Source organism: Cupriavidus sp. 96C5-1 (genome assembly GCF_057798855.1).
Genome location: NZ_JBYOJU010000015.1, coordinates 115344 through 161179, shown reverse-complemented (window position 1 = coordinate 161179; position 45836 = coordinate 115344). Strand labels below are relative to the sequence as shown.

Here is a 45836-nt window from a genome sequence, read left to right as displayed (position 1 = left end):
ATTCCGAAGAATCTCGCTCTTTCGAGCGGTCGCTCACTCTCAGAAAACTGACTGGCTACGTCCGAAGACATAACCAACATGTTTTACTGTGCGAGCACTTTATAACTTGTAAGCTAAAAGACCGAAGTCTTCCGCATCCGCTATCAAGCGCCCACACTTATCGGTTGTTTGTTTGTTAAAGAACTGGCCGCGGTTCGCTTTGCTTACCGCGTCGCTGCGTTGTCTGCAGCAGAGAAACGAGATTATGAAGCGTGATCATCGTTTCGTCAACAGGTTTCGCAAACTTTCTTTGCTGCGGCCGGCGCCTGAACTCCGCTCGCCAACCTCCCCTGCCAACCCCCGCAACCCTTGTCCCGTCTGCGTTGCAGCGGTCTTTGTGTGGCGAAGGGGGCGAATCTTAAGGGACTCCGCCGGTCCTGGCAAGGCTTTTCGGAAATTTCTTCAACACCGTTCATGACGCCCGTATGAAGCCGCGCCGGGAACCCGGAAAAGAGGTGATTTCGGCACTGGCACAGCGCCATCGCCATGCCCTGTTCCCGCTACCCCTATCTATTAGATATTAGAATCGACGGATGCCCGACCTCCCCATCTATCAGCTCCCGCACCAGGCAGCGAATACCCCGCGCCACCTGGATGCGCAGGCGCTGGCCGCCGCACTGTCCCGCCCCATCGTCTTTGTCGACCTGGAAACCACCGGTGCCGACGCCACCCGCGACCGCATTACCGAGATTGGCGTGGTGGAAGTGGGCCCGGACGGGATCGTGGAGTGGGACACCCTGGTCGATCCCGGTATCGGCATCCCACCATTCATCCAGCAACTGACTGGCATTACCGACGACATGGTGCGCGGCCAGCCGAGCTTCGAGTCGCTGGCGGAAACCCTGGCGGAACGGCTGCAGGGCAAGCTCTTCGTCGCCCACAACGCACGCTTCGATTATGGATTCCTGAAAAACGAGTTCCGCCGCGCCGGTGTGACCTTTCGGGCCGACGTATTGTGCACCGTACGCCTGTCGCGTTCGCTGTTCCCCTCGGTGGCGCGCCACGGCCTGGACGCGCTGATCGCCCGCTTCGAGCTGCAACCCAAGGGCCGCCACCGCGCCCTGGCGGATGCCGAGCTGCTGTGGCAGTTCTGGCAGAAGATCCACGGTTTGTATACGGTGGATCTGGTCGAGGCTGCCGTGCGGTCGCTGGTGAAGCGCGCGAGCCTGCCCGCCGGGCTGGAAGAAACCGCCCTGGACGACGTTCCCGACACCGCCGGGGTGTACCTGTTCTATGGCGATCAGGATATGCCTCTCTATATAGGGAAGAGCATCCACCTCCGCCAGCGCATCGGCGCGCACTTCTCCGGCGACCATCGGGCCGCGCTGGAAATGCGGCTGGCGCGCGCGGTGCGCCGGGTCGAGTGGCGGGAGACCGGCGGCGAAGCCGGTGCGCTGCTGCTGGAGGCCCACCTGATCAAGACGCTGCAGCCGCTGCACAACCAGATGCTGCGCCAGAACGCGGGGCTGTTCGCCTGGGAACTGGCACCCGGACTGAGCGCGCCAATACTACGCTCGGACCGCGACACCGACTTCAGCCGCCATCCCAATCTGTATGGCGTCTTTCCCAGCCGGGCGAGCGCCGAAGCGCGCCTGGCTGAACTGGCGCAAACCCATCAGCTCTGCCAGGCCACGCTGGCGCTGGAGAAAGCCGCACGGCGCGGTTCGCCCTGCTTCGCCCGTCAACTGCACCGCTGTCTGGGCGCATGCACAGGCGACGAGCCACTGGCAGCCCACCGCGAACGCATGGCCGCGGCGCTGGCCGGGCTGGCCATCCAGCCCTGGCCATTCGCCGGCGCGGTAGCATGGCGCGAACAGGATGACGCAAAAGCGTGGTGGCATATCCTGGAAGACTGGGGCTACCTGGGTTCGGTAGCCACGCTCGAGGACGCGCCCAGCCTGCTGGTTGCGCCAGCCCGCTTCGATCTGGATACCTACCAGATCCTGGCGCCGAGGGCGGCGGGACTGCTTGCCAGCGCCGTTCCGCTGGAATCGGTTCGGCAGTTTGAATTGCGCTCGCCAGCGGCGCCACGGCAGGAGGCCGGGCCGAGGCCGGAACCCGCCCCGGTGACCACAACGGGTCCACGCCGGAACCGGCCGCCCAACCCGGACCAGCAGCTCCTGTCTTTCATCGAACCTTAGCCCGGAAGCAACCATCGGAGCACTGCCATGGCTGACCAGCGCGACTATCTCACCCTCGGGATCGATATCGACTTGCCAGCCGCAGCGGTGTCTGCGTTTCTCGCCGTCCCCGAGAACTTTCAGCTGTGGGCCAGCGGCCTTGGAGAACTCTCGCGCCAGGCGGATGGCAGCTGGATCGCGCGCATGCCCCAGGGCGCGATGCGCGTCCGGTTCACCCCCGCCAATCCCTACGGGATTGCCGACCACTATGTGCAGCCAGCCGAGGGGAACGAGATCTATGTTCCCATGCGCGTGATCGCCAACGGCAGCGGCGCCACGCTGCTCTTCACGCTGTTCCGCTATCCCGGCGTCACCGATGCCCAGCTGCAGGCGGATGCCGATTGGGTCCGCCGCGATCTGGCCACTCTCAAAGCGCTGCTCGAACAAGCGCCATAGTCAAAGCGATACTCCCGCCTTCCGGCAGAAAACGGTATACCAAATCATGAAAAACACGCCCTTCAGCGGTGCGTGAATTGGCGCATCACGCCCCCTCGCATCCCGTTTTTTTGCCAAAAACTATTGCATTGCACCAAAAAGCGGCGCAGCAGGCCACGTCTCACATTTGTCTTGCTCTTCGTAAAATTGTGAATATAGTATACCGATTTTCGCGGTAGGCAAAACAAGCGCAAGCTCGTGCGCCCTTGGCCACAGCCCCCAACCGGAGTGCAGCGTGACGCGGCAAGACATAGCAAGCACCGATTCCTGGCAGCCCGACGACGCGTGCTTCCTGTCTGTACGGGAAGCAGCCGATCTTCTGGCCCAAGGCCGCGCCAGCGCGCAAGACCTGGTGAACTGGTGCGAGACCGCCTATGCCGCGGCTCACAGCCAGGTCAACGCCATCGTCCTGGCGGACTTTGCCGCTGCGCGCGTGGCCGCCAGCGCCAGCGATCTGCGCCGGCACCGCGGCCAACCGTTGGGAGCGCTGGACGGCATTCCTTTCTCCATCAAGGAGTCCTTCGATGTCGCCGGCTGGCCCACTACCTGTGGCAGCCCGGACCAGCGCAACAACATCGCGGCCAGCGACGCCGCCGTGGTCGAGCGCCTGCGGGCCGCCGGCGCGGTACTGCTGGGCAAGACCAATGTCCCGATCGGGCTGCGCGACTGGCAAAGCTACAACGCCGTCTACGGCACCACCCGCAATCCGCATGACCCCACCCGCACACCGGGCGGCTCGTCCGGCGGCAGCGCCGCCGCGGTCTGCGCGGGCATGAGCTTTTTCGACGTGGGTTCTGACATCGGCTCTTCGCTGCGCAACCCGGCGCATTACTGCGGGGTGTTCTCGCACAAGAGCAGCCACGGCCTGGTGCCGCTGCGCGGCCATGGCATCGGCCACGGCTATGGTGAGCAGGACATCAATGTGGCGGGACCACTGGCGCGCAGCGCGCATGACCTCGAATTGCTGCTACAGACACTGGCCGGACCCGACGGTAGCGAAGCGCTGGCCTATCGCCTGGCGCTGCCGCCCTGCAACAAGCGCACGCTGGCCGAATTCCGCGTCGCCGTGCTGCCCACCCACCCGCTGTGCGAAGCCGATGCGGAAGTCAGCGATGAGATCGAAAGCCTGGGCCGCTGGCTGGAGGGGCAAGGCGCCAAGGTGCGCTGGAACGTGCGCCCGGACTTCGATGCCGCCACGCTATGGCACACCTATGTGCTGATGCTGCGCGCCACGACCTCGGTCCATATGGACGACGCAAGCTTCGGCGCCGCGCTGGCGCGCGCGGCCACCGCCCCGGCCCAGGACCACGATTACGCCGCACTGCAGTTTGCCGGGGCCGGCATCCGTCATCGGCACTGGCTGCAACTGCAGCAGCAGCGGGCCACCTTCGCACGGGCCTGGCAACGCTTTTTCGACGACTACGACGTGCTGCTCTGCCCGGCCGCCGCTACTACGGCCTTCGTGCTCGACGAGGAAGGCGAGCCATGGCAGCGCAGGCTGGTGGTCAACGGCCGGGAGCAACCGCTCACCAGCCAGTTGTTCTGGGCAGGCCATTCCGGCCTGTGCGGCCTGCCCTCGACGGTGGCGCCGATCGGCCCGGGCCGCGGCGGCCTGCCGGTGGGTGTGCAGATCGTCGCCGGACGCTTCGCCGACCTGACCTCGCTCCGATTTGCCCAGTTGCTCGAAGCAGCGGGCTTTGCCTTCCGGCGGCCGCCGGTTTCCTCCCTTACGGTGCAACGCGCCCCGGCGCAATAAAACAACAACGCACCGCCCCCACAATTCGTAGGAGAGATGATGTTCGACTGGTTCAGGGACTTATCGAGAATGGAACGCAAGGGCTTCTACGGCGCGTTCCTGGGTCATGCGGTCGATGTGTTCGACTTCATGATCTATTCCTTTCTGATCTCGACGCTGCTGACCCAATGGGGCATGAGCAAGTCGACCGCCGGCGCCATCGTCACGTGGACGCTGGTGTCTTCGCTGGTAGGCGCCATCGGCGCGGGCATCCTGGCCGACCGCTACGGACGGGTGCGCGTGCTGCGCTGGACCATCGTGGTCTTCGCCTTCGCCTGCTTCCTGTGTGGGCTGGCCAATACCCCCGAGCAACTGCTGGTGTTCCGCATGCTGCAGGGCCTTGGCTTCGGCGGCGAATCCTCGCTGTGCATGGTGCTGGTGACGGAGATGATCCGCAACCCTGCCCACCGCGGCAAGTATTCGGGCTTCACCGCCAGCAGCTATTCCTTCGGCTGGGGCGCGGCGGCGATTGCCTATGCCATCACCTTCAGCGTGTTCCCTGCCGATACCGCCTGGCGCGTCTGCTTCTTCATGGGCATCCTGCCGGCGCTGGTGGTGGTCTACCTGCGCCGCAACCTGGAAGAGCCGGAAGTCTTCCTCAAGAGCCAGGCCGAACGCGCCGCGGGCAACGGCCCTTCCGCATGGCAGCAGCTGGCGCGCCTGGGCCGCCGGCCGCTGCTGGGCAAGACCGTGCTGTGCAGCCTGCTGTCGGGCGGCATGCTGGGTGCCTACTATGCGATCGCCACCTGGCTGCCGACCTTCCTCAAGACCGAACGAGGGCTGTCCGTGTTCGGCACCAGCTCCTACCTGGCGATGACGATCTTCGGTTCGCTGGCGGGCTACGTGGCCGGCGCCTATGCCACCGACCGCTGGGGCCGCCGCCTGACCTATATTGCCTTTGCCGCGGGCGCCTTCGTCATGGCGCTGGTCTATATGGTGATCCCGGTGTCGAACACATCGATGCTGTTCCTGGGTTTCCCGCTTGGCGTGCTGATGCAGGGCGTGTTCGCCGGCATCGGCGCCACCATCTCGGAGTCGTATCCCAACGATATCCGCGCCACTGGCTATGGTGTCTCGTACAACGTAGGGCGGGTGATCGGCTCGCTCTTCCCGCTGACGGTGGGATGGCTCAGCACCGGCCGCACCTCGCTGCCCCTGGCCATCGCCATCGTGGCCGGCGTAGGCTACGCCATGGTGATGGGCGCCGCCTTGCTGCTGCCGGAAACCAGCGGTATCGACCTGGGCCAGGCCGGTGGCGACGACTGCCAGCATGAGCCGTCCACGGATGCGGACAAGATCGTGCTGGCGCCGACTGTGGGGAAACCCGCATAAGGGTGCCTAGGCCGCTTGCAGCAGAGCGGGGCGCTGGACTAGTCTGCCGCAGAGGGGGCACGCCTGTTCCCTTGGAGCCGTCATGTCCGCCGTTCGCCCCCGCCATCCCTTTGCGCCCCGTCTCCTGTTGCTGCCACTCGCGGCCATCTCCCTGAGCGCGTGCGCCGGAATCGAGCAAAGCGCCATGCAGCGCGTACTGGATTCCTGGCAATCCGCGCCAATCGAGCAGGCCAAGGCACAGTGGGGGCCGCCGCAATCCGTGCAAGCCGTGCCGGGCGGCACCGCCTACCTGTGGGTCGAGGACGTGCCGCCGGCGCGCGCCCCGGGCAGCGGCCCCCGCGATGCGCGCGCACCCACTTCGCCAGAACCTCCACTGTTGCCCGGCCAATGCCAGCGCCGCCTGATCGCCGGCCCGACCGGCCAGATCATCGGCGGCGACTGGTCTGGCAACGCCTGCTGCGTCACGACCACGATCGGGCGCTGCGGCGCACTGGTCAGAAGCAGCGCCGGCACCTGACACACACTGCGCGCACGCGTGGCACGCAGAGCTGGTGCAGCGGATGCACCAAGCCAGTCTGTTATGCACCGGGCCAGCCGCCCCGCTCCGCTGGCCCGGGCATCTTTGCGCCGGGGGCACCACCGCCGCCGTTGGCACGGCCCTTGCTAAATAGCCTATCGAGTAGAAGCGGTTAACGCCGATGCGTCTCCCGCCCCAGGCGGGCGGATGCATACCGGCGTGGGACATTGCTCTCGCGGCCATACGGTCGCATGCCCGGGTAGCTCGCAGCGCGAGAAATCCGGGCGTTTGGATCCGGCCACCGGGCCGGGCACGAGAGAAAAGAGAGAGCGCCCACGATGTCCCCCATCCTCAAGCCCTTGTTCCATTTCGTAGTCGCCCGCCGTGGCAACGCCAGCGTTCGCGTGCCGCCCGCGTGCGCCGCTGCGTTGCGTGCGCTCAACGCAGCGGCGCGGACCGTGCCTGGCCTTTGTCCGCCTGTCGCAGCACCCATCCGGATTTCCCCCGCAAACATCCGCACAGGAGCCCCCATGATGACGCCTTCCCTATTGCGCCGCCTGCTGATCGCCGGCGCTTGCGCCGCACTCGCCCTCGCGGCGGTTCCAGCCACCGCGCAGGCCGCAGACAAGGTGACCTTCCTCACCTCGTGGTACGCCCAGGCCGAACATGGCGGCTTCTACCAGGCGGTGGCCAAGGGCATCTACAAGAAGTACGGCCTCGATGTCACCGTCCGCATGGGTGGCCCGCAGGTCAATGGCATGCAGATCCTCACCAGCGGGCAGGCCGATTTCCTGATGGGCTATGACCTGCAGGTGCTCAAGAGCGTTGAGCAGGGTGTGCCGGTCACCACCGTGGCCACCTCCTTCCAGACCGACCTGCAAGGCATGATGACCCATGAGGACGTCAAGAGCCTGGCCGACCTGAAGAGCCGCACGGTGCTGGTCTCCACCTCCGGCCGCACCACGTGGTGGCCGTGGCTCAAGGGCAAATACAAGCTCGACGAAGCCCGGTCGCGCGTCTACACCTTCAACCTGCAGCCCTTCTTCGCCGACCCGCAATCGGCCCAGCAGGCTTACGCCTCCTCCGAGGTGTTCGCCGCGAACAAGGCCGGCGCCAGGACGCGCTTCTTCCTGTTCGCCGACGACGGCTACCCGCCCTATGGCACCACCATCGTCACCATGCAGAAAACGGTCAAGGAAAAACCGGACGTCGTCGCCCGCTTCGTCAAGGCAACGATGGAAGGCTGGAAGAGCTACCTGGCCGACCCGGCTCCCGCCAATGCGCTGATCAAGCAGGAGAACCCCAATATGAAGGACGACCAACTCGCCTGGGGCGTGGAAAAACTCAAGGAATACAACATGGTCGGCGGCGGCGATGCGGCCCGCTACGGCATCGGCGTGATGACGGATGCGCGCTGGCAGAAGACCCGCGACTTCATGGTGGGTGCTGGCCTGCTAAAGGCCGATACCGACTGGAAACAGGCCTATACCACGCAATTCGTGAAGGACCTGAAGGTCATGCCCTGACGTTGCGCAAGCCGCCCGACAAAGATCACCCCCATACAAGGATTTGACATGCTGGTTACCCAACAACCCGTGCTGCGCCGCTTCTGGTATGCACTGATGCCGGTCTCGATGCTCGACGGCGGCCCCAAGCCGTTCACCCTGCTGGGCGAAAACCTGGTGCTGTGGAAGGGCGCCGACGGCAAGCCCGCGGCACTGCAGGACCGTTGCTGCCACCGCACCGCCCGCCTCTCCAAGGGGTGGGTCAACGAACGCGGCGATATTGTCTGTGGCTACCACGGCTGGGAATACGACTGCTCCGGCAGTTGCGTGCGGATTCCACAGGCGCCGGACAACGCCATTCCCTCCAGCGCCAAGGTGCAGGCCTATCGCGTGCAGGAAAAATATGGCTACGTGTGGGTGGCGCTGGACGATCCGCTACAACCTGTTCCCGACTTCCCCGAGGACGGTGATCCCGCGTACCGCCGCATCTTCCAGTTCTACGAGAAGTGGAATACCAGCTCGCTGCGCGTGATGGAAAACGCCTTCGACAACTCGCACTTCAGCTTCGTGCACCGCGCCAACTTCGGCCTGGCAGAGCAGCCCACGCCGGAGAAATACGCGCTGCAGCAGCGCGAGTGGGGCTTCGAGGCCGAGACCCTGGTGCCGATCCGCAATATCGAAGCGGGCCACCGCGTCACCGGCACCACCGAGCCGATCACGCACCGCCATCTGTTCAACCGCTGGGACCTGCCGTTCACGCGCCGCTTCGGCTGCACCTATCCGGCCAGCGGACGCCATCACATCATCTACAACTGCGCTACGCCGATCGACGACCAGAGCGTGATGCTGTCGCAATGGCTGTATCGCAACGACGACGAGGAAGACTGCTCGACCCAGGAACTGATCGACTGGGACGCACCCATCGTTGCGGAGGACCGCGACATCCTGGAAGCCACCGACTACGACGCCTGCGTCGACACGCGCCGCCGTGTCGAATTCCATATGGAATCCGACAAGCCCGGCCTGCTGATGCGCAAGATGCTGATGGAACTGTTCACCCGGCATGGCGAGAAGGAAGCCTTCCGCATTCCCGTGGTACGCGGCTGAACCGGACAGACCAGATACGGAGACCGCCATGAGCGCCTTCTTTCGCAGTGCCATGCAAACCCCGGCCGCATCCCCGGGCCCAGGCACCGGCAACGGTGCACCCGACGCCGGCGGCGAACCCGCGCCTGCCGGCCGCGGCGCCCGTGGCGCCGACGCGCCCCTGCTGTTCGCCAACCAGGTCGAGAAGACCTATCCCAACGGCACCGTGGCGCTGGAGCGCGTCAAGCTGGCGATCCAGCCCGGCGAGTTCGTTTCGCTGCTGGGCCCGTCGGGCTGCGGCAAGAGCACCCTGCTCAAGCTGTTTGCCGGCCTGGAAACACCCTCGGCGGGACATTTGCGCTGGTGGGGCAACCCGGCCCTGCCCATCGCCACCGACGCCGCCGGGCGCACGCTGGCGATGGTGTTCCAGGAAGCCACCCTGATGCCGTGGGCACGCGTGGCCGACAACGTGCGGCTACCGCTGGACCTGGCCCGCATGCCGCGCGCAGAGGCCGGCGAGCGCGTGCAGCGCGCGCTGGCGCTGGTGGGACTGGGCCGCTTTGGCTCGGTCTATCCGCGTGAATTGTCCGGCGGCATGCAGATGCGTGTGTCGATCGCGCGGGCGCTGGTCACCAACCCGGACCTGCTGCTGATGGACGAGCCCTTCGGTGCGCTCGACGAGTTCACCCGCAACAGGCTCGACGCCGACCTGCGCGCGCTGTGGGCCGAGCGCGGCCTCACCGTGGTGTTCGTCACCCACAGCATCTACGAAGCGGTCTACCTCTCGAGCCGGGTGGTGGTGATGGCGGCGCGGCCGGGCCGCGTGATTGCCGACGTGGCAATCGAAGGGCCGGAGCTTCGCGACGAAGCCTTCCGCGTCTCGCCCGCCTTCACGCAGTACTGCGCGCAGCTTTCGGCGCTGCTGACGCAGGCCAATACCGGCGCCGGTCCCGGCCAGAACGCGCACTGAGCACGCCGGCAGCACCGGACCCGCAACCATCAAGCAAACCAGGAGCCCCCATGCATCCCCCGCTACTGTCACGCCCCGCCGTACAGCGCGTGGCCGCCCCGCTTGCCGTCGGCGTGCTGCTGTTGCTGGCCTGGCAGGTGATCTGCACCGCGCTCGCCGTACCCGCCTACCTGGTGCCCGCACCCACCGCCGTCGGCCATGCGCTGGTGGAGGACTGGCGCCTGCTGGCCGGCTCCCTATGGGTCACGCTGCGCATCACGCTGCTGGCCTTCGCGCTGGCGGTGGTGGCCGGCACCGCCGCGGCGTTCGTGTTCGTGCAAAGCCGCGTGATCGAGGCCAGCCTGTTTCCCTATGCGATCCTGCTGCAGGTGACGCCGGTGGTGGCCATTGCGCCGCTGATCATCATCTGGGTCAAGGAGCCGACCCTGGCGCTGGTGATCTGCGCGACCATGGTGGCTGTATTCCCGATCATCTCCAACACCGTACTCGGCCTGCGCAGCGTCAACCCCGGCCTGCTCAACCTGTTCCGCATCAACCGCGCCAGCCGCTGGGATACCCTGCGCCGCCTGCGCATCCCGAGCGCGCTGCCGTATTTCTTCGGCGGCCTGCGCATCTCCTGCGGCCTCGCGCTGATCGGCGCAGTGGTGGCGGAATTCGTGGCCGGCACCGGTGGCACCGGTGCCGGCCTGGCTTACCAGATCCTGCAGGCCGGCTTCGCCCTCAATATCCCGCGCCTGTTCGCCGCGCTGTTCCTGATCACGCTGACGGGCGTCCTGCTGTTCGGCGCGATGGCGGTAGTCTCGCGGCTGGCGCTGTCCCACTGGCACGAAAGCGAGCTGGCATGACGACGAACTCCATCCTGATCCGCAATGCCACCGCGATCCTGACCGGCCTTGCCGGTACCGGAGAGCGCCATCCGGGGCCCGACCTGCGCGTTGCCGGCAGCATCATCGAGGCCATCGGCCAGCTCGGCCCGCGCCCGGGCGAGCCAGTCATCGACGCCACCGATTGCGTGGTCTACCCGGCCTGGGTCAATACGCATCACCACCTGTTCCAGTCGCTGCTCAAGGGCGATCCCGCGGGGCTGGACCTGTCGCTCACCCCCTGGCTCGGCGCCACGCCCTACCGCTTCCGCGCCGCCTTCGACGAGACCACCTTCCGGCTGGCCGTCCGCATCGGCCTGGTGGAACTGGTGCGCAGCGGCTGCGGCACGGTGGCCGACCACAACTATCTCTACCATCCCGGCATGCCCTACGACAGTTCGGCCATCCTGTTCGAGGAGGCCGAGGCGCTCGGGCTGCGCTTCGTGCTGTGCCGCGGCGGCGCCACCCGCACCCGCCAGCTGGAGAGCGACCTGCCGCAGGCGCTGCGGCCGGAATCGCTCGACCGGTTCCTGGCCGATTGCGAACGGCTCGCCGCGCGCTACCACCAGTGCGCGCCGGACGCCATGCGCCGCGTGGCGATGGCGCCCACCACGCCGCTGTACTCGATGCCGCCCGAGGCGCTGCGCACCTGCGCGCGCACCGCGCGGCGCCTTGGCATCCGGCTGCACAGCCATTTGTCGGAAACGGTGGAATACCAGAACGCCGCGCGGGAGATGCACCAGGCCACGCCGGTGGCCTTCTGCGGCGAGCATGAATGGCTTGGCCCGGATGTCTGGTTCGCCCACCTGGTAAAGCTCGGCGCGGACGAGATCCGCCAGCTCGGTGCCAGCGGCACGGGTATTGCCCATTGTCCGCAAAGCAATGGGCGGCTGGGCAGCGGCATTGCCGACATCCCGGCACTCGAAGCGGCCGGGGTGCCGGTCTCGCTCGGCGTGGATGGTGCTGCCTCGAACGAAGCGGCCGACATGATATCCGAGGCACATGCGGCCTGGCTGCTGCAGCGGGCGCGGCGCGGGCACGAGGCGCGGCCACGTGCCGAAGGCGGGAGCTTCGAAGGCGGGGCCGATGCGGCGCGGGTCGAGGACGTGGTGCGCTGGGGCACGGCCGGGGGCGCCGCCGTGCTCGGACTGGATGCCATCGGCACGCTGCAACCGGGCAAGGCCGCCGACCTCGCCATCTACCGCCTCGACGACCCGCGCTGCTTCGGCCTGCACGATCCGGCCATCGCACCGGTGGCAAGCGGCGGAAGGCCGTCGCTGCGCGCGTTGCTGGTGGGCGGACGCGTGGTCGCCGAGCACGATGCGATTCCGGGCCTGGACCTCGCCGGGCTGGGCGCCGCCGCGCGGGAGGCTGTGCGGCACTTGCAACAGCGCGCAGCGCAACTGGCTGCTTAGTGCCCTCGATGCAGGTGGGCGGCGGCACCAACCGGCCCCGCGTGGCATGGCCGGGGACTGGCGTCGATCGGGCCGCCCGGGTTACGCGCCGCCGAAGCTGCGGCCGGTCTCGGGCCGCGGCCCGACATAGGCCGCGCGCGGCCGGATCAGCTCCGCGTCGGCGCGCTGCTCGATGCCATGCGCGATCCAGCCGATGGTGCGGCCAAGGGCAAACAGACCGAAGGCAGCGCCAGGCGGGAGCCGCAGATGCCGGCGCAGGGCAACCAGCGCGAAGTCGACCGACGGCCGCTGCCCGATCAGGGCGAACGCTTCGTCGATGATCTCCTGCCATTGGGGATGATGCGGAAGAATCCGCGCCAGCAAGGCGGCGGCGCGGACATCGCCGGCGGGATAGAGGTGATGTCCGAAGCCAGGCAGGTCTTCCCCCCTGGCGAGCCGCTCGCGCAGCCTCGGCCCCGGCGGCGCGTCGCCCAGTTCGTCCCACAGCGCCTCGCCCCGCGCGGTGGTGCCGCCGTGCCGCCCGCCGGTCAACGCGGACAGGCCCGCCACCACCGCGGCGCGCAGGCTGGCGCCGGTGGAGGCCACGCAGCGCGCCGTGAAGCTCGAGGCGTTGAGCTCATGGTCGGCGCACAGGACGAGCGCCATGCGGATCAGGTCCGCGCCCTCGCCGTCCACCTGCCAGGCGCTGGCGCACTGCCGATGAACGGGCTCGCTGGCGGGCGCCGTGCCAAGCAGGCAGGCTGCCATCAGGCGCACCAGCACGCCGCAGCCCTCGGCCAGCCGCGCCGGCGATCTCTGCCACTGCGCAGTAGCGGCGTCGTCGCTGGCGATGGTGAACAAGGGCAACAGCGCCTCTTCGGCACGGCGCCCGGCATAGGCCGCCTGCATGGCCGCAAGGTGTGCGGGCGCCGCGGGCGCGCCAGCGCCGAACGCCGCCTGCTGCGGGCATTGCCACAGCAGTGCGGCCAGCGCCTCCACCGTATCGGAGGCGGCCAGCGCGACGGCATTGTCGCCGCGGTAATACAGCTGCCCGTCCTCGATCAGCGTAATGCCCGATTCCAGCACCGGCAAACCCCAGCTCAGTGTGGCCTTGGCGACTTCGCGCGGCTTGCGCCCGCGCGTGCGCTGGCCGGCCAGGCGCTCCACGTCGTCCGCGAGATAGCGGCTTTCACGGGGCGTTTCGCCATCGTGCGCATGCAGCAGGCCACGGCTGACATAGGCATAGAGCGTCGGGCGGGAAACACCGAGCCGGGCGGCGGCTTGCGCGGAGGTCAGGTAGCGGGACATGGCGGTGGCACGACAGGAGAAGGAGGAGAACACGCTAGCGCGAAATATCGCACATTAAGTTGATTAAGATAATCAATATTGACTATTAAAACAAGCCGTCTATGCTGCAAAGCACCTAAACGACCTGACCACATCCCGCCATGCCGAATTCCGAAGACACCCTGCTGGTCGCCAAGCCGGCCGCGAACGACCCGTCCACCGCCGCAGGCTTCGCGCGCGAGATCTGGCGTAGCGTGAACGGGCACCCCGGCTCGCTCGAACGCCTGGCATTCACGGGCTCGGGCAACCTGCAGTCGGTCTTTCCCGTCACCGACCTGGCCACCGCCGCCGTCGGCGCCGCCGGCCTTGCCATGGCAGACCTGATCCACGCCGCGTCGGGACAGGCACCGCTGGTCGAGGCGGACCGCCGCCTCGCATCGCTATGGTTCGGCATCTCCCTGCGGCCGCAGGGCTGGGAGCTGCCGGCGCAATGGGACGCCGTTGCCGGCGACTACCAGGCGGCGGACGGCTGGATCCGGCTGCATACGAATGCGCCGCATCATCGCGAGGCGGCGCTCAGGGTGCTCGGCGTGCCGGCCGACAAGGCGGCTGTCGCGCGCGCGGTATCCGGATGGCAAGCGGGCGCGCTGGAGGCCGCCATCGTCGAAAACGGCGGGTGCGCCGCGGCCATGCGTTCCGTGGCGGCATGGGCGACGCATCCGCAGGGGATGGCCGTCAACAGCGAGCCGCTGCTGCACTGGACGACCTGCGATGCCGCACCCCGGCCGGACTGGGCCATCGCCCGGGAGCGCCCCTTGCGCGGCATCCGCGTGCTGGACCTGACGCGCATCCTGGCGGGCCCGGTTGCCACGCGTTTCCTGGCCGGCTTCGGCGCCCATGTACTGCGCATCGACCCGCCCGGCTGGGAAGAACCCGGCACCGTGCCGGACGTCGTGCTTGGCAAGCGTTGCGCCCGGCTCGACCTGAAGAACGCGGCGGACCGGCACACACTGGAGCGCCTGCTGGGCCAGGCCGACGTGCTGGTGCACGGCTACCGGCCCGAGGCGCTGGCGCGCCTTGGCCTGGACCCGCAGCGGCGCCGGGAGATCAATCCGGGACTGGTGGATGTATCGCTCGATGCCTATGGATGGAGCGGACCGTGGAAGGGACGGCGCGGCTTCGACAGCCTGGTCCAGATGAGCACCGGCATTGCCGAGGCGGGCATGCGCATCAGGGGGCTGGACCGTCCCGGGCCGCTGCCCGTGCAGGCAATCGACCACGCTACCGGCTACCTGATGGCGACCGCCGTCGTGCGGGGACTGGCGCAGCGCCTGGCGACGGGCGCCGGCTGCGAGGTGCGGGCATCGCTGGCGCGTACGGCGCACCTGCTGGCCGGCGCCGGCAGCGCCCGGGAAGAATTGCCGCCGCTGGCAGCCAACGCGCCCGCCGACCTGGCGGATGCCATCGAGGCAACCGCATGGGGCCCGGCGCGGCGCGTCAGGGCGCCGGCCGTGGTGCAGGGCGCGCCGATGCACTGGGAGCGTCCGGCGGGCAGGCTGGGCACGTCGCCGGCGCAATGGTAGCGGCGCAGGCCGCCTGACCGGAGGGCGGCCGCTCAGGCCGCCTTGCTGCGCAGCCGGAGCATGCCCAGGCCAAGCGCCACGAAAGCACCGCCCGAGACCCGGTTGAACAGACGCACCCGGCTGGCATCCGAGAAGCCGCGCTTCATGCCGCGCGCAAGCAGCACATAGAAGGTGTGCGACAGCAGGGTGCAGACGGAGAAGGTGGCGGTCAGCACCAGGAACTGCTCGAGCATCGGTGCGTTGCGCGTCAGGAACTGCGGGAAGAGCGCCGAGAAGAACAGGATGCTCTTCGGATTTGTCACCGACACGATCACGCCGTGCCCGAACAGCCGCAACGACGCGCGTACCCCCCTGGGCTGGCCGGGACGGACCACATCAGCGAACGCATTCGCGCCGCTGCGCCACTGCCGGATGCCGAGATAGATCAGGTAGGCCGCGCCCAGCACCTTGAGTGCGATAAAGGCCGCCGCGGAAGTGCTCAGGACCACGCCAAGGCCGGCCATGGCAACAGCCGACACCAGGAACACCCCGGCGGCATTGCCAAGCGAGCCGAGCATGGCGCGGGCGGGCCCCACCGACACGGAATTGGAAACCGCCAGCAGGACCGCCGGACCAGGGGTGAAAGCCATGAACAGCGCGACGCCGCAAAAAACAAGCCAGTTGGACAGGTTCATTTCCCCTCCCAGGAATCATCCCAGATTGTAGATTGGAATTCGGATGACCGTGGGCCTCCTCCTGGCGGGCCGTCCTGCCCACGTCGCTTGAGGTGCGGCAGGTCAATACCTGCCGTCTAGTCGATCTTGGCGCCGGCAGCCTTGATGGTCTGCCCCCAGCGCTTCTGCTCGGCGGCGATGGTCTGGCCGAACGCTTCCGGCCCCTGCCACGCTGCCTCGGCGCCCTGCTGCGCAAGCTTGGCGCGCGTATCGGCGTCGGCCAGCACCGTCTGCAGCGCGCCCGACAATCTGGCCACCACGTCCTTGGGCGTACCCGCCGGCGCCAGCATGCCGTAGAAGCCAACCACCTCGAAGTTCTTCAGGCCGGCCTCTTCCATGGTCGGCACCTCGGGCAAGGCAGGCGAGCGCTGCCTGGAGGTGACCGCCAGCGCGCGCACCTTGCCGGCCTTGATGTACTGCGTGAACAGCGGAATCGAGTCGGCCATCATCTGCGCCTGGCCGCCCATCACGTCGGTCAGCGCCGGGGCGCTGCCCTTGTAGGGGATATGGACGATAAAGGTGCCGGAAGCCTGCTTGAACATTTCCGGCATCAGGTGCGAGATGCCGCCGTTGCCGCCGGAGGCGAAATTGAGCTTGCCGGGGTTGGCGCGCGCGTAAGCAATGAATTCCTTGAGGTTGCGTGCCGGCACATTGTTATTGACCACCATCACCAGCGGGGTCAGCGCGGTCCGGGCCACCGGCGCGAAATCCCGGGGCATCGCGTAGGGCAGCTTGGGATACAGTGAACCATTGATGGCCATCTGGCCGGTATTGGCCAGCAGCAGCGTGTAGCCGTCCGGGGCCGCCTTGGCGACAGCGTCGGAGCCGATATTGCCGGCGGCGCCAGCCTTGTAGTCCAGCACCACCGACTGGCCCAGGATAGGCTGCAGCTTTTCGGCCAGAATGCGCGCATGGGTATCCACCGGTCCGCCAGGGGGGAAGCCCACCACCAGCCGGATCGGCTTCTCCGGCCATGCGCCAGCGGCGGGGGCTGCCGCACCCAGGGCCAGGGGCAGGGCCGCGCATGCCAGCAGCACGGGCAGGAATTGCCTGTTTAATACGGACTTCGCCATCGCGTCATTTCTCCTCGTTTATATTTCGGCCTGGGTTCGGCCCGGCTCCACGCCTGCCTCGCCCCTGGATGGCGCGGCTCGCGCCGGAACCAGCAAGCCATCGGCCTGACCGGATACCCGCAATTGTGACGATTTTATTACATAACGCCATGCGACAATGCCCGGCGCGAACCGATGAGGCCCCTGCCCGCCCGCAGCGGCAAGTCAGCCGCGCGCCCGCCTCGCGCGTTCAAGGAGCGGCGGGCCGCTGTGCGCTGAGCGGCACCGCCGCACGCGTCAGCCGCCGGCACGCCACCTCCAAGCCAGCCGGGGGCCTGAACCTGCGCCAGGGCCTCAGCCAAGGAAAGCCAACGTGAAACCAACCAACCGAGCCCTCGTCCTGCTGTCGTGGGCGGCACTGTATTTCTGCACAGGCTTCGTCTCGCACAAGCTCAACGGCCCGTTCTCGGCTACCGGTTATATCTGGCTGCCAGCCGGTGTGACCGTGGCCGCCTTCATGCTGACGCCGCTGCCCCGCTGGCTGCCGGTGGGCCTGGCCTTTTTTGCCGCGCAGATGCTGCTGGGCTGGTTCGAGGGTCGCGATACCTTGCGGCTGATGCTGTTCTCGCTCGACGAAATCGGCTTCGCCGCGGTGGCGGTGGCGCTGGTCAGGCGCACGCACTTCTCGCTGGAGGGGCTGGCCTTTGTGCGTGGGCTGCTGATCGCAGGAGTGGTCAGCAGCGCGGCCAGCGCCGCGGTGGGCGCCGGCTGGTTCACCATCATGCAGGATGTGCCGTTCTGGCGCACCGCGCGCGTGTGGGCCGCCTCCGACCTGGTGGGCGTGCTGATCGTCCTGCCGGTGCTGGCGGGCTGGTCGCGCTTCCGCGCCATGCGTTCCGGCGGCATGAGCCGTGGCGATTTCCTGTTCGGCCTGGCCGCCTTCGCCGCGCTGGTACTGACGACCTTCTTTATCTTCGATAGCCGGGCCCTGGCGCCGTTGCCGCGAGGCCTGATCTTCGCGCTGACCTACATTCCGCTGTTCTTCGCCGCGCTGGTGACGCTGCTGTGGGGCGGCCGGGGCGGCTCGGTAGCGGTGGCGATCCTCGCCCTGTTCGTGCTGGTCAACACCGGCCAGGGCGATGGCCCGTTCGCCGAGAGCGCTGCCCAGCATGGCCGTTCCCTGCTCGAGGCCCAGCTCTACCTTGCCGTGGCGGCCTTGCTGACGCTGCTGATCAGCACCCTGCGGACCAGCCGCGAGCAGTTGCACGAGCAGTCGGCCAAGCGCCAGAACGATATCAAGCTGGCGCTGGCGGCCAGCGGCCAGCTGGTCTATTGCCTGGATCCGCATAGCGGCACGCTGCGCTGGAGCGGCGACGTGGAGCGCGCGCTGGGCCTGCGCGAAGCGGCATTCGCCAGCCTGGACAACGTGCTGGCCCATGTCCACCCCGACGACCGCGCGCAGGTGCGCGACCGCTGGCTGCGCGAGTGCGACGGCGAGAACCGCACCGATCTGCTCTTTCGCCTGATGCTGCCGGCCGGCGACTGCACCATGGTGCTCGATATGAGCGGCCCCTTGCTGGATGGCGACGAATCCGTGGCGGTCATTGCGGGCGCGTGGCGCCTGCAAGCCGCGGCGGCGGTCGAGGAGCGGGACGCAGCATGACGGCTTCCAGGAGCGGCGGCACCGGTGCCCTGCTCATCCACGGCCTGGGCGGCACGCAGTTCGACCTCGGCCCGATGCACAAGGCCCTGCGGCGCGCCGGGGTGGAAACCCACGCGGTAACGCTGCCGGGACATGCCGGCACCCCGGAGGACCTGATCCCCGTGCGCGCCGAGCAATGGCTGGAAACCGTCACGCAGGCCTACGACGAACTGGCCGGCCAGTACGAGACCTTCCACGTGCTTGGCATGTGCATGGGCGCACTGCTGGCGCTGGCGCTGGCCGAGCGCCGCCAGCACCGCAAGGGCCGGCTGATCGCACTGGCTGCGCCGGTATATATCGACGGTTGGTCCACCCCCTGGTACCGCGCGCTGCGGCACGTGGTCTATCACATCCCCACCCTGCCTGCGCGCATGCGGGTGGATGAGGACGAGCCCTACGGCATCAAGAACGACCTGGTGCGCGCCATCGTCAAGGCAAAGTTCGAGCGCGGCGATAACTTCCACTACCGCTGGGTGCCCCTGGCCTGCATCCGCCAGGTGGACCGCCTGCGCAGCTGGGTGCTGCGCGGCGCTCACCGCATCGCCTGCCCCACGCTGGTGGTGCACGCGCGGGAGGACGAGCTGACCAGCCTGCGCTCGGCGGATTTCCTGGAGGCCACCGTGTCCGACGTGCGCAAGGTGGTGGTGGAAAACAGCTACCACATGATCTGCGTGGATAACGATCGCGAACAGGTGGTCGCCAGCGTGCTGGAATTCCTTGGCTTCGATCCCGCACGCGCTCGCCGCCGCGCGCGCGCCACCGTCGAGGTGCCGATGAGCGCGGAAGCCGTCGCCATGGTGGTGAACGAATACCTGCAGGCGCTCACCGGCGGCCAGTTCGAAGCGCTGTTCCCGCTGCTGGAGCCCAATGTGCAATGGCGCCACAATGGCGAGCATCCACTGGCCGGCACCTACGACGACCGGGATGCCGTCATCGGCATGTTCGCCAAACTGGAGGCGCTGGCCGGCAAGACGGTGCGTATCGCCGCCACCGCGCCCCCACGCATCGAAGGCACCACCGCCAGCATTGACCTGGCGGCCTCGTCGGTCATCGACGGCCAGGTCCGTCAAGGCCAGGGCACGCAAACCCTGCAGCTGCGCAATGGCCGTATCGCCTCTGTGACCTTCCGGCCCGCCGGCGATGCCGTTGCCGCTGCCGAGCCGGTGCCGGCGGCACCCGCCGCCTAGAACACGCGGCCCAACTGCAGATACAGGTTCCACACCCCATTCGGCGCCGCGGCAAAACCGAAGTAAAGCGGGCCGATCGCGCTGTTGCCGCCGATAAACAGGCTGGCACTGGACTTGAAGGGGCCGTTGCCGAAGTTCTTGCGCCGCAGCCAGACATCGCCGCCCTCCAGGCTGGCCCCCACCACGGTGCTGCGGAAACCCGGCAGGATGAACTCGCGCAGATCGTTCAGGTAGGTCAGCCGGCCATACAGCAGGAAGTTGCCGGAAAACTGGTCCTGCGCATAGGCGGACAGATGCTGGAAGCCGCCCAGCGTGAAGCCAAGGCCGCCGCTGCTGCTGTTGTCGCTGCGGTGATCGCCATAGGTGGCCGCGGCCTCCGCGGCCAGGTTGAGGGTGTGGCGGCCGTAGCTGGTGGCCCACAGCGCCTTGGCATGGGCATCGTTGAACCGGTTGTCGGTGCCACCGAACGCCAGCTCGTTGGTCGCCAGCAGGTAATAGCCGGTGCGCGGGAAAAGCGGATCGTCGAGCTGGTCGATGGTGAGCTGGGCACGCGCCACCGGCTGACGCACGCGTGCGCGGGGGAACAGCTTGCCGGTGCCGAACGGCAGGTTATAGGCCGCCGCGTAGTTGACCTGCTGGTAATTCACGCCCGCCCGGAATTCGCCCAGCCGGCCAAGCGGCACGCCCAGGTCCAGGCCCGCGACCGCGGTTTCGATCTGGTAGGCGGTCAGCGGCTCGGTATTGCGGTTGGGCGCGATATCGGAATAGAGGTCGACGCGCTTGCGCCCGTACTCCGCATACGGCGCGACATAGAAACCGAGCCGGTCGAACACCGGCTGGCGCAATTCGGTATGCCACTTGGCCTGGCTGCTGCCCAGCACGATGTCATTGCGCCATTCCAGCCCGCCGGGGGTCAGCCACGGATAGCGATGGCCCAGTTGCAGGTTGAAGCTGCCCTGCCCGTTGAAGGTGTTGGACACGCCGAAACCGAAGAGCAGGAATTGCGGGCCCCATGATTTCTGCTGCGCCTCCACCTTCAGCACGTTGCGGCCATTTTCGGTGAGCAGTTCCTGGGTCACGCTCTCGAAGTCGCCCGAGGTGGAGAGCTGCGCCATCTCGCGATTCAGTGTGATCGCGTCATAGGTGTCGCCCTCGTTCACGCCCAGGTACTTGCGCACGAAGCTGGCGGGGATCTTGCCGTGGGACTGGATCTCGATGGCATCGATGCGCACCGGCCCGGCCACCGCCTGCGCCGGCTTGCGCGCCGCCAGGTAGGCCTGCCAGGCGCCGGCCGGCAGCGCCAGCGACGCCAGCCGGGGCTCGGCTGCCAGCATGGCGTTCCAGCCGCCCTGGATGCCGTCGTTGGCGCGCGAGAAGTCGGTGAAGGACAGGTCGCCCAACTGCGGCTCGATCAGCACGTCGCCCGGGCCCAGCCGCTGCTTCTGCGCGGTCACGTTCTGGTTCATCAGGATGGTCACCATCTGCTGCGTCACCGCCGCCGGCGAGTCCAGACTGGCGGGGTCGTCCAGCGGCGAGGCGATATTGACGGCGATGATCACGTCGGCGCCCATATCGCGCGCCAGTTGCACCGGCAGGTTGCTGACCAGCCCGCCGTCGACCAGCGTGCGCCCGTCCACCTTGATCGGCGCGAACAGGCCCGGCACGGCCACGCTGGCACGGATGGCGCGCGGCAGCGAGCCATGGTCGAGGATCACGGGCTGGCCAGTGCCCAGGTCCGTAGCGATGGTGCGGAAAGGGATGGGCAGCCGGTTGAAATCAGTGTCGGCCGGCAGTTGCGCGGTCCAGTTCTGCAGCAGCGCCAGCAGGCGGTTGCCCTGCACCAGGCCGGTGGGCAGCTTGATCTGGCCGTCGCCATAGCCGACCGAAATGCCGATCGGGTATTGCAGGTCGTCCTCGCGCTGCGCCTGCGGCAGCTCGGCGCGTTCGTTGCGGTCGAACGCGATATCGCTCAGGTTGATGTGGGACAGGCGCGCCTCCAGTTCGCTGGCCGACAGGCCGCTGGCGTACAGGCCGCCTACCACCGCGCCCATGCTGGTGGCGGCGATGCAGTCGATCGGCACATGCATTTTCTCGAGCGCCCGGATAACGCCGATATGGGCATAGCCGCGCGCGCCGCCGCCGGAGAGCACCAGGCACACACGCGGGTGCTTGCCGTGCGCCGGGGCGACGGCGGGATTGTCCGCGGCCGTGGACGCAGCCAGCGCAGCCTGCGGAGCCAGGGCAAGCGATGCGGCGAGCAGCAGCGCCGACAATGGGTAACCGTGTGCCAGCGACCACAGGTGGCGGGCAACGCACGAAAAGTAGCGAGGCATGGGCGAAACGGGGCGAGACGGGACAAGACGGGAGGATCGCCGCGCCAGCACCGGGGGCCTTTGCCTCCGGACTGCGCGTATCCGCGCCGAAGTGACAGGGAAGGTCGTCACGATAGGGCAATTGTCCGTACTTGAACAGCAGCGCATGCACGGATGGGGGGCCGCTCGCCAGATGGCGCGCGCCAGCGCCGCCCTCGCACACCACGCAGCCGCGCGGGCGGATCTCGGCCGGCCGGACAAAAGAGCAGCATCACTCATATTTCTGCCGGCGCATTGAACGTATGCCGAATACAACAATGCATAGCCGCCGGCCCCCCCAGTGCCGTGCGGCTGAAGATGCCCATCGTCCGTCACGCGCCCCGGGTGCCGGCGACTGCGCCCCAGAGCGCTCGCAGCCTGCACGGATCAGGTCACGATTACCGCAGGCTTTGTTATCTATCGATATCTTTTCTAGTGTCCAGCACTAGCATCCCAGCCGCCGGTCTGCGCCAGCGCCGGCGACATCGCCTCGAAGCGCCAGCGCAGCGGCACCACGCCAGGACGCCGCACCACGCGCTCGACATGCAGTCGCACCAGCCGCTCGGCACCGGCAAAGCCCGCCACCTCGGCTCCCGACCAGACGATCTCGCCGCGCCCGCTCAGTTGCAGCAAACCGCCGCGCTCGAAATCCGGCACCAGCAGCCCGGCGCGCGGGTTGGCCACCAGGTTGCCAATGGTGTTGAAGTAATTGTTGCCGTTGAAATCCGGGAAGGTCAGGGTGCGGGCGTCGTCCACCCGGACGAAGCCCGCCTTGCCGCCCCGGTGCGATACATCGGCCCCGCCGCTGTGCGCGGAAGCGGCATCGCGATGATGGGTGGCGATAAAGATCGTGTCGGCGGCGCGCAGCGCGTCCGCCGCCCCGGTATCCAGCGCGTCGCCGTGCCAGGCCGGGCTGCCTGCCATCTCGTCCGCACCGGCCTCGCGCCAGTGGCGCAACTGGATATAGCGCGGGCAATTGCCGAAGCTTTGGGTCACCGCCACCGTCATGCCTGCCTCGTCCGCCGCCAGCAGGCGCCCGTTCATGCGGTTGCGCCGGCGCGTATGCAACTCGATGCCCAGCAGGCCGATGTCGGCCCCGGGATGCAAGGCGTCCGCCAGCGGATCGCCGGCCAGCACATGGCCGCCGATATGCAGGTGGCCGGGATCGGGCGCCTGCATGAAGCCCGGCGCGCCGCTCAGCATGGTGGCCCAGGGCATGCCCTCGCCGTCCACCGCACCCACCAGCACAAACGGCAACTGGGCAAAGAACAGGCGATGCTGCTCGGGCATGGCGGGCCGCACCACGCGCCGGCCGGCGGCCTCCATCTGCTCGCGCTTGCCGGCGCGCTGCTGCGCGGCCTGTTCCCCGGCATGAAAGGGCGATTCGGCGTGCGGCCATGGTTGCAGGTCCATCTCTTGCTCCTTGCTCGGTTGTTCCGTGTTGCGCGTTGCCCGGGGCGTGTTACGCCGCGGCCAGCAGGCCAATCGGGGTGGCCGGCATCGGCACAAAGCCGGGCAGCGACTCTACCCGGCGCAGCCAGCCGGCCAGGGCGGGATACGGCGCCAGCGGCACATTGCCCTCCTCGGCACGGGCGATATAGCTATACGCGGCCACGTCGGCCAGGGTAGGCGTCGCGCCGGTGAGGTAGGGCGTGGCCGCCAGGATCGGCTCCATCAGGTCGAACAGCCGCCGCGCGCGCGCAATCGCGGCATCGGCGTCCACCGGGGCGCCGATCAGGTTCGCCAGCCGCGCGGTGGCGGGCCCGAACGCGATTTCGCCCGCGGCCACCGACAACCAGCGCTGCACCGCCGCGGCGCCGGCCGGGTCGTGCGGCAGCCAGCGGCCGTCGTCATAGCGCATGGCCAGGTAGACCAGGATGGCGTTGGAGTCCGCCAGGATAGTGCCGTTGTCGTCCAGCACCGGCACCTGGCCAAAAGGATTGAGCCGGCGGAAGGGTTCGCGGAGGTGTTCGCCGCCGCGCAGGTCGACGTCGACAAGCCGATGAGGAAGCCCTAGCAGGGACAGGAACAGCTGCACCCGGTGCGAGTGGCCGGATAGCGACATCCGGTAGAGCACCAGCGGCGCGGCCGGCGATGCCGCGCCCGCGATGGTCGCGGAGGTTGCGGCGGTATTGGTATGCGGCGTGGTGGTGGTCATCTCGGCTCCAGGTAGTTGGGGGACTGGATGCCATTCTGGATAGTTTCCCGCCTGCAATAAATGGGGCAGGACACAGTTGACTACTCCACTAATCGTAGTAATGTGGCGCGATGGACAAACTCCGCGCCATGCAGACTTTCGTCAAGGTGGTCGACGAAGGCAGCCTCACCGCTGCCGCCACCGCCCTGCGCACCTCCTTGCCGGCGGTGGTGCGCACGCTGGCCGCGCTCGAGTCGGCGCTTCAGGTGCGGCTGCTCAACCGCACCACGCGCCGCCAGTCGTTGACCGACGAGGGCCGCAACTACCTGGATAGCTGCCGCCGCATCCTCGCCACCATCGACGAAGCCGAGGCCTTGCTGAGCGAGCGCCATGTCGAACCCAGCGGACAACTGGTGCTGACCGCGCCCGTGCTGTTCGGCCAGATGCATGTGGCGCCGGCGGTGACCCGCTTCGTGCAGCGCTATCCCGCCGTGCATTGCCGGATGGAATTCACCGATCGCGTTGTCAACCTGCTCGAGGAAGAAATCGACGTGGGCGTGCGCATCGGTCCGCTGGCGGATTCCAACCTGGTGGCGCGGCCGCTTGGCCATATCCGCCGCGTGGTGGTGGCAACCCCGGACTTCCTGCGCGAACATGGCGTTCCCAGCCACCCGGACGCGCTGGCGCACGCCAGTTGCGTGCGTTTTATCGGCAACCCCGCGCACTGGTGGAGCTTCCAGCAAGAGGGCCGCCCGTTCTTCGTCTCCGTCCACGGAAATCTCGAATTCAACCAGACCGCGCCCGCCGTGGCGGCCTGCGCCGCCGGTGCGGGCTTCGGCAATTTCCTGTCCTACCAGGTGGCGCCACTGGTGGCCGCCGGGGCCTTGCGCATCGTGCTGGAAGACTTCGAGCAGGCGCCCTGGCCGCTATCGCTGATCTATCCGCATGCGCGGCTGCTGCCGGCACGCACGCGTGTGTTCGCGGACTGGATGCGGGATGAGCTGGGTCCGCATTTTCAACCTTGACCAGGCTGGCATCGCCGGTGATCCGGTCCTGCTGCGCCTGGACGCGGGGGCGTTCGGCATCCAGCCAGTCGATGCCGGACCACGTGACCACGGGACCATGGGACAGACAGATGCCAGCCGCCGCGGCCATCGGGAAGCGTACGGCCAATGGCACACAGCGGCTGCCATCGGCCGTGCACCGGCCTACTCCAGCACGATCCCCGCCGACTTGATCAGCGGCCCCCACTTGCCCACCTCGGCATCGATGAAGTGCGCGAACGCCTCACTGTCGCCAGCTTCCGGCTGCAGCCCCAGGCCGATCAGCCTGCTCCGCACCTGCGCATCGGCCAGCACCGCGCTGGCATCCCGGTTGAGCTGCCGCACAATGGCCGGGGGCGTGCCGGCGGGCGCCATCAGGCCGAACCAGCCGTAGCCGACCACGGCGGGAAATCCCTGCTCGCCGAAGGTCGGCGCCTGCGGGTAGACCGGCGAGCGCGTCTCGGCGGACACGGCGATCACACGCAGCTTGCCGGCCTTGATGAACGGCAAGGCGGTGGTGATGGCGGTCAGCGTGGCATCGACACGGCCGGAGAGCAGTTCGGTGTAGGCGGTGGCATCGCCGCGGTAATGCACGTTCAGGCCCTTGAAGCGCGCCTGCGCCATAAACAGCTCGGCGGTCAGGTGCGGCCCGGAGCCGATGCCCGGCGAGGCGAAGGTCACGCCGTCTTTTTTCTCGCGCGCCATGCGCACGAAATCGGCCACCGTGCGGACCGGCGAATCGGCCTTGACGATCAGGAACAGCGGCCCGAGCACGCGCGGTCCCACCGCCACGAAATCCTTGTGGATATCGTAGTGCTGCGCAATCCCCGCCGCGGTATTGATGGCGAACGGCGCCGCCGCCCACAACAGCGTATAGCCATCCGGCGCGGCGCGCGCGAGCTGCTCGTTGGCCACGCGCGTGCCGGCGCCAGGCTTGTTCTCCACCACGAACTGCTGCCTGTACTTGCGGCTGAGCGCCTCGCCGAGCAGGCGCGCCGAAGTATCGTTGGAACCGCCAGGGCCATACGGCGAAATCAGGCGCACCGGGCGCGACGGATACGCCTCGGCATGCGCCGGTGCCAGCAAGCCCGCCGCCGCCGCGCACAGCAAGGCGTGGCACGCGGCCTGCAGCAAGTGCCGCAGGATCTGCCGCTTCGCTTGCATGATGTTCATGATGCCGCTCCCACGGAGAGCGCACGGATCGGCGGATAGACGAAGGTCTTGTCGAGATGCGCGGACCGAGGCTCGTAGAGCCGCAGTGTCACGTAGAACGGGCCCGCCGGTGCCGGCAGCCAGTTGTCCTGGCTTGCCGCGTCGGCCGGCGGGGTTGCCGACAGGCGCAGCCGCAGGCTGCCGTCGGCTTCATGGCGCAGGCCCGGCGAGCGGTCGCCCAGCGAATAGCGGCCGATCGGGTTGTCCACCAGCATGCAATCGGTCTTGCCATACATGGTGAGCGACCAGAACGCGCCGACCCGCGGCAGCGCGTCGGCGGCAAAGGCCAGTTCGTAGCCGGTGCGGCCATCGAGCGGTGCGCCCTCGCTGTCGCGATCGGCCATGACGTACATGGCCTCTTCCACGCCCAGCGCGCCGATATAGTTGCGCGCCACCAGCGCGCGCTCGGCATAGCGCGTGCCGAACGATTCACGGATTTCCACGGGAAGGGTCCAGCCGCCGCCGAGGTCCGAGGGCAACGGTGCCGCCAGTTCGGCGAGCACTGCCTGGATTGCCATGCCCAGCCGCGCCAGCGCCGCCTCGTCGAGCGCGGCCGCGTCGCCATCCGCGCCGATGCCGTATTGCGCGAAACGCGCCAGCAGCCCTGCCTCGGCCGGGGGTGGCGGATTCTCGCGCAGCGCCAGGTTGACCACCTCGGCGTAGCGGCGCGGATCGCCAAGGTGCTCGCCCGGCTGCATGCCGACATCGAAGCGCCGCGCCGCCGGCGCGCCATCCGGCGTGCTCAGGCGGAACCCGTCCTGCAGCGCGTGCACGGCGGGCAGGTCGGCTTGGCCATCCACCAGCACGCGGCCAAGCAGCCACACCGCATCGGTGGGGCAAGCGATGGCGGTGGCGCCGGCCGGTGCCTCGCCATGCCAGCGCGGGCCATGCAGCAGGAAGCGCCCCTGCCCGTTGCCGGTGGTGCGGGTGCCGATATAGCCAAAGGGATTGGTGTAGAAATCAAGCAGGCCGAGCACGTAGTAGCGGCCCGCGCTGTCGGGCACGTCCAGCAGCAGCGGCCCTTGCGACAGGTCCAGCCAGGCGTTGCTGTAGAGCGTATCGTTGTTGGGCGTGACCACCTGGCGATGCTGCGGGCCCAGCAGTTGCCGCGTGTGGATGAAATGATTGATCCAGCGCACCGTGCCATCGGGCTGCGGCGCGGCGAACTCGCCCGCGCTGTCGCGGCGCGGGCAGGTGGCGGCGCGCATGCGCGCCATCTCGTACAGCGGCAGCGTGTAGCGGACGGCGTCGGCGATATCGTGGCCGGGCGCGGCGGATTGGGTTCGGTTCATGTCGGCATCCTTTGGCGGTGTCGGCTCAATCGATCCGGCGCACGGCCGGAATGGCGTATTGCCCGGCCAGCAAGGACGGGGCGGGATGGTAGAGGCGCAGGATCAGGTAGAACGGTCCGGCCGGCGCAGGCAGCCAGTTGTCCGCCTGCGCGGGGCGGCTGTGCGAGACCGGGATGGCGAGGCTGCCGTCGGGCTCCATGCGCAGGCCCGGCGTGCGGTCCCCCACCGCATAGCGGCCGATCTCGTTGGCGCTGAAATAGCGGTCCTCGCCATAAAGCGATACCGACCAGAAGGCCTGCGCGGGCGGCAGCATGCCCGGGGCAAAACGCAGCTCGTAGCGATGGCGTCCGTCCAGCGGCGCGCCATCGGCATCGAAATCGGCCATGGCGTAGATCGCCTCGTCGGCGCGCAGGGCGCCCAGGCCCTTCATCGCGGTACAGGCACGCTGCAGCCAGTCGTCGCCGTACATCCCGAGCTTGAGGCTGTAGCCCCAGCTCTTGCGGCCCTGGCTGCGGGTATGCGCCTCGATCAGTGCCTTGGCCTGCCGGTATGCGCTTTCCAGCCCGGCCACGATCGCGGGGCGCAGCGAAGCCACCTCGATCTCGTCTTCCAGCCGGATGCCGGCCTTGCGCAGCAGGGTGAATGCGCCTTGCTCGGCGTCGGCGGGTGGAAACTCGCGCAGTGCGTTGAACAGGTTCTGGAAAAAATCCAGCGCCGGCCGGCCACTGTCGCGCCATTGCGCCACGCAGCGCGGGCGCGCGGCGCCGGGCGTGCGGGTCAGCGTGAAGCCCTGCTCGAAGGCCCGCGCCGCCGGCAGGTCCGGCTCGCCCTGCACCAGCACGCGGCCGAGCAGCCAGACCAGGGAACTCGGGCACGGCACGGCATGCCCGCCGCTGGCCTGCTGCCCCGGACCGACCAGCTCGATCTCGCCGCCTTCGGCGGGCACGTTGCGCGGGCCCAGGTTCTCGAAGTTGTTGGTGTGGACATCGAGCAGCTCGATCACGTAGTAGCGCTTCGCATCGGGCAGCGGCGGCACGCGCAACGTCACCGGGCCCTGGGCCAGGTTGATCCAGCCGCAAAAATACAGCAGGTCGTTGGCGGGGGTGACGATGTCGCGGTCTTCGTGCGTCCACTGGCGCTCGCTGGCCGACAGGGCATTGATCGGCGCGCGCCCGTAGCCGGTGGCCGAGGCGACCGAGGTCTGCAGGCGGCAGGTGCGCAGCGTCTCGACCAGCGCATAGCCGTAGATCGCCAGCGGTACGGCCGCGGCGGCGACCAGTGCCTGCTGGGGACTGGCCGGGGATGCGGTGGCCGGCGCCGATGCGAAGGGCGTATCCATGTTCATGCTCATGTTCATGCGTTTGGCTCCTGACGGATTGATCGAGTACGGTGCCGCTCGTCCTGACGAGGGCGGCCCAGGCACGGATGTCCTCCTGCATTTGCGCGGCAAAGGCCGCGCGCGCTGCAGCGCGCTGTCTTGCTGCGCCATCCTGGTCAATCCGGTGCCTGCGCCGGCAGCCATGTGATAACGGCATCCGCCGCGACCGGGCCATCGGCACCGATGATGAACGGGTTGATCTCGAGCGTATCGAGCCGTGGACCCAGCGCGGCCGCCACCTGCGACACGCGCGCCAGCAGGTCGGCGGCCTGCGCCAGCGGCAGCGCGGGGTTGCCGCGATGGGCCTCGAACAGGACCGCCGCGCGGCTTTGCTCCAGCATGGCGCGGGCACGTGCCGGCGAAAGCGGCGCCAGGCCAAAAGCCACCTGCCGGAAGATCTCCACGGCCGTGCCGCCAATGCCGGCCAGCGCCACCAGGCCGAACACCGGATCGCGCCGCACGCCCACCATCAGTTCGCCCCAGCCGCGCACCATGCGCGCCACCAGCACGCCTTCGAAAGGCAGGCTGGCGCCGGCCCGGGCCAGCGCGGCCTGCATGGCGGAGAACGCCGCGCGCACCGCGGCCTCGTCGCCAAGGTTGAGCGCCACGCCGCCCACATCGCTCTTGTGCAGCACCTGCGCCGAACACAGCTTGACCGCCACCGGGTAGCCGATGCGCCGCGCCAGGCTCACCGCCTCGTCGGCATCGCGCGCCAGCCCGTGCGGCGCGACCGGAACCCCGGCATCCGCCAGCAACCGCATGGCATCGAACTCGGACAGCGCGCCGGCGTTGTCCGGCACCGTGGGCAGGAAAGCCGCAAGCGACGCAGCCGCGCCCGCCGGAGCGCTTGCCGCGGTCGCATCCAGGGCCGCGGCGCGCGCCAGCGCCGCCACCGCTTCGATGGCATGGGCGGGTTCGCGGAACACCAGGCAGCCGTGGGCTTCCAGCCATGCGCGCTTGTCGTCGTCCACGATGCCGGACAGCAGCAGCGGCGCGGCGTGCCTGTCCTCGTGCAGCGCGCCGATGGTGTGCTGGAGCTCCGCCCACAGGCGCGGTGCATTGGCGCCGCCGGCCAGGAAGGCGACCACGCTGCCGTACTCGCCGCAGGTGGCCACGCGGGCCATCGCCTCGAACAGCACGGCCGGCTGCGCCACCACCTGGCCCGTTACGTCGATCGGGTTGGCGGTGCTGGCAAAGGGAATGCTCGCGCGCAGGGCCTGCGCGGCAGCCGCCGGCATGGGCGGCATCGGCAAGCCAAGCTGTTCGGCGCGATCGGCCATCATGATGCCGACGCCGCCCGATACCGTGACGATGGCCACCGGCGCCACCGCGTCCGCCATGAGCCCGCTGGGGCTGTGCCAGCGCGCCGGACGGCGGCCGCGCGACAAGGTGTAGCCGAGCCGGAAGAAGTCCTCGAGCGTATGGGCGCGATGCACGCCGTACTCGTCGAACACCGCCTGGTAGACCGCATCCTCGCCGGCCAGGCTTGCCGTATGCGATTGCGCCGAGCGCGCGCCGGCCTCGGTGGTGCCCACCTTGGCGATCACCACCGGCTTGCCGGCAGCGCGCGCGGCGGCCAGCGCATGGCGCAGGCGCGCGCCGTCGCGGCAGCCTTCCATATAGGCCAGGATCACGCGGGTGTCATCGTCCTGCGCCATCCACCCGATCACATCGGCCACCTGCAGGCCGGCCTCGTTGCCGGTGGTCACCCAGTGGCTCAGGCCCAGCCCGGCCTCGCGCGCCAGCGCGAAGGCATAGGCGCCAAACGCGCCGCTCTGGCTGACCAGGCCGACGTCGCCCGCGGGCGGAACACCCGTAAGCGGGATGGGTGAAAAGGTGGCGAACATGCGCTCGCGCAGATTCATCGCGCCCAGGCAATTGGGACCCAGCAAGGCCACGCCGTGCCGGCGCGCGCTGGCGGCCAGCACCTGTTGCATGGCGAGGCCCTCCTCGCCCACTTCGGCAAAGCCGGAGGTAAAGAAGATCGCGGCGCGCGTGCCGTTCTGCGCGAGCTGCGCCATCACGGACTCTGCCGCCAGCGCCGGCACCGCCACGATGGCCAGGTCCACGGCCTCGCCAATGGCGGCAAGCGTGGGATAGGCGCGCAAGCCCTGGATCTCGCTGGCGCTCGGGTGGACGGGATGGATGCGCCCTGCGTAGCCAAGCTCGCGCAACAGGCGGATGGGCATGCCGCCCACCTTGTCGGGCTGCGTGGAGGCGCCGATGACCGCGACCGAACGCGGCTTCAGCAGGGAATCCAGATCTGGCATTGTCTTGTCTCCGGGTTGCCTTGCAGGCTTTGTTTCAATTCACGCCTGTGCCGGCGCTGCCTGTGTTCTTGCGTTCCTGCGTTTTTTCGTTCAGGCGCGGGACGCTACTGCCGCAGCCCCGCCGCCGCTTCGATCGCGCGCACCATCTCCATCAGCAGCGGCGCGATCTTCTTCTCCAGCATGCCGCGCCGCAGTTGCGAGGCCGCGATGGCGCCGTTGAACAGCAGCGGGCGGTTCAGGTAGACGATGCGCGAATACACGCCCACGCCGTGCACGCCGCTGCCCGCGTCGCCCTCGTTGATGGCAAAGCCGCGCTTGGGGTAATGCGCCACGTTGTGGCAGATGGTGCGGTAGCAGGCCGCGTATTCCCCTGCGCGCTCGCGCTGCGCGGCCAGCATCAGCTGCTCGAACTCGGTCTTGGACAGCGTGCACAGGAAGGCGCGGCCCATGCCGGTGCTCAGCACCGAGCGCACCGCGCCCACGCCGGGGCGAGCCGGCGTGCCTTCGTTGTGCGTGCAGGTCAGCAGGTAGGTCACGTCGAGCCGGTGCGCCACGCCCATCGATACCGCGCCCTCGATGCGGTCCGCCAGCGCCTGCATCAGCGGCCTCGCCACATGGCGCACCTGCAGGCCGGCCAGGTAGGGATAGCCCAGGGCCAGCACCTGCGCGCCGACGAAGTATTTGTCGAGCTTGGGGTCCCAGTCGAGATAGCCCAGCTCGAACAGCGTGCGGCAGATGCGCGACACCGTGGCGCGCGGCAGTTGCAGGCGCTCGGCCAGTTCGCCGTTGCCGAGCGGGCGCGGCTCGTCGATAAAGCAGCGCAGCAGGGCAAAGCCCTTGGCCAGCAGACCGCCGAACGAGGGGTCCTCCTTCCTGCGCTCGGCAATGAATTGTTCGACCGGCGTGTTCATCTTGTCTCCTTGCACCGCAGTGTGGGTGCGGGTTTTTTCTGTGTCAAAGAACGGAATTGATTTCCATATATTGGAAATGTAGCCCTCTTCTTGACGAATCGCCGTGGTAACCATATGGTTCACAAAACCGAATCCGAATTCGCATACGGAATTGCCATGACCACATCGTCCTCTGCCGCGCCCTCTGCCAAGCCCTCCAAGGGGACATCCGCCTTCCCCACCGTCTCGACCCCGTCCATCCTGCAACCGCCGCGCCAGCGCCGCGCCCGCGAAACCGAGCAGGCCCTGCTCGACGCCGGCCGCGAACTGCTGGCGCAGCGGGATTTCTCCGCGGTGTCGGTGGCGCAGATCGCCTCCGCCTGCGAGGTGTCGGTGGGCGCCTTCTATGGCCGCTTCCGCGACAAGCAGGCGTTCTTCGAGTCGCTGCGCGCGCTGGTGATGCAGGAAACCGGCGAATCGGTGGCGCGCTACCTGCGCAAGGAGCGCTGGGAGGAAGTGCCCACCGATGTCATGCTGGAAAAGACCATGCGCTTCGTGGTGCTGGGCTGCCATGCCAACCGGGGCGTGATCAAGGCGTCGCTAAAGCACGCGTCCATCCGTCCCGAGGAATGGCTGCCGCACCGGGAAAGCGGGCAGGCGGTGGTGGAGCGCATGGTGGCGCTGCTGGTGCCGCGCCTGCCGCTGCCGCCCGAGCAGGCCGAACTGCGCGTGCGCTTCGCCATGCAGGCGGTGTTCAGCATCGTGGTCAATGCCATCCTCAACGATGCCGGCCCGCTCCCGCTCGACGACGAACGGCTGCCCGGAGAAATGACCAGACTGGTGGCCGGTTACCTGGCGCTGCCGGCCTGATCCCCTCGCCCCCCCCCGGTAGCCCGCCTGAGTTACCTGTCGGTGCGCGCACCAGTTCGGAGCGCGCGCCGAATCCTATAAAAACCCGAGGAGACAAACCATGACGATACGCAGCCCGCTCTGCGGGAAAGCTGCCGCCCTGCTGGCGTGCGCCTGCGCCGCCCTGCTGCCGCTGGCCGCGCAGGCCCAGGCAGGCTACCCTGGCAAGCCCCTGCACCTGATCGTGCCCTACCCGGCCGGCGGCCTGACCGATACGCTCGCGCGCACGCTGGCCGAGGGTCTGGGCAAGCGGCTGGGCCAGACCGTGGTGGTGGAGAACAAGGGCGGCGCCGGCGGCATCATCGGCACCGACTACGTGGCCAAGTCGGCACCCGACGGCTACACCCTGCTGCTAACCATCCCCGGCCCGGTCACGGCCAACCTGGCGCTCTACAAGAAGCTGCCCTACGATCCGCGCACCGACCTGCGGCAGGTGTCCGACGTGGCGATGGCGCGTACCGTACTGGCCGTCAATGCCGCGCTGCCGGTAAAGACCGTGGGCGAACTGATCGCCTATGGCAAGCAGGAACCCGGCAAGCTGCGCATGGGCTCGTGGGGACCGGGCACGCAGCCTCACACGATCCAGGCCTACCTGGACAAGACCTACGGCACCGACATCCTGCATGTCCCCTACCGCGGCGAAGGACCGATGGTGAGCGACCTGCTGGCTGGCCAGGTCAATGTGACGCTCAGCTCGGTAACCACGCTCAAGCAGCACTTCGCGAGCGGCAAGCTGCGTCCGCTGGCGGTGACCGGCACCCGCCGCGCCAAGGCGCTGCCCGCTGTGCCGACCTTTGCCGAGGCGGGTTATGCCGACGAACCGTACAAGATCGTCGGCCCCATCACGCTGCTGGCGCCGGCTCGCACGCCGAACGAGATCGTGGAGCGCCTGGGCCGGGAGGTCAGCACGCTGGTGAAATCACCCGAGATCGCCCGGCGCATCGACGACATGGGCGCGGAGCCGATCGGCAACCTGCCGGCCGAAGCGGCCAGCGCGTACAAAGCCTACCTGCCGGTGGTGCTGAAGCTGACGGCCGATACCGGGGTCACGCTGGATTGACGCCGCGCGCCGGTGCCCCGGGGGTGCAGCCCCGCGCACCGGCGCGACCATCCGGGAAGCGCCTGGCGAGCGGCATAATGCAGCGCGGAAATGGCCGCTATGAATCCGGCGCGGCTTTGATTGGCCGCCGCGCCTGGCGCCCATACAATGGCTAAACCTCGCGCGGCGTCCCGGCGCCGCGTGCCGATTCCCGTTTCACCGCTTCCGGCGGTGCCTGCCGGCACCGACATCATCCATGGCAACGCTCTTCCTGGTACGGCACGGTCAGGCCTCATTCGGTGCCGCCAACTACGACTGCCTTTCCCCCACCGGCCGGCAGCAGGCCGGCTGGCTCGGCGAATACTTCCGCGAGCGCGGTGTCTCCTTCAAGCGCGTGGTCGCCGGATCGCTGGCACGCCAGCAGGACACGGCGCTGGAAATCCTGGCCGGCATGGATACTGCCGACGTGCCGCTGGAGACCCACCCGGGGCTCAACGAATACGACGGCGAGGCGCTGTACCGCAGCCATACCGGCGGGGCGGACCACCGCGCCCACCAGAATGGCGACTACAACGACTACTGGCGCACCTTCCGCGCGGCCTACCAGGCCTGGACGCTGGATCAACTCAACGGCATGCCGGAATCCTGGGCGGATTTTGGCGGACGCATCCGCGACGGACTGGCCCAGGCCACGGAAGGCGCGGCGCGCGAGGATGCGCTGCTGGTGGTGAGTTCGGGCGGCGCCATCGGCCGCGCCGTGGCCGATATGCTGGGTGCGCCGGCGCAGACCGCGATCGAGCTGAACCTGCAGTTCCGCAATACCGCCTTCTGCGAGATCATCGCCGGGCGCGGCACGCAGCGCCTGCTCAGCTTCAACAGCCTGCCGCACCTGGAGCGGGCGGAGCGCAGGCAGGCGATCACCTTCGCTTGAACCAACCGGCAAGGCGGGCACGATGGCCCGCCTTGCCGCCGGACGGAATCTACAGCCGTTCCACGATGGTCACATTGGCCATGCCGCCGCCTTCGCACATGGTCTGCAGGCCGTAGCGCTTGCCGTGCGTATGCAGCGCATGCACCAGCGTGGTCATCAGCTTGGCGCCCGAGCCGCCCAGCGGGTGGCCCAGCGCGATGGCGCCGCCATGCACGTTCATGCGCGCCGGATCGGCGCCGGTGGTCTGCAGCCAGGCCAGCGGCACCGGGGCGAAGGCTTCGTTGATCTCGAACAGGTCGATGTCGCCGATCTTCATGCCGGCCTTCTCCAGCGCGCGCAGCGTGGCCGGCAGCGGCGCTTCCAGCATGATCACCGGATCGTGTCCCAGCACCGACATATGATGGATACGCGCCAGCGGCTTGACGCCGAGTTTCTTCAGGCCGGCCTCGTTGACCACCATCAGGCCGGCCGCGCCGTCGCAGATCTGGCTGGCGCTGGCTGCCGTCACGGTGCCGCCTTCCTCGATCAGCTTGACGCTGCCGATGGATTCCAGGCTGGCCTCGAAGCGGATGCCTTCGTCCACGGTATGCAGCTCGCCGTTGCCGCTGCCGTCCGCGGTGCGCACGGCCACCGGCACGATCTCGTCCTTGAAGCGCCCGGCCTGGGTGGCGGCAATGGCGCGGCGATGGCTTTCCAGCGCGTAGCGGTCGAGATCGTCGCGCGTGAGGCCGTATTTGCGCGACATCATCTCGGCGCCGGTGAACTGGCTGAACTTCACGCCGGGATAGCGCTCCTGCATGGCCGGGCTCATCGAGCTGCCGAAACCGTGCTTGAACGGCAGCGAGGACGGCAGGCCCATCGGCACGCGCGTCATGCTTTCCACCCCGGCTGCGATCACGATGTCCATGGTGCCGGACATCACCGCCTGCGCGGCGAAGTGCAATGCCTGCTGCGAGGAGCCGCACTGGCGGTCGACCGAGGTGCCGGGCACGCTCTCCGGCAGCCGCGAGGCCAGCACCGCGTTGCGCGCCACATTGCCGGCCTGCTCGCCGGCCTGGCCCACGCAGCCCATGATCACGTCCTCGATCAGCGCCGGATCGGCGCCGCTGCGCGCCACCAGCGCGTCCAGTACCTGCGCGGCCAGGTCCGCCGGATGCCAGCCCGCCAGCTTGCCGCCCTTGCGTCCGCCCGCGGTACGCGCGGCGGCTACGATGTATGCCTCTGCCATGTGCTCTCCTCTTGTCGTTCCGGGCTAACGCACCCGTGGTGGCCGCGCGCCGGGAACGGCACGGCGGGCCTCGCTATCCTGTGGTGGATTCTGGCGCAGCAGCCCGGCCTGTGGCGTCGTCGGAAGCGACGATTGCGCGGCGCTTGTGGCGGCGCCTGCGGCAACGCTTCAGGCGCGCGGCGCAAGCACGGAGAAGATGGCAGTGGCGCGCAACAGGCAACGCTCGCCGGCCATCAGGCGGCAATGGCCGAAGCGCAGCCGCGAGCCCATCTTGTCGAACGCCACATGCGCCTCGACCCAGTCGCCCACGCGTGCGGCTTCGAAATAATCCAGGCTGAGGTTGACGGTCACCGCGGGCGGCATGCGCTCCCCCTCCATCAGCATCATCATGCCGATGGCGGTATCGGCCAGCGTGGCCAGCATGCCGCCATGCGGGATGCCCAGGGGATTGAGGTGATGCGGACCGATGCGGATGCCCACTGCACGCCGCTCGCTGTCCACGTAGAGCTGCCCGAGGTGGGCAAGAAAGCCGCTGACGGTACGCATGGCTTCAAAGCCCGGCGGCACCGTCCCGGCATCCCCGGCGCGAGCGCCGGCAGGTTGATTGGCTTCAGCCATGGGCTTCCCGCCTCACGCCGCGAAGTAGCGCGAAGCGGCGCCGAGCTGCTCGCGGCATTCGGCCACCATGCGCCCGATCAGCTCCGCGCAGGTCGGGATATCGTCGATCAGGCCCACGCACTGGCCGGCGCTGATGATGCCGCCATCGGTCTCGCCGGCGGCGAGCGCGGCCTTGCCGCGTACGCCGGCCACCAGGTGCTTGACGTCCTCGAATTGCGCGCCGCCCGGCTGGCGCTCGATGCTGACCACTTCGTCCGAGACCGCGTTCTTGAGTACGCGCGCGGTATTGTGCAGCGTGCGGAAGATCAGGTTGGTGTCGCGCTCGGTGGCATCCACCAGGGCCTGCTTGACGTTGTGGTGAATCGGCGCCTCGCGGGTGGCGCAGAAGCGCGTTCCCATATTGATGCCTTCCGCGCCCAGCACCAGTGCCGCCGCCATGCCGCGCCCGTCGGCAATGCCGCCCGAGGCGATCACCGGGATGCCCAGCCGGCGCGCAGCCAGCGGGATCAGCACCATGCCCGGCACGTCGTCCTCGCCGGGATGGCCCGCGCACTCGAAGCCATCGATCGACACCGCGTCCACGCCCAGGCGTTCGGCCGACAGCGCATGGCGGATCGCCACGCACTTGTGGATCACCTTGATGCCGGCTGCCTTGGCCCGCGCGATATGTTCCCTCGGATTGTTGCCGGCGGTCTCCAGCACCTTGATGCCGCTCTCGATGATCACATCGAGATAGCGCGCATAGGGCGGCGGGTTGATCGAGGGCAGCAGCGTCAGGTTGACGCCGAAGGGCTGGTCGGTCAGCTCGCGGGTGCGGCGGATCTCGGCATCCAGGGCCTCGGGCGTGGGCTGGGTCAGCGCCGTCAGCACGCCGAGACCGCCGGCGTTGGATACCGCGGCGGCCATTTCAGCGTAGCCGACCCACTGCATGCCGCCCTGGATGATGGGATAGCGGGTGCCCAGCAATTCGGTGATGCGTGTCTTCATGATGTTCCTTCCAGCCCTCTTGTTTCGATTTCGATCTCGATCTCGATTTCGGTCTCGGTCTTCCATGCCCGCCCGCGGCCATGGCCAGTCTCGGCGCAAGCCGGCCGCCAGGCGTCCTGGCGCCAGTCTAGGGCGCCGCCGCCTTCCCCACCTCGTCGGATTCGACGATTGCAAGCGCACGATTCTGCAATACCGTTACAAGCACCCCTTTCGAGCAGCCAAGGCCAGCCATGAGCAACTCCGCCACTCCCCCCAGCTTCGAAACCCTGCAGTACGCCGTCGAGCAAGGCGTCGCCACCATCACCCTGCACCGCCCGGACAAGCTCAACGCCTTCAACGCGCAGATGATGCAGGAGCTGGTCGCCGCCTTCGACGCCACCGACGCCGACGACGACGTGCGCGCGGTGATCGTCACCGGCTCCGGCCGCGCCTTCTGCGCCGGCGCCGACCTGTCCTCCGGCGGCTCCACCTTCGACTACGAGAAGCGCTACGGGGCCAGCAAGGAAGCCGCGCACCGCGATGGCGGCGGGCGTGTCGCACTGCGCATCTTCCGCAGCCTGAAACCAGTGATCGCGGCGGTCAACGGCGCCGCGGTGGGCATTGGCGTGACCATGCAGCTGCCGATGGATATCCGGCTGGCGTCCACCGATGCCAGGTTCGGCTTCGTGTTCGCGCGGCGCGGCATCACCCCGGAAGCGGCATCGTCGTGGTTCCTGTCGCGCGTGGTCGGCATCTCGACCGCGCTGGAATGGTGCTATACCGGCCGCGTGTTCACGGCGCAGGAAGCGCTGGATCGCGGCCTGGTGCGTTCGCTCCATGCCCCCGAAGACCTGCTGCCGGCGGCGCAGGCCCTGGCGCGCGAGATTGCCGACAACGCCGCGCCGGTCTCGGTGGCGATCTCGCGCCAGCTGATCTGGCGCATGGCTGGCGCCAGCCACCCGATGGAAGCGCACCGCCTGGACAGCCGCGCCATCCAGTCGCGCGGGCAGTCGGCCGACGTCAAGGAGGGCGTCAGCGCATTCCTGGAGAAGCGCCCGGCCAGCTTCCCCGAACGCGTGTCGCACGATATGCCGGACTTCTTCGACTGGGGCAGCGAGCCGCCATTCATCTGAGCACAGGCAGCCCGCACCCAAGGAGAGCAGCGTGAACGTCAGTACCGCAGTCCAGACCCGTAAGTCGGTGCGAGGCTTCCTGCCCGCGCCGGTGCCGCCGGAGATCATCCGCGAGGTGCTCGCACAGGCGGCGCGGGCGCCTTCCGGCGGCAACCTGCAACCCTGGCATATCCACGTCGTGGGCGGCGAGCCGCTGGAACGGCTCAGGGCCACCATGCGCGAGCGCGTCGCCAGCGCGCCGGGCGGAGAGAAAGCCGAATACGACATCTACCCGCGCGAGCTGGTTTCGCCATACCGCGACCGCCGTTTCCAGGTGGGGGAGGATCTCTACCGCAGCCTGGGCATCCCGCGCGAGGACAAGCGCGCCCGGCTTGCCCAGTTTGCCAGCAACTTCACCTTCTTCGGCGCGCCGCTGGCCCTGTTCTGCAGCGTGGACCGCCGCATGGGCCCGCCGCAATGGTCGGACCTCGGCATGTACCTGCAGACCGTGATGCTGCTGCTGCGCGAACACGGCCTGGACAGCTGCGCGCAGGAGTGCTGGGCGATCTACCCGGAAACGATCGCGGGCTTTCTCTCGATCCCGGCCGAGCGCATGCTGTTTACCGGCATGGCGATCGGTTATGAGGACAGGGAGGCGCCGGTCAACCGGCTGCGCGCGGCGCGCGCGCCGCTGGCGGAATTCACCGAGTTCATCGGCATCTGAAGCCCGCGCAGGCAGGCAGCGAGCGGCGACTATGCGGATTTCGTCATCGCTGCCGGGGAAAGGCGACAAGTCAGCGGCGCACGGCTCTGCCACGCTTTAGGGGTCATCCACACCTCGCCCCAACGGCAGATCCGCCATGTGCCAGAGCGTACCTTCCTCCCCCGCCAGCGCCTCGCCAGCGTCCTCCGGCTACGCCAGCCGTTCGATCGCGGTGATCGACTCCCACACCGGCGGCGAGCCCACCCGCCTGGTCATCGGCGGCTTTCCCGATCTCGGCAACGGCAGCATGGCGGCACGGCTTGAACGGCTCGCGCGCGAGCACGACCGCTGGCGCACCGCCACCGTGCTGGAGCCGCGCGGCAGCGACGTGATGGTCGGCGCGCTGCTGTGCCCGCCGGTTTCCGCCGATGCCTGCGCGGGCGTGATCTTCTTCAACAACAGCGGCTACCTGGGTATGTGCGGCCACGGCACCATCGGGCTGGTGGCCTCGCTGGCGCATCTCGGGCGCATTGCGCCGGGGCGGCACAAGATCGACACGCCGGTGGGCACGGTGGAAACCACCTTGCATGAAGACGGATCGGTCAGCGTGCGCAATGTGCCCGCCTGGCGCTACCGGCATGCGGTGCCAGTCGACGTGCCGGGCCACGGGCGCGTCACCGGCGATATCGCCTGGGGCGGCAACTGGTTCTTCCTGGTCGAAGACCACGGCCAGCGCATCGCCCGCGACAATCTCGACGTGCTGACCGCGTTCGCATGGGCCGTGCGGCAGGCGCTCGAACAAGCCGGCATTGCGGCAGAGGGCGGCGCACAGATCGACCATATCGAACTGTTCTGCACCCCGGAAGATGCGGCCGAGGCCGACAGCCGCAATTTCGTGCTCTGTCCCGGCAAGGCCTATGACCGCTCCCCCTGCGGCACCGGTACCAGCGCCAAGCTCGCCTGCCTGGCGGCAGACGGCAAGCTGGCGCCAGGCCTTCCCTGGCGCCAGGCCAGCGTGACCGGCAGCCGCTTCGTGGCGCACTATGCGCCCGCCGGCGAGGCCGGCCGCATCATCCCGACCGTCCAAGGCCGGGCCCATGTCTGCGCACAGGCCACGCTGCTGATCGGGCACGACGACCCCTTCGGCTGGGGCATCGGGACGTGAGCCCGGCGATGCCGTCCACGCGGGCGCCGGCGCAAGCCTGCGGCGATGTGATCGTGATCGGCGCCGGCATTGTCGGGGCCGCCTGTGCGTATGAACTGGCCGGGCATGGGCTGGACGTCTGTGTACTGGACAACCGCGATGGCGGGGCCACCCATGCCGGCATGGGCCACCTGGTGCTGATGGACGACAACGCCGCCCAGCGCGAGCTTTGCGAGACCTCGCTCGGGCTCTGGCGGAGGCTGGCGCGGGACATGCCGGCCAACTGCGCGTATCGCCGGTGCGGCACCTTGTGGGTGGCCGGCAACGAAGCGGAACTGGAACTGGCCATCGGGAGGCAAGCGGCGCTGCAGGCCCGCGGCATCCAGTGCGCATTGCTGAGCGCCAGGGAACTGGCCCGGCAGGAGCCGATGCTGCGGCCAGGGCTCGCGGGGGCGCTCAAGGTTGTGGACGATGCCATCGTCTACGCGCCCAGCGCAGCAGCATGGATGCTGAAGCGGGCGGAGCCGCGCATCCGGCTGCGGCACGCCACGGTCAGCACAGTCGAGGCAAATCGCATCACGCTGGAAGACGGCCGGACCCTGACGGCGAGGGCAGTCGTCGTCGCCAACGGCATCCAGGCCGCGCAACTGGTGCCCGCGTTGCCGATCCGCGCCAAGAAGGGCCATCTCGTCATCACCGACCGCTACCCTGCCTGCCTCAGCCATCAGTTGGTGGAGCTCGGCTATGCCGCCAGTGCCCATCAGCATGACGGCACTTCGGTCGCTTTCAATGTGCAGCCGCGCCCCACAGGCCAGTTGCTGATCGGCTCGTCGCGCCAGTTCGACAGCCTCGATGCCGCCGTCGACGCCAGCGTCGTCGCGCGCATGCTCCAGCGCGCCGCCGCTTACCTGCCCGCTCTGGCCGGCATGAATGCCATCCGCTGCTGGACCGGCTTTCGCGCCGCCACGCCGGACGGGCTGCCCGTCATCGGCGCCCACCCCGAACAGCCGGGCCTGTGGCTTACGGCAGGCCATGAAGGACTGGGCGTGACCACCGCGCCCGGCAGCGCGCACCTGCTGGCGGCACTGTTGCTGGGCCATCGGCCACCCATCGATCCCGCGCCATATGCCTTCAGCCGCTTCGCATCGGTGGCGGACACCGTTCGCTCGTCCGGGCACGGAGATATCGCATGAGACGGAACCTGAACAAGGGCCAGACCGTGACGGTCGTCCTGGATGCCCGCGCGCTGCGCGTGCCGGCCGGCATGACGGTGGCTGCAGCCCTGGCCTGCAGCGACTGGCCGTTTGCGCGCCGCTCCTGCGGCAACCATCCGCGCGCGCCGTTTTGCGGCATGGGCGTTTGCCAGGAATGCCGCATGACCATCGACGGCCAGCGCCGGCTGGCATGCCAGACCGTGTGCCGGGAAGGCATGGTACTGGAGCGGACACCGTGAACGGTCCACTGCGGCACGCCTTGCGGACGGCCGCCCCGCCTGCGCGCCGGTACGATGTGCTGATCGTCGGCGCTGGCCCGGCCGGCATGGCGGCGGCCCGCGCCGCCGCCGATTGCGGGTGCACGGTCGCGCTGATCGACGACAACCCCGCACCCGGCGGGCAGATCTGGCGCGATGGCCCGGGCCTCTCGCCGCCGCCCGCGGCGCGCCGTCTGCGCCAGGCCATCGCCACGCGCCCGCGCATCGCCCTGTTCACCCAGGCTCGCGTCATTGCCGCACCGGCACCGCATACGCTGCTGGTCGAAAACGACGAGACTGCCCTGCATCTGCATTTCCGCAGCCTGATCCTGTGCACCGGTGCCCGCGAGCTGCTGCTCCCCTTTCCCGGCTGGACCCTGCCCGGCGTTACCGGTGCGGGTGGCTTGCAGGCGCTGGTCAAGGCCGGCACCCCGGTTGACGGCGAACGCCTCGTGATTGCCGGCAGCGGGCCGCTGCTGCTGGCGGTGGCCGCCACCGCACGCCGCCATGGCGCGCGCATCGCATGCATCGCCGAGCAGGCGTCACTGCTCAGCCTGATGCGCTTCGCCGGCGCGCTGTGGCGCTGGCCCGCCAAGGCGGCGCAAGCGGCCACCCTGCTGGATAGCCACTATCGCGCACGGTCCCACGTGGTGGAAGCGCTTGGGGATGACCGCCTGCGCGCCGTGCGCATCCGCCAGGGCGGCAGTACCGTGGAGCTGCCCTGCGACCGCCTGGCGTGCGGCTTCGGCCTGGTGCCGAACACCGGGCTGGCCGCGCTGCTGGGCTGCCGGCTCGATGCCGCTTCGGACGCAGTCGCTGTGGATGCGCTGCAGCGCACCAGCCTGCGCCACGTCCATGCCGCAGGCGAGTGCACCGGCATCGGCGGCAGCGAGCTGGCGCTGCTCGAGGGAGAGATTGCCGGCTACGCGGCCGCGGGCGCCGACGACCGCGCGGGCGCGCTACTGGCGCGGCGTGCGCGTTGGCGCTCGTTCGCCGGCCTGGTCCGGGCCACCTTCGCGCTGGATCCGGCGCTCAAGGCACTGGCCCGCCCCGACACGCTGGTGTGCCGCTGCGAGGACGTGCCGCTGTCGGCAATCCGAGCGCACCCGGATGCGTGGCAGGCCAAGATGCAGAGCCGCTGCGGCATGGGCGCCTGCCAGGGGCGCATCTGCGCCACCGCCAGCCGCGTGCTGTTCGGCTGGCCGCTGCCCACGCCACGGCCGCCGCTGTCTCCCGCGCGCATCGGCACACTGATGCAGCAAGACAGCGCGGGCCCGTCCTGAGCACGGCGCCCATGGTCCGCGGTTCGCCCTATAAGAAAGCCAACAGGAGACAATATGCCGCCAATGTCATCCCCTGCCATTCCTGCCTCCCCGGCCCGGCACGCCGCGCAGAACCGGCAAGTACCGCCCGCGCCGTCAGGCCGTGACGACGGCATCGACGTCGCCCGCCTCGTCGACATCTGCGCGGGCATATCGCAGCAGCGCCCCGCCGACATGGCCAGCCTGCTCAATGCGATCTCCCTCATTACGCCCTTGCTGAACGCCATCCCCAATGTGGTGTTCTTCATCAAGGACTGCGAGGCGCGCTACCTGGTCGCCAATCTCACGCTCGCCACCCGCTGCGGCTTCAAGCGCGTGGAGCCCTTGCTGGGCAAAACCTCCGCGGAGGTGTTTCCGGCTTATCTCGGCCAGCGCTACACGGAGCAGGATCGCCGCGTGCTCGACACCGGCACCGCGATCGCCGAACAGCTTGAACTGCACCTCTATCCCGCGCGCGATGCAGGCTGGTGCATGACCTGCAAGCGCCCCTTGCTCGACAGCGGCGGCCGCATCATCGGCATGGCCGGCATCTCCCACGACCTGCAGCTCGCCAGGGACACGCATCCAGCCTACCAGCGCCTGGCGGCCGTCGATACCTATATTCGCGAGCACTACGGCCGCCCCATCCCGCTGTCGGAGCTGACCGCGCTGACCGGGCTCTCGACCGCGCAGCTCGAACGCTATTGCAAGCGCATCTTCCACCTGACGCCGCGCCAGATGATCCACAAGGTGCGCCTGGAGCGGGCCTCCGAGCTGCTGGCCACCGGTATGCCGATCACCGACATCGCGCTGGAGTGCGGCTATACCGATCACAGCGCTTTCAGCCGCCAGTTCAAGGCCCTGACCGGGCTGACGCCGCGGCAGTTCAGGCCGCCATCCGACAGGCCCTGCGCGCCCGCTTGAACGGCGAGCGTGCAAGGGGCCGCCCCGGGGCCCGTCTCGCGTTGTGCCGATTTAGTCCTCCTGTCTTGCGGAAAGCCTCAAGCCCGAACGACGCGCAACTGCGAACCTGAGGGCTGGTGGACAGGTGCCGCCCGACTGGCACCCCACGTACACAAAAGGAGACGATATGAGCCGCAGCGCAATCCAATGGACCGGTGTATTCCCTGCCGTCAGCACGCAATTCAAGGCCGACTACTCGCTGGATATCGAAGCCACCCACAAGGTGATGCGCGACCTGGTCGCCGACGGGGTGTCGGGCCTGGTGGTGTGTGGCACCGTGGGCGAGAACACATCGATGTCCGCCAGGGAAAAGCTCGCCGTCATCGAAGCAGCGAAAGATGCCGCCAAAGGCCGCATCCCGGTCATCGCGGGCATTGCCGAATTCACCACCGCCTTTGCCCGGGACATGGTGAACGAGGCGGCGCGGGTCGGCGTCGACGGCGTGATGGTAATGCCGGCGCTGGTCTACTCCGCCAAGCCCCACGAGGCCGCCGCGCACTTCCGCGACATCGCCATGGCCACGGACCTGCCGGTCATGCTCTACAACAACCCGCTGGTCTACCGCAGCGACATCACGCCGGACATCCTGGTCTCGCTCGCCGATTGCGAGAACATTGTCTGCTTCAAGGATTCCTCCGGCGACACGCGCCGCTTCATCGACCTGCGCAACGCCGTGGGCGATCGCTTCGTGCTGTTTGCCGGGCTGGACGATGTAGTGCTCGAGAGCATTGCCGTGGGCGCCGAGGGCTGGATCTCGGGCATGTCCAATGCTTTCCCGAAGGAGGGCGAGACGCTGTTCCGCCTGGCCCGCCAGAGGCGCTTCGACGAGGCGCTGGCGCTCTACCGCTGGTTCATGCCGCTGCTGCACCTGGACTCGCGCCCGGACCTGGTCCAGTGCATCAAGCTGTGCGAGGAACTCGCCGGGCGCGGCAGCGCGGTCACGCGGCCGCCGCGCCTACCGTTGCAGGGCAAGGCACTGGAGGAGGTCATGACGGTGGCCGCGCAGGCCATCGCCACGCGCCCGGCGCTGCCGGACGTTGGCCTCGCCGCCTGAGACGGCGCCGCCGGCCCGCGCTGCCGCCATCCGCCCGCCCGCGATGGCGGGCGACGGCCGCATCGTCCGGACAGCCATCCCCTCGATGACCAAGGAGCCCCAATGTCTCCAGTGCAAGGCAAGTTCAAGCGGCAGCTCTCGCTGACCGATCTCACCTTTATCGGCCTGGGCGCGATCTTCGGGT

The 45836-nt window shown here is 68.5% G+C and carries 40 protein-coding genes (1 of these 40 only partly in view); 26 read left to right on the top strand and 14 right to left on the bottom strand.

The genetic code is table 11. From position 1 onward, the window contains the following. The first annotated feature begins 572 nt into the window (after positions 1–572). From AC3FOF_RS18435 to AC3FOF_RS18390, 10 genes are all read left to right on the top strand, one after another. Positions 573–2180, top strand: coding sequence for a 3'-5' exonuclease family protein (locus AC3FOF_RS18435; protein ID WP_488727375.1), 1608 nt, complete (start codon positions 573–575; stop codon positions 2178–2180). A gap of 27 nt (positions 2181–2207) precedes the next feature. Further along, positions 2208–2615 carry an SRPBCC family protein gene (locus tag AC3FOF_RS18430; RefSeq protein ID WP_017224466.1) on the top strand — a complete coding sequence of 136 codons (408 nt, stop codon included), beginning with the start codon at positions 2208–2210 and terminating at the stop codon, positions 2613–2615. A 274-nt stretch (positions 2616–2889) separates the two neighbouring features. Beyond that, positions 2890–4410, top strand: coding sequence for an amidase (locus tag AC3FOF_RS18425; protein ID WP_017224467.1), 1521 nt, complete (start codon positions 2890–2892; stop codon positions 4408–4410). A 39-nt stretch (positions 4411–4449) separates the two neighbouring features. After that, on the top strand, positions 4450–5781 hold the full coding sequence (locus tag AC3FOF_RS18420; RefSeq protein WP_035806183.1) for an MFS transporter: 1332 nt from the start codon (positions 4450–4452) through the stop codon (positions 5779–5781). Positions 5782–5863: 82 nt separating this feature from the next. Further along, on the top strand, positions 5864–6298 hold the full coding sequence (locus tag AC3FOF_RS18415; RefSeq protein ID WP_488727374.1) for a hypothetical protein: 435 nt from the start codon (positions 5864–5866) through the stop codon (positions 6296–6298). Between the two features lie 530 nt (positions 6299–6828). Further along, entirely contained in the window at positions 6829–7824 is a 996-nt protein-coding gene (locus AC3FOF_RS18410) for an ABC transporter substrate-binding protein (RefSeq protein ID WP_488727373.1), read from the top strand. 48 nt (positions 7825–7872) lie between these two features. Beyond that, positions 7873–8910 carry an aromatic ring-hydroxylating oxygenase subunit alpha gene (locus AC3FOF_RS18405; RefSeq protein ID WP_017226270.1) on the top strand — a complete coding sequence of 346 codons (1038 nt, stop codon included), beginning with the start codon at positions 7873–7875 and terminating at the stop codon, positions 8908–8910. Positions 8911–8938: 28 nt separating this feature from the next. Beyond that, positions 8939–9859 (top strand): ABC transporter ATP-binding protein, encoded by a 921-nt coding sequence (locus AC3FOF_RS18400; protein WP_488727372.1) that lies wholly within the window; start codon positions 8939–8941, stop codon positions 9857–9859. 50 nt (positions 9860–9909) lie between these two features. Beyond that, positions 9910–10704, top strand: a complete 795-nt coding sequence (locus AC3FOF_RS18395; RefSeq protein WP_017224549.1) for an ABC transporter permease — start codon at positions 9910–9912, stop codon at positions 10702–10704. Then, positions 10701–12137: an amidohydrolase family protein gene (locus AC3FOF_RS18390; protein WP_488727371.1), complete on the top strand. Its 1437-nt coding sequence runs from the start codon at positions 10701–10703 to the stop codon at positions 12135–12137. Before AC3FOF_RS18395 ends, AC3FOF_RS18390 begins: the two co-directional genes overlap by 4 nt. 81 nt (positions 12138–12218) lie before the next feature. On the opposite strand, the gene AC3FOF_RS18385 is transcribed toward AC3FOF_RS18390, so the two are convergent. After that, complete coding sequence (locus AC3FOF_RS18385; protein ID WP_488727370.1) at positions 12219–13424, bottom strand: citrate/2-methylcitrate synthase; 1206 nt, start codon at positions 13422–13424, stop codon at positions 12219–12221. Positions 13425–13564: 140 nt separating this feature from the next. Between AC3FOF_RS18385 and AC3FOF_RS18380 the strand changes: the two genes are divergently transcribed. After that, positions 13565–14986: a CoA transferase gene (locus AC3FOF_RS18380; RefSeq protein ID WP_488727369.1), complete on the top strand. Its 1422-nt coding sequence runs from the start codon at positions 13565–13567 to the stop codon at positions 14984–14986. Between the two features lie 32 nt (positions 14987–15018). On the opposite strand, the gene AC3FOF_RS18375 is transcribed toward AC3FOF_RS18380, so the two are convergent. Together AC3FOF_RS18375 and AC3FOF_RS18370 are read right to left on the bottom strand one after the other, a co-directional pair. After that, positions 15019–15660, bottom strand: coding sequence for a LysE family translocator (locus tag AC3FOF_RS18375; RefSeq protein WP_276264888.1), 642 nt, complete (start codon positions 15658–15660; stop codon positions 15019–15021). Between the two features lie 116 nt (positions 15661–15776). After that, the gene (locus AC3FOF_RS18370) at positions 15777–16772 is read right to left on the bottom strand and encodes a Bug family tripartite tricarboxylate transporter substrate binding protein (RefSeq protein WP_488727368.1); all 996 of its coding nucleotides are present in this window, start codon (positions 16770–16772) and stop codon (positions 15777–15779) included. 352 nt (positions 16773–17124) lie between these two features. On the opposite strand from AC3FOF_RS18370, the gene AC3FOF_RS18365 reads away from it, so the two are divergent. Further along, complete coding sequence (locus AC3FOF_RS18365; RefSeq protein ID WP_017226702.1) at positions 17125–18414, top strand: MASE1 domain-containing protein; 1290 nt, start codon at positions 17125–17127, stop codon at positions 18412–18414. Continuing rightward, complete coding sequence (locus AC3FOF_RS18360; RefSeq protein ID WP_488727367.1) at positions 18411–19640, top strand: alpha/beta fold hydrolase; 1230 nt, start codon at positions 18411–18413, stop codon at positions 19638–19640. Before AC3FOF_RS18365 ends, AC3FOF_RS18360 begins: the two co-directional genes overlap by 4 nt. Here the strand turns inward: AC3FOF_RS18360 and AC3FOF_RS18355 are convergent. From AC3FOF_RS18355 to AC3FOF_RS18345, 3 genes are all read right to left on the bottom strand, one after another. Beyond that, positions 19637–21973, bottom strand: a complete 2337-nt coding sequence (locus AC3FOF_RS18355) for a patatin-like phospholipase family protein (protein WP_276264890.1) — start codon at positions 21971–21973, stop codon at positions 19637–19639. The genes AC3FOF_RS18360 and AC3FOF_RS18355 overlap by 4 nt on opposite strands. Positions 21974–22423: 450 nt before the next feature. Next, positions 22424–23404 (bottom strand): pyridoxamine 5'-phosphate oxidase family protein, encoded by a 981-nt coding sequence (locus AC3FOF_RS18350; RefSeq protein WP_488727366.1) that lies wholly within the window; start codon positions 23402–23404, stop codon positions 22424–22426. 49 nt (positions 23405–23453) lie between these two features. Beyond that, on the bottom strand, positions 23454–24101 hold the full coding sequence (locus AC3FOF_RS18345; RefSeq protein WP_430869534.1) for a glutathione S-transferase family protein: 648 nt from the start codon (positions 24099–24101) through the stop codon (positions 23454–23456). 158 nt (positions 24102–24259) lie between these two features. Between AC3FOF_RS18345 and AC3FOF_RS18340 the strand changes: the two genes are divergently transcribed. Then, the gene (locus AC3FOF_RS18340; protein WP_017230387.1) at positions 24260–25153 is read left to right on the top strand and encodes a LysR family transcriptional regulator; all 894 of its coding nucleotides are present in this window, start codon (positions 24260–24262) and stop codon (positions 25151–25153) included. 183 nt (positions 25154–25336) lie between these two features. Here the strand turns inward: AC3FOF_RS18340 and AC3FOF_RS18335 are convergent, their stop codons facing one another. The 5 genes from AC3FOF_RS18335 to AC3FOF_RS18315 all read right to left on the bottom strand — a co-directional run bounded on the left by AC3FOF_RS18335 (position 25337) and on the right by AC3FOF_RS18315 (position 32234). Continuing rightward, positions 25337–26335 (bottom strand): Bug family tripartite tricarboxylate transporter substrate binding protein, encoded by a 999-nt coding sequence (locus AC3FOF_RS18335; RefSeq protein WP_488727387.1) that lies wholly within the window; start codon positions 26333–26335, stop codon positions 25337–25339. Between the two features lie 5 nt (positions 26336–26340). Further along, on the bottom strand, positions 26341–27675 hold the full coding sequence (locus AC3FOF_RS18330) for a DUF1254 domain-containing protein (protein WP_488727365.1): 1335 nt from the start codon (positions 27673–27675) through the stop codon (positions 26341–26343). Positions 27676–27700: 25 nt separating this feature from the next. Then, a complete protein-coding gene (locus AC3FOF_RS18325; protein ID WP_488727386.1) occupies positions 27701–29014 on the bottom strand; it encodes a DUF1254 domain-containing protein in 1314 nt (437 codons plus the stop codon). Between the two features lie 155 nt (positions 29015–29169). Continuing rightward, a complete protein-coding gene (locus AC3FOF_RS18320; RefSeq protein ID WP_276264895.1) occupies positions 29170–31323 on the bottom strand; it encodes an acetate--CoA ligase family protein in 2154 nt (717 codons plus the stop codon). Positions 31324–31427: 104 nt separating this feature from the next. Further along, a complete protein-coding gene (locus AC3FOF_RS18315) occupies positions 31428–32234 on the bottom strand; it encodes an IclR family transcriptional regulator (protein WP_017229639.1) in 807 nt (268 codons plus the stop codon). 156 nt (positions 32235–32390) lie between these two features. On the opposite strand from AC3FOF_RS18315, the gene AC3FOF_RS18310 reads away from it, so the two are divergent. The 3 genes from AC3FOF_RS18310 (at position 32391) to AC3FOF_RS18300 (ending at position 35092) form a co-directional block, all read left to right on the top strand. Further along, positions 32391–33083, top strand: a complete 693-nt coding sequence (locus tag AC3FOF_RS18310; protein WP_035815666.1) for a TetR/AcrR family transcriptional regulator — start codon at positions 32391–32393, stop codon at positions 33081–33083. A 100-nt stretch (positions 33084–33183) separates the two neighbouring features. Next, a complete protein-coding gene (locus AC3FOF_RS18305; RefSeq protein ID WP_017229637.1) occupies positions 33184–34182 on the top strand; it encodes a tripartite tricarboxylate transporter substrate binding protein in 999 nt (332 codons plus the stop codon). Between the two features lie 235 nt (positions 34183–34417). Continuing rightward, on the top strand, positions 34418–35092 hold the full coding sequence (locus tag AC3FOF_RS18300; protein WP_488727364.1) for a histidine phosphatase family protein: 675 nt from the start codon (positions 34418–34420) through the stop codon (positions 35090–35092). Between the two features lie 49 nt (positions 35093–35141). Here the strand turns inward: AC3FOF_RS18300 and AC3FOF_RS18295 are convergent, their stop codons facing one another. The 3 genes from AC3FOF_RS18295 to AC3FOF_RS18285 all read right to left on the bottom strand — a co-directional run bounded on the left by AC3FOF_RS18295 (position 35142) and on the right by AC3FOF_RS18285 (position 37925). Then, positions 35142–36320 carry an acetyl-CoA C-acetyltransferase gene (locus AC3FOF_RS18295; RefSeq protein ID WP_017229635.1) on the bottom strand — a complete coding sequence of 393 codons (1179 nt, stop codon included), beginning with the start codon at positions 36318–36320 and terminating at the stop codon, positions 35142–35144. A 168-nt stretch (positions 36321–36488) separates the two neighbouring features. Then, positions 36489–36938, bottom strand: a complete 450-nt coding sequence (locus tag AC3FOF_RS18290; protein WP_017229634.1) for a PaaI family thioesterase — start codon at positions 36936–36938, stop codon at positions 36489–36491. 12 nt (positions 36939–36950) lie between these two features. Further along, positions 36951–37925 (bottom strand): NAD(P)H-dependent flavin oxidoreductase, encoded by a 975-nt coding sequence (locus tag AC3FOF_RS18285; protein WP_017229633.1) that lies wholly within the window; start codon positions 37923–37925, stop codon positions 36951–36953. Between the two features lie 230 nt (positions 37926–38155). On the opposite strand from AC3FOF_RS18285, the gene AC3FOF_RS18280 reads away from it, so the two are divergent. The 9 genes from AC3FOF_RS18280 to AC3FOF_RS18240 all read left to right on the top strand — a co-directional run. Next, positions 38156–39037, top strand: a complete 882-nt coding sequence (locus tag AC3FOF_RS18280) for a crotonase/enoyl-CoA hydratase family protein (protein WP_488727363.1) — start codon at positions 38156–38158, stop codon at positions 39035–39037. Positions 39038–39068: 31 nt separating this feature from the next. Then, positions 39069–39740, top strand: a complete 672-nt coding sequence (locus AC3FOF_RS18275; protein ID WP_488727362.1) for a nitroreductase — start codon at positions 39069–39071, stop codon at positions 39738–39740. A 136-nt stretch (positions 39741–39876) separates the two neighbouring features. Continuing rightward, positions 39877–40884 carry a 4-hydroxyproline epimerase gene (locus AC3FOF_RS18270; RefSeq protein WP_488727361.1) on the top strand — a complete coding sequence of 336 codons (1008 nt, stop codon included), beginning with the start codon at positions 39877–39879 and terminating at the stop codon, positions 40882–40884. 8 nt (positions 40885–40892) lie between these two features. After that, positions 40893–42056, top strand: a complete 1164-nt coding sequence (locus AC3FOF_RS18265) for an NAD(P)/FAD-dependent oxidoreductase (protein WP_488727360.1) — start codon at positions 40893–40895, stop codon at positions 42054–42056. Further along, positions 42053–42316: a (2Fe-2S)-binding protein gene (locus tag AC3FOF_RS18260; protein ID WP_430869685.1), complete on the top strand. Its 264-nt coding sequence runs from the start codon at positions 42053–42055 to the stop codon at positions 42314–42316. Before AC3FOF_RS18265 ends, AC3FOF_RS18260 begins: the two co-directional genes overlap by 4 nt. Next, entirely contained in the window at positions 42313–43617 is a 1305-nt protein-coding gene (locus AC3FOF_RS18255; protein ID WP_488727359.1) for an FAD-dependent oxidoreductase, read from the top strand. Before AC3FOF_RS18260 ends, AC3FOF_RS18255 begins: the two co-directional genes overlap by 4 nt. 54 nt (positions 43618–43671) lie before the next feature. Continuing rightward, positions 43672–44559 (top strand): AraC family transcriptional regulator, encoded by an 888-nt coding sequence (locus AC3FOF_RS18250; RefSeq protein ID WP_276268263.1) that lies wholly within the window; start codon positions 43672–43674, stop codon positions 44557–44559. Positions 44560–44725: 166 nt separating this feature from the next. Next, complete coding sequence (locus AC3FOF_RS18245; protein ID WP_276268264.1) at positions 44726–45652, top strand: dihydrodipicolinate synthase family protein; 927 nt, start codon at positions 44726–44728, stop codon at positions 45650–45652. Between the two features lie 102 nt (positions 45653–45754). Continuing rightward, positions 45755–45836, top strand: partial view of an APC family permease gene (locus tag AC3FOF_RS18240; RefSeq protein ID WP_488727358.1) — the 5' end (the start) only. 1490 nt of this gene lie beyond the right edge of the window; the window shows 82 of its 1572 coding nt (coding positions 1–82); it begins with the start codon at positions 45755–45757; its stop codon lies off the right edge, out of view.

Coding starts and splice junctions, on each gene's coding strand:
- AC3FOF_RS18295 (WP_017229635.1), bottom strand. CDS start 36,320: ATGGCAGAGGCATACATCGTAGCCGCCGCGCGTACCGCGGGCGGACGC.
- AC3FOF_RS18330 (WP_488727365.1), bottom strand. CDS start 27,675: ATGAACCGAACCCAATCCGCCGCGCCCGGCCACGATATCGCCGACGCC.
- AC3FOF_RS18385 (WP_488727370.1), bottom strand. CDS start 13,424: ATGTCCCGCTACCTGACCTCCGCGCAAGCCGCCGCCCGGCTCGGTGTT.
- AC3FOF_RS18420 (WP_035806183.1), top strand. CDS start 4,450: ATGTTCGACTGGTTCAGGGACTTATCGAGAATGGAACGCAAGGGCTTC.
- AC3FOF_RS18380 (WP_488727369.1), top strand. CDS start 13,565: ATGCCGAATTCCGAAGACACCCTGCTGGTCGCCAAGCCGGCCGCGAAC.
- AC3FOF_RS18415 (WP_488727374.1), top strand. CDS start 5,864: ATGTCCGCCGTTCGCCCCCGCCATCCCTTTGCGCCCCGTCTCCTGTTG.
- AC3FOF_RS18320 (WP_276264895.1), bottom strand. CDS start 31,323: ATGCCAGATCTGGATTCCCTGCTGAAGCCGCGTTCGGTCGCGGTCATC.
- AC3FOF_RS18335 (WP_488727387.1), bottom strand. CDS start 26,335: ATGCAAGCGAAGCGGCAGATCCTGCGGCACTTGCTGCAGGCCGCGTGC.
- AC3FOF_RS18245 (WP_276268264.1), top strand. CDS start 44,726: ATGAGCCGCAGCGCAATCCAATGGACCGGTGTATTCCCTGCCGTCAGC.
- AC3FOF_RS18395 (WP_017224549.1), top strand. CDS start 9,910: ATGCATCCCCCGCTACTGTCACGCCCCGCCGTACAGCGCGTGGCCGCC.
- AC3FOF_RS18400 (WP_488727372.1), top strand. CDS start 8,939: ATGAGCGCCTTCTTTCGCAGTGCCATGCAAACCCCGGCCGCATCCCCG.
- AC3FOF_RS18285 (WP_017229633.1), bottom strand. CDS start 37,925: ATGAAGACACGCATCACCGAATTGCTGGGCACCCGCTATCCCATCATC.
- AC3FOF_RS18340 (WP_017230387.1), top strand. CDS start 24,260: ATGGACAAACTCCGCGCCATGCAGACTTTCGTCAAGGTGGTCGACGAA.
- AC3FOF_RS18300 (WP_488727364.1), top strand. CDS start 34,418: ATGGCAACGCTCTTCCTGGTACGGCACGGTCAGGCCTCATTCGGTGCC.
- AC3FOF_RS18265 (WP_488727360.1), top strand. CDS start 40,893: ATGCCGTCCACGCGGGCGCCGGCGCAAGCCTGCGGCGATGTGATCGTG.
- AC3FOF_RS18270 (WP_488727361.1), top strand. CDS start 39,877: ATGTGCCAGAGCGTACCTTCCTCCCCCGCCAGCGCCTCGCCAGCGTCC.
- AC3FOF_RS18360 (WP_488727367.1), top strand. CDS start 18,411: ATGACGGCTTCCAGGAGCGGCGGCACCGGTGCCCTGCTCATCCACGGC.
- AC3FOF_RS18310 (WP_035815666.1), top strand. CDS start 32,391: ATGACCACATCGTCCTCTGCCGCGCCCTCTGCCAAGCCCTCCAAGGGG.
- AC3FOF_RS18435 (WP_488727375.1), top strand. CDS start 573: ATGCCCGACCTCCCCATCTATCAGCTCCCGCACCAGGCAGCGAATACC.
- AC3FOF_RS18370 (WP_488727368.1), bottom strand. CDS start 16,772: ATGGCGAAGTCCGTATTAAACAGGCAATTCCTGCCCGTGCTGCTGGCA.
- AC3FOF_RS18405 (WP_017226270.1), top strand. CDS start 7,873: ATGCTGGTTACCCAACAACCCGTGCTGCGCCGCTTCTGGTATGCACTG.
- AC3FOF_RS18350 (WP_488727366.1), bottom strand. CDS start 23,404: ATGGACCTGCAACCATGGCCGCACGCCGAATCGCCCTTTCATGCCGGG.
- AC3FOF_RS18375 (WP_276264888.1), bottom strand. CDS start 15,660: ATGAACCTGTCCAACTGGCTTGTTTTTTGCGGCGTCGCGCTGTTCATG.
- AC3FOF_RS18250 (WP_276268263.1), top strand. CDS start 43,672: ATGCCGCCAATGTCATCCCCTGCCATTCCTGCCTCCCCGGCCCGGCAC.
- AC3FOF_RS18260 (WP_430869685.1), top strand. CDS start 42,053: ATGAGACGGAACCTGAACAAGGGCCAGACCGTGACGGTCGTCCTGGAT.
- AC3FOF_RS18290 (WP_017229634.1), bottom strand. CDS start 36,938: ATGGCTGAAGCCAATCAACCTGCCGGCGCTCGCGCCGGGGATGCCGGG.
- AC3FOF_RS18430 (WP_017224466.1), top strand. CDS start 2,208: ATGGCTGACCAGCGCGACTATCTCACCCTCGGGATCGATATCGACTTG.
- AC3FOF_RS18280 (WP_488727363.1), top strand. CDS start 38,156: ATGAGCAACTCCGCCACTCCCCCCAGCTTCGAAACCCTGCAGTACGCC.
- AC3FOF_RS18325 (WP_488727386.1), bottom strand. CDS start 29,014: ATGGATACGCCCTTCGCATCGGCGCCGGCCACCGCATCCCCGGCCAGT.
- AC3FOF_RS18410 (WP_488727373.1), top strand. CDS start 6,829: ATGATGACGCCTTCCCTATTGCGCCGCCTGCTGATCGCCGGCGCTTGC.
- AC3FOF_RS18390 (WP_488727371.1), top strand. CDS start 10,701: ATGACGACGAACTCCATCCTGATCCGCAATGCCACCGCGATCCTGACC.
- AC3FOF_RS18355 (WP_276264890.1), bottom strand. CDS start 21,973: ATGCCTCGCTACTTTTCGTGCGTTGCCCGCCACCTGTGGTCGCTGGCA.
- AC3FOF_RS18305 (WP_017229637.1), top strand. CDS start 33,184: ATGACGATACGCAGCCCGCTCTGCGGGAAAGCTGCCGCCCTGCTGGCG.
- AC3FOF_RS18315 (WP_017229639.1), bottom strand. CDS start 32,234: ATGAACACGCCGGTCGAACAATTCATTGCCGAGCGCAGGAAGGAGGAC.